This window comes from Thermosynechococcus vestitus BP-1 (assembly GCF_000011345.1).
In the GTDB taxonomy this organism is placed as follows: domain Bacteria; phylum Cyanobacteriota; class Cyanobacteriia; order Thermosynechococcales; family Thermosynechococcaceae; genus Thermosynechococcus; species Thermosynechococcus vestitus.
The window spans coordinates 1,883,426-1,941,096 of sequence record NC_004113.1; the positions used below are offsets into that span (position 1 = coordinate 1,883,426).

53 protein-coding genes and 1 tRNA gene (2 of these 54 running past the window's edge) are annotated in these 57,671 nt (G+C 54.9%); 23 read left to right on the forward strand and 31 right to left on the reverse strand.

Annotated features, from left to right (window positions below; translation table 11 throughout):
• From TLL_RS09140 to speA, 7 genes are all read right to left on the reverse strand, one after another.
• Positions 1-1,434, reverse strand: partial view of a CapA family protein gene (locus tag TLL_RS09140; RefSeq protein ID WP_011057638.1) — the 5' portion only. The gene continues 90 nt to the left of window position 1, outside the view; only the first 1,434 of its 1,524 coding nucleotides appear in the window; the start codon lies at positions 1,432-1,434; its stop codon lies off the left edge, out of view.
• A gap of 107 nt (positions 1,435-1,541) precedes the next feature.
• The gene (locus tag TLL_RS09145; protein WP_011057639.1) at positions 1,542-2,012 is read right to left on the reverse strand and encodes a CBS domain-containing protein; all 471 of its coding nucleotides are present in this window, start codon (positions 2,010-2,012) and stop codon (positions 1,542-1,544) included.
• 2 nt (positions 2,013-2,014) lie between these two features.
• Complete coding sequence (aroH, locus tag TLL_RS09150; protein WP_011057640.1) at positions 2,015-2,446, reverse strand: chorismate mutase; 432 nt, start codon at positions 2,444-2,446, stop codon at positions 2,015-2,017.
• A 30-nt stretch (positions 2,447-2,476) separates the two neighbouring features.
• Positions 2,477-3,301, reverse strand: coding sequence for a signal peptide peptidase SppA (gene sppA / locus TLL_RS09155; protein WP_011057641.1), 825 nt, complete (start codon positions 3,299-3,301; stop codon positions 2,477-2,479).
• Between the two features lie 75 nt (positions 3,302-3,376).
• Positions 3,377-4,573 carry an S-layer homology domain-containing protein gene (locus TLL_RS09160; RefSeq protein WP_011057642.1) on the reverse strand — a complete coding sequence of 399 codons (1,197 nt, stop codon included), beginning with the start codon at positions 4,571-4,573 and terminating at the stop codon, positions 3,377-3,379.
• Positions 4,554-4,940: a hypothetical protein gene (locus tag TLL_RS09165; RefSeq protein ID WP_011057643.1), complete on the reverse strand. Its 387-nt coding sequence runs from the start codon at positions 4,938-4,940 to the stop codon at positions 4,554-4,556. The genes TLL_RS09160 and TLL_RS09165 overlap by 20 nt, the downstream gene beginning before the upstream one ends.
• An 8-nt stretch (positions 4,941-4,948) precedes the next feature.
• The gene (speA, locus tag TLL_RS09170) at positions 4,949-6,862 is read right to left on the reverse strand and encodes a biosynthetic arginine decarboxylase (protein ID WP_011057644.1); all 1,914 of its coding nucleotides are present in this window, start codon (positions 6,860-6,862) and stop codon (positions 4,949-4,951) included.
• A 156-nt stretch (positions 6,863-7,018) separates the two neighbouring features.
• Between speA and accC the strand changes: the two genes are divergently transcribed.
• The 4 genes from accC to purM are packed head-to-tail and all read left to right on the forward strand — an operon-like array spanning position 7,019 to position 10,980.
• Positions 7,019-8,380: an acetyl-CoA carboxylase biotin carboxylase subunit gene (gene accC, locus TLL_RS09175; RefSeq protein ID WP_011057645.1), complete on the forward strand. Its 1,362-nt coding sequence runs from the start codon at positions 7,019-7,021 to the stop codon at positions 8,378-8,380.
• Positions 8,380-9,450, forward strand: coding sequence for an undecaprenyldiphospho-muramoylpentapeptide beta-N-acetylglucosaminyltransferase (gene murG, locus TLL_RS09180; protein WP_011057646.1), 1,071 nt, complete (start codon positions 8,380-8,382; stop codon positions 9,448-9,450). Before accC ends, murG begins: the two co-directional genes overlap by 1 nt.
• Positions 9,451-9,460: 10 nt before the next feature.
• Positions 9,461-9,955, forward strand: coding sequence for a low molecular weight protein-tyrosine-phosphatase (locus tag TLL_RS09185; protein ID WP_011057647.1), 495 nt, complete (start codon positions 9,461-9,463; stop codon positions 9,953-9,955).
• Positions 9,955-10,980 carry a phosphoribosylformylglycinamidine cyclo-ligase gene (gene purM, locus TLL_RS09190; RefSeq protein ID WP_011057648.1) on the forward strand — a complete coding sequence of 342 codons (1,026 nt, stop codon included), beginning with the start codon at positions 9,955-9,957 and terminating at the stop codon, positions 10,978-10,980. Before TLL_RS09185 ends, purM begins: the two co-directional genes overlap by 1 nt.
• 789 nt (positions 10,981-11,769) lie before the next feature.
• Here the strand turns inward: purM and TLL_RS09195 are convergent.
• Genes TLL_RS09195 through TLL_RS09225 form a run of 7 tightly spaced genes read right to left on the reverse strand, consistent with a single transcriptional unit; the run spans position 11,770 to position 15,666 of the window.
• Positions 11,770-12,429, reverse strand: coding sequence for a Na(+)/H(+) antiporter subunit B (locus TLL_RS09195; RefSeq protein WP_011057649.1), 660 nt, complete (start codon positions 12,427-12,429; stop codon positions 11,770-11,772).
• Complete coding sequence (locus tag TLL_RS09200) at positions 12,426-12,956, reverse strand: DUF4040 domain-containing protein (protein ID WP_011057650.1); 531 nt, start codon at positions 12,954-12,956, stop codon at positions 12,426-12,428. Before TLL_RS09200 ends, TLL_RS09195 begins: the two co-directional genes overlap by 4 nt.
• Positions 12,949-13,200 (reverse strand): monovalent cation/H(+) antiporter subunit G, encoded by a 252-nt coding sequence (locus tag TLL_RS09205; protein WP_164920932.1) that lies wholly within the window; start codon positions 13,198-13,200, stop codon positions 12,949-12,951. The genes TLL_RS09200 and TLL_RS09205 overlap by 8 nt, the downstream gene beginning before the upstream one ends.
• Positions 13,201-13,241: 41 nt before the next feature.
• Complete coding sequence (locus TLL_RS09210) at positions 13,242-13,502, reverse strand: hypothetical protein (RefSeq protein WP_011057652.1); 261 nt, start codon at positions 13,500-13,502, stop codon at positions 13,242-13,244.
• The gene (locus TLL_RS09215; RefSeq protein ID WP_011057653.1) at positions 13,499-13,888 is read right to left on the reverse strand and encodes a Na+/H+ antiporter subunit E; all 390 of its coding nucleotides are present in this window, start codon (positions 13,886-13,888) and stop codon (positions 13,499-13,501) included. Before TLL_RS09215 ends, TLL_RS09210 begins: the two co-directional genes overlap by 4 nt.
• A complete protein-coding gene (locus TLL_RS09220; RefSeq protein WP_164920933.1) occupies positions 13,885-15,315 on the reverse strand; it encodes a cation:proton antiporter in 1,431 nt (476 codons plus the stop codon). The genes TLL_RS09215 and TLL_RS09220 overlap by 4 nt, the downstream gene beginning before the upstream one ends.
• 9 nt (positions 15,316-15,324) lie before the next feature.
• Positions 15,325-15,666, reverse strand: a complete 342-nt coding sequence (locus TLL_RS09225; protein ID WP_011057655.1) for a cation:proton antiporter subunit C — start codon at positions 15,664-15,666, stop codon at positions 15,325-15,327.
• A gap of 344 nt (positions 15,667-16,010) precedes the next feature.
• On the opposite strand from TLL_RS09225, the gene TLL_RS09230 reads away from it, so the two are divergent.
• From TLL_RS09230 to TLL_RS09250, 5 genes are all read left to right on the forward strand, one after another.
• Positions 16,011-17,612: an NAD(P)H-quinone oxidoreductase subunit 4 gene (locus TLL_RS09230; protein WP_011057656.1), complete on the forward strand. Its 1,602-nt coding sequence runs from the start codon at positions 16,011-16,013 to the stop codon at positions 17,610-17,612.
• 127 nt (positions 17,613-17,739) lie between these two features.
• On the forward strand, positions 17,740-17,967 hold the full coding sequence (locus TLL_RS09235; protein ID WP_011057657.1) for a Calvin cycle protein CP12: 228 nt from the start codon (positions 17,740-17,742) through the stop codon (positions 17,965-17,967).
• Between the two features lie 11 nt (positions 17,968-17,978).
• The gene (locus tag TLL_RS09240; RefSeq protein WP_231833759.1) at positions 17,979-18,836 is read left to right on the forward strand and encodes a fructosamine kinase family protein; all 858 of its coding nucleotides are present in this window, start codon (positions 17,979-17,981) and stop codon (positions 18,834-18,836) included.
• A 132-nt stretch (positions 18,837-18,968) separates the two neighbouring features.
• Positions 18,969-19,616, forward strand: a complete 648-nt coding sequence (lepB, locus tag TLL_RS09245) for a signal peptidase I (protein WP_164920934.1) — start codon at positions 18,969-18,971, stop codon at positions 19,614-19,616.
• Positions 19,613-21,352 carry an FAD-dependent oxidoreductase gene (locus TLL_RS09250; RefSeq protein WP_011057660.1) on the forward strand — a complete coding sequence of 580 codons (1,740 nt, stop codon included), beginning with the start codon at positions 19,613-19,615 and terminating at the stop codon, positions 21,350-21,352. Before lepB ends, TLL_RS09250 begins: the two co-directional genes overlap by 4 nt.
• Here TLL_RS09250 and TLL_RS09255 read toward each other — a convergent pair.
• The 3 genes from TLL_RS09255 to rpsN form a co-directional block, all read right to left on the reverse strand.
• Positions 21,349-22,986 carry an acetolactate synthase large subunit gene (locus tag TLL_RS09255; protein WP_164920935.1) on the reverse strand — a complete coding sequence of 546 codons (1,638 nt, stop codon included), beginning with the start codon at positions 22,984-22,986 and terminating at the stop codon, positions 21,349-21,351. The two genes, TLL_RS09250 and TLL_RS09255, sit on opposite strands and share 4 nt — an antisense overlap.
• A gap of 95 nt (positions 22,987-23,081) precedes the next feature.
• Positions 23,082-23,369 (reverse strand): 4a-hydroxytetrahydrobiopterin dehydratase, encoded by a 288-nt coding sequence (locus TLL_RS09260; protein ID WP_011057662.1) that lies wholly within the window; start codon positions 23,367-23,369, stop codon positions 23,082-23,084.
• A gap of 43 nt (positions 23,370-23,412) precedes the next feature.
• The gene (gene rpsN, locus TLL_RS09265) at positions 23,413-23,715 is read right to left on the reverse strand and encodes a 30S ribosomal protein S14 (RefSeq protein ID WP_011057663.1); all 303 of its coding nucleotides are present in this window, start codon (positions 23,713-23,715) and stop codon (positions 23,413-23,415) included.
• A gap of 98 nt (positions 23,716-23,813) precedes the next feature.
• Between rpsN and cysS the strand changes: the two genes are divergently transcribed.
• Both cysS and pyrE read left to right on the forward strand, forming a co-directional pair.
• The gene (gene cysS, locus TLL_RS09270; protein ID WP_164920936.1) at positions 23,814-25,274 is read left to right on the forward strand and encodes a cysteine--tRNA ligase; all 1,461 of its coding nucleotides are present in this window, start codon (positions 23,814-23,816) and stop codon (positions 25,272-25,274) included.
• Between the two features lie 14 nt (positions 25,275-25,288).
• The gene (pyrE, locus tag TLL_RS09275; protein ID WP_011057665.1) at positions 25,289-25,858 is read left to right on the forward strand and encodes an orotate phosphoribosyltransferase; all 570 of its coding nucleotides are present in this window, start codon (positions 25,289-25,291) and stop codon (positions 25,856-25,858) included.
• On the opposite strand, the gene purB is transcribed toward pyrE, so the two are convergent.
• The 4 genes from purB to ftsH are packed head-to-tail and all read right to left on the reverse strand — an operon-like array spanning position 25,855 to position 32,409.
• Entirely contained in the window at positions 25,855-27,150 is a 1,296-nt protein-coding gene (gene purB, locus TLL_RS09280; protein ID WP_011057666.1) for an adenylosuccinate lyase, read from the reverse strand. The two genes, pyrE and purB, sit on opposite strands and share 4 nt — an antisense overlap.
• Before the next feature lie 51 nt (positions 27,151-27,201).
• Positions 27,202-28,290, reverse strand: a complete 1,089-nt coding sequence (locus TLL_RS09285) for an LOG family protein (protein ID WP_011057667.1) — start codon at positions 28,288-28,290, stop codon at positions 27,202-27,204.
• A gap of 31 nt (positions 28,291-28,321) precedes the next feature.
• Positions 28,322-30,535, reverse strand: a complete 2,214-nt coding sequence (locus TLL_RS09290; RefSeq protein WP_231833760.1) for an ATP-binding protein — start codon at positions 30,533-30,535, stop codon at positions 28,322-28,324.
• Complete coding sequence (gene ftsH / locus TLL_RS09295) at positions 30,481-32,409, reverse strand: ATP-dependent zinc metalloprotease FtsH (RefSeq protein ID WP_164920937.1); 1,929 nt, start codon at positions 32,407-32,409, stop codon at positions 30,481-30,483. The genes TLL_RS09290 and ftsH overlap by 55 nt, the downstream gene beginning before the upstream one ends.
• Before the next feature lie 136 nt (positions 32,410-32,545).
• On the opposite strand from ftsH, the gene TLL_RS09300 reads away from it, so the two are divergent.
• Entirely contained in the window at positions 32,546-34,345 is a 1,800-nt protein-coding gene (locus tag TLL_RS09300; protein ID WP_011057670.1) for an aspartate kinase, read from the forward strand.
• Positions 34,332-35,246 carry a DMT family transporter gene (locus TLL_RS09305; RefSeq protein ID WP_164920938.1) on the forward strand — a complete coding sequence of 305 codons (915 nt, stop codon included), beginning with the start codon at positions 34,332-34,334 and terminating at the stop codon, positions 35,244-35,246. The genes TLL_RS09300 and TLL_RS09305 overlap by 14 nt, the downstream gene beginning before the upstream one ends.
• On the opposite strand, the gene TLL_RS09310 is transcribed toward TLL_RS09305, so the two are convergent.
• Positions 35,243-35,593, reverse strand: coding sequence for a hypothetical protein (locus tag TLL_RS09310; protein ID WP_011057672.1), 351 nt, complete (start codon positions 35,591-35,593; stop codon positions 35,243-35,245). The two genes, TLL_RS09305 and TLL_RS09310, sit on opposite strands and share 4 nt — an antisense overlap.
• 36 nt (positions 35,594-35,629) lie before the next feature.
• Between TLL_RS09310 and prmC the strand changes: the two genes are divergently transcribed.
• A complete protein-coding gene (prmC, locus tag TLL_RS09315) occupies positions 35,630-36,547 on the forward strand; it encodes a peptide chain release factor N(5)-glutamine methyltransferase (protein ID WP_231833761.1) in 918 nt (305 codons plus the stop codon).
• Here the strand turns inward: prmC and TLL_RS09320 are convergent.
• Positions 36,544-36,807 (reverse strand): DUF3493 domain-containing protein, encoded by a 264-nt coding sequence (locus TLL_RS09320; RefSeq protein ID WP_011057674.1) that lies wholly within the window; start codon positions 36,805-36,807, stop codon positions 36,544-36,546. The genes prmC and TLL_RS09320 overlap by 4 nt on opposite strands.
• 106 nt (positions 36,808-36,913) lie before the next feature.
• Here TLL_RS09320 and TLL_RS09325 point away from each other — a divergent pair, with 106 nt between their 5' ends.
• Entirely contained in the window at positions 36,914-37,492 is a 579-nt protein-coding gene (locus tag TLL_RS09325; RefSeq protein WP_011057675.1) for a M23 family metallopeptidase, read from the forward strand.
• Between the two features lie 213 nt (positions 37,493-37,705).
• Here the strand turns inward: TLL_RS09325 and TLL_RS09330 are convergent.
• Positions 37,706-37,779 (reverse strand) — tRNA-Asp (locus TLL_RS09330).
• A gap of 191 nt (positions 37,780-37,970) precedes the next feature.
• Between TLL_RS09330 and purD the strand changes: the two genes are divergently transcribed.
• The gene (gene purD, locus TLL_RS09335; protein WP_164920939.1) at positions 37,971-39,275 is read left to right on the forward strand and encodes a phosphoribosylamine--glycine ligase; all 1,305 of its coding nucleotides are present in this window, start codon (positions 37,971-37,973) and stop codon (positions 39,273-39,275) included.
• On the forward strand, positions 39,272-39,565 hold the full coding sequence (locus TLL_RS09340; protein WP_011057677.1) for a DUF3082 domain-containing protein: 294 nt from the start codon (positions 39,272-39,274) through the stop codon (positions 39,563-39,565). Before purD ends, TLL_RS09340 begins: the two co-directional genes overlap by 4 nt.
• On the opposite strand, the gene TLL_RS09345 is transcribed toward TLL_RS09340, so the two are convergent.
• Together TLL_RS09345 and TLL_RS09350 are read right to left on the reverse strand one after the other, a co-directional pair.
• Positions 39,562-40,263, reverse strand: a complete 702-nt coding sequence (locus TLL_RS09345) for an ABC transporter ATP-binding protein (RefSeq protein ID WP_011057678.1) — start codon at positions 40,261-40,263, stop codon at positions 39,562-39,564. The genes TLL_RS09340 and TLL_RS09345 overlap by 4 nt on opposite strands.
• Positions 40,264-40,281: 18 nt before the next feature.
• Positions 40,282-41,469: a TRC40/GET3/ArsA family transport-energizing ATPase gene (locus TLL_RS09350; protein WP_011057679.1), complete on the reverse strand. Its 1,188-nt coding sequence runs from the start codon at positions 41,467-41,469 to the stop codon at positions 40,282-40,284.
• Between the two features lie 260 nt (positions 41,470-41,729).
• Between TLL_RS09350 and psbA (TLL_RS09355) the strand changes: the two genes are divergently transcribed.
• Positions 41,730-42,812, forward strand: coding sequence for a photosystem II q(b) protein (gene psbA, locus TLL_RS09355; RefSeq protein ID WP_011057680.1), 1,083 nt, complete (start codon positions 41,730-41,732; stop codon positions 42,810-42,812).
• Between the two features lie 312 nt (positions 42,813-43,124).
• On the forward strand, positions 43,125-44,207 hold the full coding sequence (psbA, locus tag TLL_RS09360; protein ID WP_011057681.1) for a photosystem II q(b) protein: 1,083 nt from the start codon (positions 43,125-43,127) through the stop codon (positions 44,205-44,207).
• An 82-nt stretch (positions 44,208-44,289) separates the two neighbouring features.
• Here the strand turns inward: psbA (TLL_RS09360) and TLL_RS09365 are convergent, their stop codons facing one another.
• Both TLL_RS09365 and TLL_RS09370 read right to left on the reverse strand, forming a co-directional pair.
• Complete coding sequence (locus TLL_RS09365) at positions 44,290-45,480, reverse strand: Coenzyme F420 hydrogenase/dehydrogenase, beta subunit C-terminal domain (RefSeq protein ID WP_126986860.1); 1,191 nt, start codon at positions 45,478-45,480, stop codon at positions 44,290-44,292.
• Between the two features lie 6 nt (positions 45,481-45,486).
• Positions 45,487-47,685, reverse strand: a complete 2,199-nt coding sequence (locus tag TLL_RS09370; RefSeq protein ID WP_126986862.1) for a phosphoketolase — start codon at positions 47,683-47,685, stop codon at positions 45,487-45,489.
• 155 nt (positions 47,686-47,840) lie between these two features.
• Between TLL_RS09370 and TLL_RS09375 the strand changes: the two genes are divergently transcribed.
• Both TLL_RS09375 and TLL_RS09380 read left to right on the forward strand, forming a co-directional pair.
• The gene (locus TLL_RS09375; protein WP_164920940.1) at positions 47,841-49,166 is read left to right on the forward strand and encodes a cobyrinate a,c-diamide synthase; all 1,326 of its coding nucleotides are present in this window, start codon (positions 47,841-47,843) and stop codon (positions 49,164-49,166) included.
• A gap of 61 nt (positions 49,167-49,227) precedes the next feature.
• Entirely contained in the window at positions 49,228-50,382 is a 1,155-nt protein-coding gene (locus TLL_RS09380; RefSeq protein ID WP_011057686.1) for a M23 family metallopeptidase, read from the forward strand.
• Here the strand turns inward: TLL_RS09380 and TLL_RS09385 are convergent.
• From TLL_RS09385 to TLL_RS09395, 3 genes are all read right to left on the reverse strand, one after another.
• Positions 50,379-52,106, reverse strand: coding sequence for a phosphodiester glycosidase family protein (locus tag TLL_RS09385; protein ID WP_011057687.1), 1,728 nt, complete (start codon positions 52,104-52,106; stop codon positions 50,379-50,381). The genes TLL_RS09380 and TLL_RS09385 overlap by 4 nt on opposite strands.
• A gap of 100 nt (positions 52,107-52,206) precedes the next feature.
• Positions 52,207-54,996 carry a preprotein translocase subunit SecA gene (gene secA, locus TLL_RS09390; protein WP_011057688.1) on the reverse strand — a complete coding sequence of 930 codons (2,790 nt, stop codon included), beginning with the start codon at positions 54,994-54,996 and terminating at the stop codon, positions 52,207-52,209.
• Positions 54,997-55,102: 106 nt separating this feature from the next.
• Positions 55,103-55,414: a Mo-dependent nitrogenase C-terminal domain-containing protein gene (locus tag TLL_RS09395; RefSeq protein WP_011057689.1), complete on the reverse strand. Its 312-nt coding sequence runs from the start codon at positions 55,412-55,414 to the stop codon at positions 55,103-55,105.
• A gap of 262 nt (positions 55,415-55,676) precedes the next feature.
• Between TLL_RS09395 and TLL_RS09400 the strand changes: the two genes are divergently transcribed.
• Together TLL_RS09400 and TLL_RS09405 are read left to right on the forward strand one after the other, a co-directional pair.
• Positions 55,677-56,684, forward strand: coding sequence for a radical SAM protein (locus tag TLL_RS09400; RefSeq protein WP_011057690.1), 1,008 nt, complete (start codon positions 55,677-55,679; stop codon positions 56,682-56,684).
• Positions 56,605-57,671, forward strand: the 5' portion of a protein-coding gene (locus tag TLL_RS09405) for a glycosyltransferase (protein WP_011057691.1). Its footprint extends 298 nt past the window's final position; 1,067 of the gene's 1,365 nt are visible here — the first part of the coding sequence; it begins with the start codon at positions 56,605-56,607; its stop codon lies beyond the right edge, outside the window. The genes TLL_RS09400 and TLL_RS09405 overlap by 80 nt, the downstream gene beginning before the upstream one ends.

Sequence of the window (57,671 nt, forward strand, 5' to 3'; positions counted from 1 at the left end):
CAGTTGCACACTGGCAAAGTTTTGATCAATATGGGGAATCCCTTTGGCATCTAGGCGTACAGGAATGACTTTTCCTTGAATGAAGCGACCAGAACCGTCGAGTTCAACATCGAGGATCAGGGACTTGCCAAGGGGGCCGTGACTGCTTAGAGTCTGATAGCCGACAAAGTTCCCCAAGGAATAGGCAATAAGGCGGCCTTTGTACAATTCAAGGGCACGGGGGACATGGGGGCCATGACCCAAAACTAAATCGGCACCATTGTCAATCATGGTGCGAGCAAACTGAACTACATTGCCCCGGTCTTCGCCATAGAAGTACTCCGTGCGATCGCGGGTATGAATTTGATCGCTGCCTTCGGCGCCGCCGTGGAAACTGACAACCACAATGTCAGCGTTTTTCTTGGCCTCCTGCACAAGGGCAGCACCGGCCCTGTGGTCTTGAAGACGATTTTGGCCGTAGTAGGTGGCAAAGCCAATAAATGCGGTTTTCAGGCCCTTGGCTTCAAGGTAGGTAATTTGATTGAGATCACCAATGGCGGTCATGCCAGCGGCGTTGATGTAGCGAATCGTATCGCGAAATCCCTGTTCGTTGAAGTCGTAGCTGTGGTTGTTGGCGATGTTGAGGATGTCAAAACCAGCTTGGCGTAAGACCTGAGCATAGCTGGGCGGTGAGCGAAAGGCAAAAGCGCGATCCCCCTGGGTCTTTTTGTAGGGATGGGGATGATCGGTAAGGGTACTTTCATAATTGCCAAAGAGGAAATCTGCCCCCTGAAGATAGGGTTTGACTTGGTCAAAGAGCTTTTGGGGATCCGCAGGCAGGCGGTTCCTCGGGAAATTGGTGCCAAGGACAATATCGCCAACCGCCTTAATCCGCAAGCGGCGATCGCTAGGGGCGGGTGGGGGGGACACAAGGGACACATCAGGCTCAGGGGTTGTCAGGGCTGGACTGGGTGCCCCACTGGGTGGGGCATCGACACTGAGTTGATGTTGCAATGTCAGGGCAACGGCACCGGTGCCTGCGATCGCCAGCAAACCGAGGCCAAAGGCACTCACCGCCTGATGAGACCGTGGCGTGGCAGGTATAGCTGCATTTGAGCTGGAACTTGCTTGAAGAGGCGGCGCCGCCGGTAAGGTTTCCCGTAAGTCAACGGTCTGTGTCCATTCTGGCCATTCTTCGCCAACAAGCCGAGCATGGAGCCGCACCCGCAGAACCCCTTGGGGCGCCAATTGCCTGAGACCTCGGCAAACAAACTGAACACAGACTTGTGGGGGGAGCGATCGCGCCGCTTCAAACATAATTTGTAAACAGTCGCCCCGCCGCCGCACGAGGGCGCGCACCCCCTTGGCTTGGAGTGTGCGGTTCATTAAATGGGCAATGGCCTCTGCTTCACCCTGACGTGCCTGCTGCCAAATCAAATCAAGGGAAGCGGTCATGATCAAGGAACCTTCCGGCGATCGCGAGCAAACCTGTGGCTATTCTGTGGCTATTCTATGGAAAGTCACTCATCTTGAAAGTTAGGGTCAGGCCAATTTGACAAACGTCACGCAGAGGCCTCTTGGGCATGCAAGGCTCGCAACAGATCATGGCGGCTAATGATGCCCACCAACTCCCCCTGATCGTTCAAAACCGGTAGGCGACTAATGTGGTGATTGACCATGAGGCGAGCTGCCTCGGAAATGGGTGCATCGACGTTAATCGTGTGGGGGTTGGGGGTCATGACATCCTGCACCTGTTGACCGAGGGTTTTCTTGAGGTGTTGATGAAAAGATTCTGGAGACTCAAAGTAAATGATGCTCCCTAGGAAAGTGATGTATAACGGCGGCTCTAAGGGGGCTTCGCGCACGATCAAGTCAGCTTCAGAAACCAATCCCACCAATTTGCCCTTATCATCCACGACGGGGAGGCCGCGCACCTGTTTTTCTTCCATGAGACGAACTGCCTCAGAAATCGGGGCATCGGCGGAAATGGTAAAGGGGTTGGGGGTCATGTAATCACGGACGAGAGCGGTCATAGTTAACCTAGGGAATGGGAGGACAGTTCGAGGGGATGGTAGTCACCATGCATGGCCAGATCGGGACGTAGGCTTTGAGCATGGCGCAGGTAGGCATGGTAAATCGGTTGATCCGGGTTGGGGGTGTTGAAGTAAATCAAGCAGCGGATACAGCGAGGCAGGCCTCCCTCTACGTGCATTTGCTGAACATCGAGGAGGGGAACGTTGCGCCAATGGGGGCATTCACGGGCGATCGCCGCCGGAAAGATCTGATCGAGGTCACGGGTGACAGAAAAGGTAACACTAATGACTTCCGAGAAATCAAGGGCATTGCGCCGCTCAATCTCGCCGAGGAGTTCCAAAACCGCCTCACGGATTGCGGGAATTGAATTTTCAGTGGCGGTAGTTGCTCCACGAATTGCTCGGACGCGCCAGCCCACAGTGTGCTCCTCCATCAAGACATCCGCAAGGGTACTGTATCCAGCTTAGGGGCGATAGAGCCATAGGGGAAGTCCATTGGTCGCCATTTCAAATTCCAACCAGTCCAGACCCGCTTGCCACGGGAAGGGGAACCGTTCCTGCTGACGCGGAAACAACCGAGCCAAGGGGGATTTGGGTTCTTCGATAGTTTGCACCTTGGTTTTGTCGGGGTCAAGGCCCGCCAGTTCCGCTAGCCAGCGACGGGCATCCTCCTCAGTGCCCAAGCGATCGACGAGTCCTAGGGCAAGGGCCTGCTCACCAGTAAAAACACGGCCATCGGCAAAACTGCGCACCGTTTCCACATCGAGGTTGCGGCCTTCGGCCACGGTTTGGACAAATTGCTGATAGCTGGTGTCAATCAGGTCTTGAAGAATGCGGATTTCCTCCTCCGTGAGGTCGCGATCAAAAGCAAGGATATCCTTGTAGGGACCAGACTTGATCACCTTGAAGGAGACCCCCACCTTATCGAGGAGTCGTTGCAAATTGTTGCCCCGCAGGATGACGCCAATACTGCCGGTAATGGTGCCGGGGTTGGCCATGATGTGCTGTGCCCCCATGCCGATATAGACCCCGCCAGAGGCAGAGATATTGCCAAAACTGGCCACGATTTTCATTTTCGACTGCAAGCGCTTGAGGGCAGCATAGATTTCTTGGGAGTCGCCTACGGTACCGCCGGGACTGTCAATGCGCACAAGCAGCGCCGGGTAGCCCCGTTCTTCAATGGTTTTCAGGGCTTTGAGGACACGCCGGCGAGTACTCCCAGCGATCGCCCCTGTAATTTCGAGGCGGGCAATTTGACGACGGTAACCACGGGATAAGGGCCAAGGCATAGGCAACAATCAGTTCAGCAAATCGTGACTCAGCAAATCGTGACAATTCCCTCGGATTTCTAATCTAGCAAGGTTCTAGGAGGGGGAAGGCGGTGCCTGCTTGACCATTGCTGCTGAGAGTCCCTCTGTACCGTTGCCGATATACCACAGAGCGGCTGCGGCTTCAGCATGGGTGACGGGTTTTTGGGGCTGGAGCAAGAGGGTTTCTCCCCAAACGCGGCGAATGTTCGAGAGATCCCCCGCGAGGTAGTCAGCGGCCACGGCATTGATGGCAGGGGGAGCAATCCGTTGACTGTCCTTGAACCCCCATGTTTGCTGAATGCGATCAATCGTGCTGGGACTCAGCCGCCCCTGCTGATCCAGGGGAACTTTCCACTGCAATAGTGTTTCACGGGTGAGGGGAGCCTCAGGGCGAAAGAGAGCACTGGTATCGCCAGTGAGGGGACTGGGCAAAAATCCTGCCATCGCCAGTCCTTGAATATAGGGAAAGTCGGGATGATCACGGGGGACATCTTGGAAAATAGGTGTGTCATTGCGGCTGCCAAGGCGGATTTGCCGTGCGGGGCGATCGGCATAAAAGCGGTTGTAGGTAGTGACTAACCAGCGCACAAACTGGCCACGACGGATGGGGATATTGGGTTGCAGGCGATCGCCCGTCGTGCTCAGCACCCCCAGTTCGGCTAAATCGCGAATGGCGGGTTGGAGGGGAGCGGGGGCTTGATCGAGATCTGTAAAGGCTTGGGGTGCGCTAAGGTGGGGTTGGGGAGCCGCTGTGGCTGGGGTGCTCTTGACGGGGGTGTAAGCTACGGTAAACATTGTCAGGTTATTTTCTGGCACTGTGTTGATAGTGACCGTCACGTCCAGTTCAGAATTGCGCCCCTTGAGGGTGATGGTCTGATCACTCACCTGTTGCTCTGTCAGTTGCCAGCCCAATTGTTGAAATTGCTGACTATAGAATTGCTGGATGGCGATCGCCGGCGCTGCTACTTGCCAGCGGGTTACTGTGGTTTGGGGGGCTCCCGCCTGCGGTTGAGTGCTTAGGAGAGTGGCCTTGGGAAACTGTAAATTTTCTGGCAGGGCGGCTGGGGCTGCCGCAGCGGGCGTTGCTGTCGGGGATTGGCTTGCCCATTGCTCGGCATTGGGGTCGGCAGCAAACCAATTTTGTAGTCCACTGCCCTCACAACTACTGAGAAGCAGGGCACTCAAGAAGATCCATCCCAATTGGCGCGATCGCTTCAACGTTCTTCGACCCTCAGCTTGATACTGTTTCACTCAGCACTGATTTCAGTCGCCATAGGAGGACAGTCTGCCCCAACTCCAAAGGCAGCGGCGTCACCCCCTCAATACAGGACTGTACCCAGCCATCGCCCCAAGACCACTCCTGCCACCCCTCAATGGCCTGCCGCAACACCAGTACCAGTCGCTCCGCTGTGAGTAGTTCCACGCGATGTTCCAGTTTTAACCACAGGAATTCACTGGTGAAGGTATCCCCCACTTGCAGGCGATCGCCCATCCTCTGGAGCTGTAGGGGCCACAACCACTGCCGTAGCTTGGCCGGCTGCGTCAAATACTCCCGCAGTTGGTCTGTCGGGGCTGGCACCTCAATACGCAAATGGCTTGACTGAAATGTTCCCAGCATGGTGTTCCCTAGGAGGAGAGGTAGGTGTAGCTGCGCAAACTCCGCTCATAGTTTTCTAGCAAGTGCTGCGCCTCGGCCAAGGTAATTTGTTCTTCTGCCAGCGCCGCCTCCGTGCGACAGCGAATTTTTTCCAGCAGCGCATCCCCTTGGTACTGCACATAGCCTAGAACTTCTTGCATTGTATCGCCCCGCACCAAATGCTCAATTTCGTAGCCCTTGGGGGTTAGACGGATATGAACGGCATTCGTATCCCCAAAGAGATTGTGGAGATTGCCCATGATCTCTTGGTAGGCACCGTTGAGAAAAAGGCCAAGGTAGTAGGGTTCCCCCGGGCGAAAGGGATGCAGTTCCAAGACGGATTTCACATCCCGCAGGTCAATGAACTGGTCAATTTTACCGTCGCTGTCGCAGGTGAGATCCGCAAGGATGCCCCGTTCTGTGGGTTCCTCATCCAGGCGGTGGATCGGCATAATCGGAAACAGTTGATCGATCGCCCAGCTATCGGGCACTGACTGAAACACCGATAGATTGATGTAGTAAATCGAAGCCATGATTTTCTCAAGGTCTTCGAGATCATCGGGCACATATTCCTGCTGGCGAGCAATGCCGAGGATCTTGGCACAACAGGCCCAAAAGAGACTCTCTGCCCGTGCCCGCTCCGGCAAACTCAAATAGCCAAAGTTAAAGAGACTGATGGCTTCCCCCTTAAATTGCAGGGCGTCGTTGTAGGCCTCTTGGTAGTTGTTCTCATCAATTGCTTGGTAGGTGTCGTAGAGGTTGCGGATAATGAGGTGCTCCTCTGCGGTGGCGGGTTCGGGGGTAATTTTGGGCACTTCGCTGACCCCCAAGACATTGAAAATTAACACCGATTGATGGGAGGCAATGGCACGACCACTCTCACTAATGAGGGTCGGATCGGGGATGCCCCGCTGCCGACAGGCGTCCTTAATCCCAGCCACGACGTCACTGGCATAGTTTTGCATACTGTAGTTTTTCGAGGCATGGAAATTGGTTTTGGAGCCGTCGTAGTCTACCCCCAAGCCGCCGCCCACATCAAGGTACTGCATATTGGCGCCAAGGCGTACCAGTTCACCGTAGATCTGCCCCGCCTCGCGAATCGCATCCTTGATAACGCTAATGGCAGAGATTTGCGAGCCAATGTGAAAGTGCAATAGTTGCAGAGCATTGAGCATCCCCGCTGCTCGCAGTTGCTCGACTGCCGTTAAAATCTCTGGCACCGTCAGACCAAACTTGGCGCGATCGCCAGCGGAGGTACCCCAGCGCCCCACCCCTTGGGTACTGAGTTTTGCCCGCACACCCACAATCGGCTCAATGCCCAAAGCCTGACTGACAGCAATCACTTCCGCAACTTCTTCAGGCTGCTCAAGGACAATGATGGAGGTGTGGCCAAGGCGACGGGCCAGAATGGCCGTTTCAATGTAGCTGCGATCCTTATAGCCATTGCAGATCAGCAGTGCCCCTGGGGTATTCAGCATCGCCAAGGCAATCAGTAGTTCTGGTTTTGATCCCGCCTCGAGGCCAAACTGATGGGACTGACCAAAGCGCACGAGGGCCTCAATGATGTGGCGCTGTTGATTGCACTTGATGGGAAAGACTCCCTTATAGGCTCCCTGATAGCCATAGCGGGCAATGGCTCGAGCAAAGCAGGCATTCAGTCGCTCAATGCGATCCTCAAGAATATCGGAAAACCGCAGCAGCAGGGGGAGGCTAATATTGCGCTGTTGGAGCGCCTGTACCAGTTCATAGAGATCCAACGACCCGCCGCGATCGCCCTTGGGAGAGACGGTGACATGACCCGCAGCATTAATACCAAAGTAGGGTTCGCCCCAGCCCTGAATGCGGTAGAGCTGCTCACTGTCCTCAATCGTCCAATTGCTGGTTTTCGTAACGGTCAATGCCATCGTGGGTGACACAGCAGCCATAGTGCGCTCCCAAACCAAACCCTGCCGATCCTAACGTGTTTTTGCCAGTGGTACCAATGCAATTATGGTCGGTTTTTCGGAAGCGTTCGGCTGGCATGGTAGCATTAGGGATCGCTTCCCCTACCCTTGACCGCCATGGCCTTTAGGAAAATTTTGATTGCCAATCGTGGCGAAATTGCCCTGCGGATTCTGCGCACCTGTGAGGAACTGGGCATTGCAACGGTTGCTGTCTATTCCACGGTGGATCGCCATGCGCTACACGTGCAATTGGCCGATGAGGCGGTGTGCATTGGCGAAGCCCCCAGTAGCCGCAGCTATCTCAATATCCCTAACATTATTGCTGCTGCCCTCACCCGCCATGTCTCAGCAATTCACCCTGGCTATGGCTTTTTGGCGGAAAATGCCCGCTTTGCCGAGATCTGCGCCGATCACAAAATTACATTTATTGGTCCGAGTCCCGCTGCCATGCGTGCCATGGGGGATAAATCCACCGCCAAAGCAACAATGCAACGGGTGGGGGTGCCGACAATTCCCGGCAGTGATGGACTGGTGCAGGATGAGGAAACGGCGCGGGCGATCGCTCGTCAAATTGGCTATCCCCTGATGATCAAAGCGACCGCTGGGGGAGGGGGTCGCGGGATGCGCTTGGTGCGTTCTGAGGAGGAGCTGGGGCGCTCGTTAAGTGCTGCCCAGGGCGAAGCGGAAGCTGCCTTTGGCAATGCCGGCGTCTATCTGGAGCGATTTATTGAAAATCCCCGCCACATTGAATTCCAAATTCTCGCGGATAGCTATGGCAATGTCATTCACTTAGGGGAGCGCGATTGCTCCGTCCAAAGGCGTCACCAAAAGCTCCTTGAGGAAGCCCCTAGCCCTGCCCTCACCCCGGAACTGCGCGCCAAGATGGGGGAAGCTGCTGTCACCGCTGCCAAAGCCATTAACTATGTCGGTGCGGGCACAATTGAATTTCTCCTCGACGGCCAAAACAACTTCTACTTTATGGAGATGAATACCCGCATTCAGGTGGAGCACACGGTCACGGAAATGATTACGGGTCTCGATCTGATTGCGGAGCAGATTCGCATTGCTCAGGGGGAACCCCTCCGCTTGACCCAAGAGCAGGTTCAGTTGCAGGGACACGCCATTGAGTGCCGCATCAATGCCGAAGATCCAGAGCGTAATTTCCGTCCCCATCCCGGTCGCATTAGTGGCTACTTGCCCCCGGGAGGACCGGGGGTACGTATGGATTCCCATGTCTATACTGACTATGAAATCCCCCCCTACTATGATTCCCTCATTGGGAAATTAGTTGTGTGGGGGAGCGATCGCCCCGCTGCCATTGCCCGCATGAAGCGTGCCCTCCGGGAATGTGCGATTATGGGGGTGCCCACCACCATCCCCTTCCATCAGCAGGTAATGGACACACCGGAGTTCCGCAGCGGTATTGTCTATACCAACTTTGTGGATAAGCTCATGACTACCTTGGGCTGGAATGCTTAATGCTGGGGCAAAGGAAATTACTGATTGCAGCAAGTGGCACAGGAGGGCATCTCTTTCCGGCGCTGGCAGTGGCCCAGGAGTTACCTGAATATGAGATCCATTGGTTAGGGGTGCGCGATCGCCTGGAAAACCAGCTGATTCCCCCTCATTACCCACTACATACGGTGAACTTTAGTGGACTGCAGGGCAAAACACCCTGGGCTAAGTTGCGCCCCCTCTGGCAATTTTGGGGTGTCTTTTGGCAAACCCGGCAGCTCCTCAAGCAGGGAGACTTTCAGGGGGTGTTTACCACAGGGGGATACATTGCTGCTCCTGCCATTCTAGCCGCCCGCAGTTTGGGACGCGTGGCCATCCTCCATGAATCCAACGCCCTACCGGGCAAAGTCACCCGCTGGCTGGCTCCTTGGTGTACCCTGGTGGCCCTAGGTACCCCTGCGAGTTTGGCCTACCTCCAATCGAAACGGCTGAATCTACGGGTCACTGGCACACCGGTGCGCCCCGACATTCTCCATCCCGGCAACCTGGAGTTACCGATTCCCAAGGCGGTGCCCCTGATTGTAGTGATGGGGGGCAGCCAAGGGGCAGTGGCCATCAATCGCCTTGTGCGGGCAACGGTTCACCGCTGGCTCGAGGCCGGGGCTTGGGTCGTGCATCTCACGGGCAACCATGATCTCGATGCTCCCACTATTCAGCATCCCCACTACCTTGTCTTTCCCTTTTTTGAACCCATGGGACCTTTACTCCATCGCGCTGATATTGCCATTAGCCGAGCGGGCGCCAGTACCTTGGCAGAACTCACCCTGACGGCAACCCCTGCCCTGTTGATTCCCTATCCCTATGCCGCTGAGGATCACCAAACGGTGAATGCCGAAGTGCTGGTCAGGGCCGGGGCGGCTGAGATGATTCCCCAATCGGCATTGACGGGCGATCGCCTTGGACAGATCATTTTAGAATGGCTAGGGCAGCCGCAAAAATTACAAGCCATGGCAGAGAATGCCCGCCAATTGGCGATGCCCAACAGCAGTCAGCAGGTCGCTGATCTCATTCGTAGGCTGATTCCCGCCCCCTAGGAAACGCGCTATGCCCATCCGTCTTCTTTTTGTTTGCCTTGGTAATATCTGTCGCTCCCCTGCCGCTGAAGGGATCATGAAGGATTTAGTGAAAAAGGCAGGTTTAGAGCATCAAATTCAGTGCGATTCCGCTGGCACTAGCAACTTCCACGTGGGCGATCCACCGGATGCACGGATGGTCATGACGGCACGGCAACGGCAACTCCACTTGACCCATCGAGCCCGCCAATTTCATGCTGCTGACTTTGAGGAATTTGATCTAATTTTGGCGATGGATCGGGAAAATTACTACGATATTTTGCGCCTTGATCCGGCGGGGAAATACCGCGATAAAGTGCGGCTGATGTGTGATTTTTGCCGTCACCACGACGCGAAGGAAGTGCCCGACCCCTACTACGGTGGTCGTCAAGGGTTTGAGAAGGTGTTGGATCTGCTCACCGATGCCTGTGAAGGCCTACTGGAGTATCTCAAGGCCAACTATCCCCAACTAGAGGAGCAGCATTGATGGACTATCGCAGTGCCGGTGTTGATGTGGCTGCTGGCCGCGCTTTTGTTGAGCAGATTCGCCCCTTGGTACAGCGAACCCAACGTCCGGAAGTGGTGGGAGGCCTGGGGGGGTTTGCTGGGCTGTGTCAAATTCCCAAGGGCTATCGTCAACCCCTTTTGGTCTCAGGAACTGATGGGGTGGGCACCAAGCTAAAACTGGCTCAAGCCCTCGATCGCCACAATACTGTCGGCATTGATCTAGTGGCCATGTGCGTCAATGATGTCCTTACCTGTGGTGCTGAGCCACTCTTTTTCTTGGACTACATTGCCTGTGGCCGCCTGGCGCCAGAGATGATGAACGCTGTGGTGGCGGGTATTGCTCAGGGGTGTGAAGCAGCCGGTTGTGCCCTTTTGGGGGGGGAGACAGCGGAAATGCCGGGATTCTATGCCGAAGGGGTCTATGACCTCGCGGGGTTCTGTGTGGGTGTCGTTGAGCAGGATCAGGTGCTGGATGGCACGCAGGTGCAGGTGGGGGATGTGGTCTTGGGATTGGCGAGCTCTGGGCTGCACAGTAACGGCTTTAGCTTGGTGCGCAAAATCGTCAGCGATCGCCAGCTCAGTTGGCAGGATACCCCCCTTGGCCCTACTTCCCTTGGCGAATTATGTCTAGAACCCACCCGTATTTATGTTCAGCCCATCCGCGCCGCCCTAAGCCAAGGAATTCCCATCCACGGCATGGCCCATATCACCGGCGGCGGTTTGCCAGAAAATTTGCCCCGCTGCTTGGGCCAAGGGCGATCGGCACACCTAGACCCTCAGGCTTGGCCCATTCCACCTCTCTTCCACTGGCTTGGGGAAGTAGGGAATGTCAGCTTGGGGGAACTGTTTAACACCTTCAATATGGGCATTGGTTACACCGTTGTGTTACCAGCGTCAGCCGTTGCGGCGGCGCAGACCTGCTTTGCCAAGTGGGGAATCGAGAGTTGGCCAATTGGTACCGTAGTTGCGGGCGCCGGTGAGGTGTTGGGGTTACCTGCTGCCTAACTGATTTCCATTGGCTATTCAGTGTTTGGCCACGCTTAGAATAGCTGGGTGCTATCACGAACGGCTGCGAAAAAGGATGGCTCATCTGCTCACCCTTACAAGTGGCGATCGCCGAACCCGCGAGGAATCTGAATAGCACTATGGGCGATCGCTCCCCATTAAGGAGACTGAACTGATTAACGGCGTGGTACTTGTAGCCTCCCCTGTGGGCTCCTGCCTGCATGGTGTGCCCCCTCCTCAAATATGGTTTGGGCAGGCAATTATTGCATCCCCATCCCGCACCTGTTGATGGCTGATAATGCCACGGTCCGGCTCGATGGCCGGCACAAGTACAGCCTGATATGATCCTGCACCTTGAGGAATCGTCGCGCCTTCCTGCGGATGACTCCCTGGAAGAGGCACCAGAGTTCAAGCCATTTCGAAAGGAAGTAACATATTGCAGAGAGAAATAGAGTACCCTTGAAGAGTCCTGAGTATCCTTAAAAAACATGAGCTATAGCTTGGATTTACGAGAGCGGGTTGTCTCCTATGTCAGACAAAGTGGCAAATGATGAGGTGATTGGCAATTAATTATTGTGTAATTATTGTGCCGCCTAATCTCTTATTCTTTGGAATAGCTATACAGCATCCTTGGAGATGACAGAGCAATTGTCATCAATGCCTAGCAAATCCAGTAGACAGGTAAAATCCAGTCCCCTTTAGTTCCTCAGTGGTAAACTTTGGCATTCGCAGTACCTCGTCACAACTCAGCTTGGTGAACTTCTAGGTGACTATTTAGATTAATTTAGATTAGAGCAGGCCGCGATAGCGAATAAACGTCAGCACTGCCGCCCAGGAACCCAGGGCCACTTTCAGGGCAATGAGGATATTCAGCCAAGGAATCCAGCCACCACTGAGGAGTGTGCCAAACCGACCCGCAGGCAATGCCACCCCCATCAACAGACTGGCAGCGCAGAGAATGAAAACAATCACCGAGATTTTTTCCCAAGTGGCGGCATGAAAGCGACGATAAATACTCTCTAACCACTCTGGGGTTGAGGTAATGGCCACAAGACCGATCGCCGTCCCACCAGCAACACCAGCAGCAAATCCACCCCCCGGACTCAGGTGTCCCCGCAGGGCTAACTCAATACACACAAGGGAGCAAATGGTGGCGCCAAATCTTGCTAAAACAATCGAAGGTTGATCATTGAAGCGGCTGACATGGCCAAGGGGTTTTTCATTACTGAGCAGATACTGTGCTCCCATGATGGCAAGGGTGAAGACCACCACTTCAAAAATGGTGTCGTACAGGCGATTGCGCAAAATGATGGCTGTGACTGCATTGGGAATTGCGCTCTCTGTAACCAAAGTCTCAACAATCCCGATAGCTGGTATTGCTGGCATGGTGGGAATCGCCAAAATTTTAAGCAGCAGCAGTAGGGCCGCAATTCCATAAAGCCAAATCATGGGGCTGACTCCTCTTCACGGGGCAAGGGGTAATACACAAGTTCTGTGAGAGGGGTGAGGTGGGGTTTGAGGATGGTGTAGAGGCGCGCTACACGAGTCGTTGTTAGCATTTGTGCCTTCTCCTCCACACAAAGAGCGTGAATCTGGCGATCGCGGAGCGCTATTTGGAGTTGCTCAAACGTGGGATAAATGATTAATTCAACGCGCAAATGATAGGGGGCAAGGGCTTCACGAATGGCTGCCAATAAGTGATCTAAACTATCGGTGGACAGGGACGAAGCTAAGATGCCCAATCGCAGCACCAAGGAAGAGCGTACTGCAACCGCGTAGAGCATAATTGAGAGCATCGTTCCCACCAGGGCTTCGGTTAGCGCCACATCGGCAGCTCCGAGAATGGCATAGAGAAGGGCAGCCACGGCACCAATAATGCCGCGAATCACAAGCGCGTGGTAGGGATTCTCCTGAAAAACCAACATGAGAGCCGTTAGGGGCAAGAGGGCAGTGACAGCAATGAGCCAGCTATCCATCAGTGTCCTCCCCTTGGGAGCAGTAGGCCAAAACGTAGCCCAGAATGGTATTCCAGAGGGCAAGGGAGATCAATGCCAAGACCAGAAGAGGCCATTCGCGGGGAATGCGCAGTAACACCCCGATCATGATCGCCATCGAACCCAAGGTATCGGAGACTGACAAAAAATGCAGCTTATAGAGGGGCGATCGCCGGCTCACCAGCGGCCAAGTTCCCCACAGCCAAAGAAAAAGACCAAAACCCATAGAGGCATAACTGATCCCCTGTAAAATCACTGACTGCCTCCCTAAAGATTGGCTACATCCCGTAGTCGCCGCAGAAGTTGCGCAAGAAGCATCAGGGCGCCATTGCCCACGCTGAGAATGATGACCCCTACAATGCCAATCATCCAATCATCCCGCTGCACCGAGACCAGCAAAATCATAATCGCCGTCTTTGTGGCAATGCTGGCAAAGGCCAACATCTTCGACCAGATGTGCTCCCCCTTCCAAGCAGCATAGAGGGGGATGCCCAGAATCAGTAGCATGATGATTAAAAAAGCTGTCATTCTTCAGGTCGGCGCTCCACTAGTTGATGCACTTCAAACCAACCCTCCTCGTCGTAGTGCACTACGATCGTCTTGGGCGTGAAGGTAATCGTAAAAATATCCAGAAAAATCAGACCGGGGGCACGGGTAGGATCAACGGGTTCACGCAGGATCGCTTCATGGCGATGGGGACGCCCTATCATTTGGATTGCCTCAAGGTAGGCCCGAGGAACAGCCATCGCCACTTTTCCTAGGGTACTGAGCCACTGCCGCAGTGTTGCCCCACCCGCCCGCCCTTGGGGCAGCAGGAGCGAAACCAGAATACCAATCACCAGATTGACCAAACCAAAATCTGCTGTCAGTAGCAGCCAAATCGTTACACGCAGGGCGAAGTTCAAATAATTCATAGGGCTAATCCTACCAAGCCAAGTAACAGCAATAGCATCACCCCTAGAAGATGCTCTAGACGCTCCCAAGCCCCTCGCCAAGACGATTCCCAGCGGGAGACCCCCAAGGCCACCAGACCACACCCCACCAGGGGTGGCAAAGCGGCGCGTAACAAACTCATGCCACTACTGTAGGCTTCCGTATAGCCCCCATTGGCCAGAAATAGCCCACCCAAGAGCACCATTGTGGCGGCCCTATAGCCCAGGGGTATCAGAGTCTTGCTAGGATAGCGGGGCAAAAAGAGAAATTTGCTGTAAACTGTGGCGGTCAAAAACCCAGCTCCATAGAGGAGTCCCTGGTGCCACGGCTCAAGGTAACTCAATGTCAAGACCTTAGCAGGAAATCCAGCGAGGAAGGGCACACCGACAATGCCATAACCAGCAATAATTAGGGCGATCGCCACTGGGCGGGGCAAACCCTCTTGGCGTAATTCGCTCAGACGATAGTGGCGCAGTTCCCCCACACTTAAAAAAAGACTGGCCTTTGCCAAGCCGTGCATGAGGGCATACAAACCCGCCGCTGGAGGGGCAATGACTATCCATCCGAGTTGGCCAAGGGTACTGAAGCTGAGCATCCGTCGTACATCATCGGCCACCAGGGCAAATATTGAGCCAAAAAAGATTGCAGCAAGAGCAAACAGCCGCACAATATCGGCAATGTTGCTATGAAGCAGACTGACACGCACAAGGCTAAAAACCCCAGTATTTTCGACAATACCGGCTAGGAGAGCAGCAACAATCGGCGCAGCAACAACGTTAGTTTGGGGCAACCAAAGCCCACTAATGAAAATGGCGCCCTTTGCCAACAGTCCCATCAAAATCAGAGCCACAGCCTCTGGCGATGCTTGCATCAGTGCACGAAAGGCAAAGGTATGGTTTGTCTGATAAACCAGAGCAACCCCCATTAAATAAAAGAGCATGGCCACATTACTCACCATCAGGTAGCGCAGGCCAATCCAGAGGCAGCGATCGCTGCGGGGATAGGCAATCAACAGAAAAACGACAATCCCCAGCACCTCAATATTCACGTAAAGACTGAGGAAATCCGCTGAAATAAAGACGGTGTTGGCACTACCGTGGAGTAGACACAGCAGCACGTAGAAGAATGCCTTGTCCCTCTCCTGCCAGATGTGCAACAGGGCTGCCAAAGTGACGAGGGCATTGGTGACAATAAAGTAACCACTCAGGGGGTCAATGCTCAGGGAAATGCCAAAGCTATCGAGAAGAACAAAGGCAGTGTTGACCTGGTTGATGGTGATCCCTAAGCCGACACAGAGGGAAACAAGGGCGATCGCCAGCGTCAGACCCCGCGCCAAGGGGGGCAGCAGATAAAGGGCTAAGCCAGCCCCAAAGGGCAACAAAATCCAAGCGATCGCTAGGTCTGTCATTGCCACGTCCTAGAGATACGTTTGATCAATTTCTGGGGTTTCTAACGTTGGGTTATCCCGCGCTAGCTTCATTGCCGCTACTAGCATCAGCGTTTGAATTGACAGGCCAATCACGATCGCGGTCAAAATGACGGCTTGGGGCACCGGATCCGCATAGGGAGCATCAAAGACACCTCCACGGGCAATGGGCGTGACCAGGCCACTGTGGGTAGCAGTGACCACAAACAAAGCCACTATTCCAGTGCTCATGACATCCATCGTCACAATCTTCATCAGTAGGTTTTTCTTGACGATTGTTCCTAAAAACCCGACGAGAACAGTGACAAAAACACTGGCTTCCAAGACAAGCATCAGACCCAACCCGCAGACACCGTGGCATTTAGAACAAACTGTAGCATTCTTAGAACAAACTGTAGCATTCTGTTTTCCCCTTACACCTCGCCCTTTGTCATAGAACGGTACCGCTGTAACCAACGGTCAGGAACCCTATAGGGAACGTTAAGGGCGCTAACCCCATCTTAACTTTATTTAGATCAATGTCAATTCTTTAATGAATAGATTTTTATCAATAACATTGTCGTAAACTTTATAATCTAGAAAAATACTTAACAATTTGCAACATTCCGCAAATAGGTATATATTCTTACTCAGATACTTGAACAGATTACTGGACTCGTCCCTTGGGGGGTTGTCTGATGAATGTCCAATTTCCTTGGCTGACTGTACTGACACTGCTGCCTTTAGTGGCAGCCTTTTTCATTCCCGTGTTGCCCGACCGTGAGGGGAAGACAGTCCGCTGGTATGCCCTAGCGATCGCGCTCCTCGAGTTTGGCCTTTCGGCAATGGTTTTCTGGCGGCACTACGATGCCCAATCCGCCCAGTTCCAAATGGTGGAAACCGTGCCTTGGCTGCCGCAAATCGGCCTGAACTGGTCCCTAGCGGTTGATGGCCTTGCAGTTCCCCTGATTTTGCTGACGGGTCTGGTAAACACACTGGCAATCTTTGCAGCTTGGCAAGTAAAGCAGAAGCCGCGCTTATTTTATTTCTTGATGTTGGCGCTCTACAGTGCCCAAATTGGCGTCTTTGCTGCCCAAGATCTCATCCTGTTCTTCCTGATTTGGGAATTGGAACTGGTCCCCGTCTATCTGCTGATTTCCATCTGGGGAGGTGCCCAACGGCAATACGCCGCTACAAAATTTATCCTCTACACTGCCGTTGGTTCCCTCTTTATCCTCATTGCCGGCCTAGGGATGGCCTTTTATGGCGGTGACTTTAGCCTCAACATGGCGGCCCTAGGGCTCAAGAACTACCCCTTGGCCCTCGAACTCCTTGCCTACGCTGGCTTCCTAATTGCCTTTGGTGTCAAGCTGCCTATCTTCCCCCTACACACTTGGTTGCCTGATGCCCACGGTGAAGCCTCTGCTCCAGTCTCAATGGTCCTAGCGGGCGTACTCCTAAAAATGGGGGGCTATGGTCTCATTCGCTTCAACCTGCAAATGCTCCCGGATGCTCACATTTACTTTGCCCCTGTTCTCATTGCCCTTGGGGTGGTCAATATTATCTATGGTGCCCTGACCGCCTTTGGCCAAGAAAACCTGAAGCGGCGGCTGGCCTACTCCTCCATTTCCCACATGGGCTTTGTGCTGCTGGGCATCGGCGCCCTCAATGGCATTGGCCTCAATGGAGCGATGTTGCAAATGCTCTCCCACGGTTTGATTGCGGCAGTTCTCTTCTTCTTGGCCGGGGTGACCTACGATCGCACCCACACATTGGCCATGGAAAAAATGAGTGGTATTGCCCAATCGATGCCGAAAACCTTTGCCCTCTTTACCGCAAGCTCTATGGCCTCATTAGCGCTGCCCGGTATGAGTGGCTTTGTCAGTGAACTCACTGTCTTTTTGGGCTTGACTAACAGTGACGCCTACTCGACAACCTTTAAAGTGGGGGTGATTTTCCTCGCTGCCGTGGGGGTGATTATTACGCCCGTCTATCTGCTCTCGATGGTGCGCCGGGTCTTTACGGGCAAACAAGCAGGGGATATGTTTGACAAGCTGCTTTTGGACATCAATCCTCGTGAAACCTTCATTGCCCTCTCCCTCCTGGTGCCGATTATTGCTGTGGGGATGTATCCCAAAGTGGCTACCCAAACCTACGATGTGACGACGACGGCGATCGCCCGCCATGTCCATGGGGCTCTGCCTGCTGTGGCACAGCACCATCTGCCCCTCTATGCCCAACTCACCCAATCTGCCCCCCGCCTCTTCAGGGAAACAACCGTTGCCGATAATAGCCTCTAGGGGTTAGGGGTGGGGATGCCCCTTCTGCAAGTGGCAGTTCAGGGCATTCATTGCTAGAGTGGAGTAACGGCATTCCTGCCCTTGGGCAGATTGCATAAACTGAATACGGTGATTCAATAAAGGCTCTATGAGTAATCTCGAGAAACAAATCGAACAAGCCCGCGAGGAAGCCCACAAAATCTGTGACACCGAAGGGGCAACCTCGGGACAGTGTGCCGCCGCTTGGGATGCCCTTGAGGAACTGCAAGCGGAAGCTGCCCACCAACGGGCTGAGCAGCAAGATCACAAAACCTCTTTCCAGCAGTACTGTGATGACAACCCTGATGCTGCTGAGTGCCGCATTTACGACGACTAAGGGTTGAGGGTGTGAGTCGCTGGCAACAGTTGTGGGATCAATTTGCCGCAGCGACGGGTCGGCGGCTCCATGGGGGTAAAGCCCTTGCGGTGGGGGGCGGCAGTATCAACACCACCTATGTGTGGCAACATCCGGAGCAAACCCTCTTTGTTAAATTGAATCGCCCTGAACGGCAGGCGATGTTTGCGGCCGAAGCCAATGCTCTAAGGGCGATCGCTAAGGTTCAAGCGATTCGCGTTCCCCTTCCTCTGCTATGGGGAGTGGTTGAGGACGCGAGTTTTTTAGTTTTGGAATACCTGCCCCTCACCAGTACTGGGGATTGGCGGCAGATGGGGGTAGAGCTGGCACAGTTGCACCTCAAGGGCACCGGCGATCGCTATGGCTGGTCGGAAAATAACACCATTGGTGCCACCCCTCAAATCAATCCCTGGTCCGACAACTGGGGGGAGTTTTTCCGTGATGCTCGCCTGCGTTATCAGTTTGATCTGGCTCAGCGCCGGGGTGGACACTTTCCCAAGGCGGAGAAGCTCCTAGCGGCGATTCCAGAACTCCTGAACCATCAGCCAACGCCCACCTTAGTGCACGGCGATCTCTGGTCGGGGAATGCGGCCTTTTGCCGTACGGGGGAACCGGTGATTTTCGACCCCGCCAGTTACTATGGCGATCGCGAGGTCGATTTGGCCATGAGTGAACTGTTTGGTGGCTTCCCTGCCGCCTTTTATGAGGGCTATAACGCCACCTATCCCCTAGGGGCGGGCTATCAACAACGGAAAACCATCTACCACCTGTACCACATCCTCAATCATTTCAATCTTTTTGGTGGCAGTTACCAGACTCAGGCCCAGTACATGATTGAGCAAATCCTTTAACCCTAGACAACTCCGTGGAACAGCCTGTTTCCCAAAGCACCCTAAGATCAAACAGTGACCACTAGCTGGCGATCGCTGTAGTATCGTGGAGTGCAGGGCTTCAACTTTTGAGTGTTTGCGAGATTCCTTCCTATGTCCGAGGGCAAAGTGCCACCCACCAATGCTTCAACTCCTCCATCAGTGACCGCCAAAACCAACAAGGCCACAGACCCCTGGTGGCTAGAGATGGTTAAAACCTTGGGACTAGCGGCTGTCTTTGCCATTGGTATTCGTACATTTGTGGCTGAGGCGCGTTATATTCCCACCGGCTCCATGGAGAACACCCTCCTGATTAACGATCGCCTGATTATTGAAAAAATCAGCTACTATTTCCATGCCCCCCATCGGGGCGACATTGTTGTGTTTAATCCAACCCCCACGCTTCAACAGGCGGGCTTTCATGATGCCTTTATCAAACGGGTGGTGGGCTTACCGGGCGATCGCGTTGAACTGCGCGCAGGACGGGTTTATATCAACAATCAGCTCCTCCCCGAACCCTATCTTGCGCCCTCAACCTTGACTTCAGTGGATACCTGCGCTGGCATGCAGCCCTATCTGGCTCAACCCCAAGTGATTCCCGCCAACAGTTACTTGGTTTTGGGAGATAACCGCAATAACAGCTTTGATGGTCGCTGCTGGGGAGTGGTACCCCGCAATTACATTATTGGCCGCGCGGCAATTCGCTTTTGGCCCCCCGATCGCTGGGGGTTGATCACTGATCCCAAGGCACCCCAACGGTGAGGGAAACCCTGTCCACTGAAGTACTGGTCGTTGGCGGTGGGACAGGGGGAGTCGCTGCTGCCTTAACGGCGGCTCGAGCAGGCGCCCAAACGGTTTTGGTCAGTGAAACACCATGGCTAGGGGGAATGCTCACGAGTGCTGGAGTGGCTGCCCCCGATGGCAATGAACTCATGGCGTGGCAAACAGGGCTATGGGGCGAGTTTCTACGGGCGATCGCCCAACGCCAGCCGGGAGGGTTAGATCATGCTTGGGTGAGTTTCTTTACCTTTGAGCCAAAGGTGGCGGCTAATCTTTTTGCCGAGTGGGTCAAGGCAACCCCAAACTTGACGTGGATTGTGGGGGAAGTTCCCCAAGCCGTCTTGCGCCAAGGCGATCGCGTCCTCGGGGTGGAGTTTACCACCCTCACCCTCTGTGCCCAAATCACCATTGACGCCACAGAACTTGGCGATCTCCTTGCCTTGGGGGAGATTCCCCATCGCTGGGGATGGGAGTGGCAAGCAGAAACCCAAGAGCCCTCAGCACCTCCCGCACCCACCCCCCTAACCAAAACCTACCCTGTGCAAGCCCCCACCTGGATTGTTGTTCTACAGGACTATGGTGAGGGTGCCACTGCCCCAGAGATTCCCCCTTCCCCCCTTTGGGATGAACGCAAGTTTGACGGTGCTTGGGCAGGCTACGACCCACTGCACTTTCTCAACTATGGCCGTCTGCCGGGCAACCGCTTTATGCTCAACTGGCCCCAGCAGGGGAATGACTACGGGGTGGGTCTTGAACGGCTGGTGGGCTCTCCCCAAGAGCGAGCGGCCTTTTGCCAAGAGGCACGCTGGCATGCTCAGGATTTTGCCTGCTATGTCCAACGCCACTTAGGTCGCCGCTATGGTTTGGCGGAGGAAACTTTTCCGAGATTCCCTGGCGGAGTGGGGGGCGGCGCCTATGCTCTCCATCCCTACTACCGCGAAAGTCGTCGCCTGATGGGTCTCACTACAATTCAAGAGCAGGATATTCTCCCCAACGCCCCACCGCCCGTTGATGCCCAAGGTCACTATACTGGCATTGCCATCGGCAACTATCCGAACGATCACCACTATCCGGCGATGGTACTTCCCCTGATGCCTAAGTCCATCCGCTGGGGCGGTCGTTGGACAGGGACGCCCTTTGTGGTGCCCTATACGTCGTTGATTCCCCAGGGAGTAGAGGGCTTTTTAGTTGCAGAGAAAAATATCTCGGTGACCCACATTGCCAATGGTGCGACCCGCTTGCAACCGCTGGTGATGGGCATTGGCCAGGGAGCCGGTTGGCTTGCCGCCACCGCCATTCGCCAAGGGAAATCTCTGCACCAACTGGTGGGCACCCTTGATCTGAGGCCCATCATTCAGGAGTGCCGCCAGGCAATTTTTCCCTTCTTCAACCTGCCACCCCAACACCCTGAATGGGAAGCTTGGCAGCTCCAGACCTTAAACACCGTTGATCCCACAGTGTCCCTACCGCCAGGGGTGGCGATCGCCCAACCCACCCCGATGACCATTAGCCCAGGCATGCAAACCCTCACGGGTGAATTGATAAAATTGGCGGAGCAGGCCTATCAACTGCGCACCGATCAACAGTCTTGGCCTTTAGTGACACTCCACCCCACCGTCAACGATCTCTTGCAAACCTATAGAAATGGGCAACGGATCACAGTGACCGGCTTTATCAACCCCTATGCCCCCTGGATACGGGTGGAGCACATGGCCTAAGGGGTGCAGCTGAGCTCCCCAAGACGTTGGTTAAAGCGCAGATTTTCACTATAGTCCACAGGGACATCAATGAGAGTGGGAACATTCTGTGCCAAGGCGGTTTTGAGGGTTGGGATAAAGTCAGTGGTCTCCTCAATGCGATAGCCTTTGAGTCCCATGCTTTCGGCTAACTTGACAAAATCGGGATTACTAAAGTGGACATAGGCAGATTCACCAAAGTAGCGCTGCTGCTTCCACTCAATGAGACCATAGCCGCCGTCATTAAAGATGATGGTGGTAAAGTTTGTCCCCATACGCAGGGCAGTTTCCAGTTCTTGGAAATTCATCATGAAGCCACCATCCCCCGTGACTGCCACCACATGCCGCTGCGGATAGACTAATTTGGCGGCCATTGCCCCCGGTACCGCAATCCCCATTGCCGCAAAGCCATTGGAAATCAAGCAGGTGTTGGGGCGATCGCAGTGGTAGTGACGAGCAATCCACATTTTATGGGCACCCACATCAGAAATAACAATGTCCTCGGGCCCCATGACTTGGCGCAGGTCATAGATTAGCTTTTGGGGCTTAACCGGAAAACTCTCATCCTGGGCATATTGGTAATAGTCCGCCACAATCTCCTGACGCAGTTGCACGGCATAGGGGGTGGGCTTATCTTGGCGATCGGCCCGCTTAAGAATTTCATAGAGGGAGTCAGAAATATCGCCGACAACCTCAACGACAGGGATATAGCTGCTGTCAATTTCCGCAGGAGTGGCCGCAATATGGATAATCGGCAAGCGGCCCTCGGGGTTCCAGCTTTTTGGGGAATACTCAATTAAGTCATAGCCAACGGCAATCACTAAGTCAGCATGATCAAAGCCGCAGCTAATGTAATCCCGCTGTTGGAGCCCCACGGTCCACAGAGCAAGGGGGTGTTGATAGGGAATGACCCCTTTGCCCATGAAGGTATTGGCCACGGGGATATTCAGCTTTTCGGCAAAATGGGTGAGGGCAGCGGCAGCATGGGCGCGAATGGCGCCATTCCCCACTAGGATCAGGGGGTTCTCGGCAGCATTGATGAGTTCAGCGGCCTTAAGAATACTCTGGAAAGAGGCATAGGTTTTTTCGGGGGAGCTGGGCTTAAGGGGAGCGCCCTCGGCTTCCATGGCGGCAATGTTTTCAGGCACATCAATGTGAACGGCGCCCGGCTTCTCATTCTGGGCAATTTTAAAGGCCTTGCGGACAATTTCTGGGGTAATACTAGGGCGGACAATCTGGGCATTCCATTTGGTTACGGGGCTAAACATGGCCACCAAGTCCAAATATTGGTGGGACTCGATGTGCATGCGATCCGTCCCCACTTGCCCTGTAATCGCCACCAGGGGAGCGCCGTCGAGGTTGGCATCGGCAACACCGGTCATTAAATTCGTGGCCCCGGGGCCGAGGGTAGAAAGACAGACCCCTGCTTTGCCGGTGAGGCGACCATAGACATCGGCCATAAAGGCCGCCCCCTGTTCGTGGCGGGTGGTTATAAATTGAATCCGAGAGCGATGGAGGGCATGGAGGACATCTAGATTCTCTTCCCCCGGCAAACCAAAAATATATTCAACGCCTTCATTTTCAAGGCATTTTACGAGTAATTCGGCGGTATTCATAGGATGGGCGATCGCAGGCACGACGTTCTATCGTTTTCTATCGTAGTTCTGCTTTCTTTGCCCAATCCCTAAATGTTGGCAAATGCTGACGAAGTTTATACCACTGCCAGATTGGAAATGACCTTCGCTAGATCAATGTCCTTCTGGGTAATCCCGCCGACATCATGGGTGGTAAGACAGACTGTGACCCGATTCCAGGAGATGGATAAATCAGGGTGATGCCCAGCCTGCTCAGCGGGATCCACCAGGCGATTGACAAAGGCAATAGAACCTAGGAAGTCCTTGAAGGTGAAGGTTTGCTCAAGGCGATCGCCCACCTGTTTCCAGCCGGGTAGGTTAGCTAACTGCGCCTCAATATCCGCTGGCGATAATCGCTCTGCCATCGTTTTACCTCAGTCCCTTTAGCTCTAGGGTAGCAGAGCCAATTTACCAACTGGACTTGACCACCCCGGGCAGTAACCCTTGGTGTGCCATTTCCCGCAGGGCATTGCGGCAGAGGCCAAAATCGCGATAGTAACCACGAGGACGACCCGTCAACCAGCAGCGATTCCGCAGCCGCGAAGGGGCACTGTTACGGGGCAACCGTTGCAGTTGGCGATGGATGCTCATGATCTCTTCTTGGGTTTCGGCACTGGCCAGTTGAGCTTTCAGTTCTTGGCGTTTGCTGGCGTATTTAGCAACGAGCCGTTGCCGCTTTTTTTCCCGTTCGATCATGCTTTTTTTGGCCATGGGGGTGTGTTTGTCCTCGATAGTAGTGAATTTGGTATTCTATATCCTATCAAAGAGCGATTTGCTGCTGCAACTGTTGATCCTTGCGGGGTGTTGCTGTGCCCTTACATCTATACAACACACTGTCTCGCCGCCTTGAACCTTTTTCGCCCCTGCACCCAGAGCGGGTGACGATCTATGCCTGTGGGGTTACGGTCTATGACTATTGCCATTTGGGGCACGCCCGTTCCTATGTCGCTTGGGATGTACTGCGCCGTTATCTCACGTTCTTGGGTTACACAGTGCACTATGTGCAGAATTTTACCGATATTGATGACAAAATTCTTCGCCGTGCCTATGAAAACGGTGAAACCATGGCGACGGTTAGCGATCGCTACATTGCCGCCTACCACCAGGACATGGCAGCGTTGAATATTCTGCCTGCCAGTGCTTATCCCCGCGCCACAGAGGTGATTCCAGAAATTATTAACCTCATCCAAGGGCTCCTGGATCGGGGCTATGCCTACGTTGCTGGAGGGGATGTTTACTATGCTGTGGCGCAATTTCCCAGCTATGGCAAGCTCTCCGGACGCCAGCTTGAGCAACTGATGGCCGGTGCCAGTGGCCGCATTGAGGAAGAGGAGGAGCAGCGCAAACGCCATCCCCTGGATTTTGCCCTCTGGAAAGCGGCCAAGCCGGAGGAAATGAGCGTCTATCATCCCTGGGAAGCCCCTTGGGGTAAAGGGCGCCCCGGCTGGCACATTGAATGCTCGGCCATGGTGCGGCAGGCCTTTGGAGCAACGGTGGATATCCACTGCGGCGGGATGGATTTAATTTTTCCCCACCACGAGAATGAAATTGCCCAATCGGAGGCGGTGACGCAACAGCCCCTAGCGCGATTTTGGCTTCACAACGGCTTTGTTACGGTCAACACTGAGAAAATGTCCAAGTCCTTGGGGAATTTCACGACCATTCGTGACCTGCTGGCTCAGGGGCTGGATCCCATGGCCCTGCGCCTATTGGTTTTGCAGGCTCAGTACCGCAAACCCTTGGACTTTACGCCAGAGGCACTTACCGCCGCGGCCAAGGGCTGGCAAACCCTAGGGGAAGCACTGCACTTGCATCAGCAGATTCCCCTGCCCCCCATAGATGCCGCTGAGGTGAGGAGCCACCCCAAAACTGAAGCCTTTTGCCAGGCCATGGATGAGGACTTGAACACCGCAGCGGCTCTAGCTGTGATCTTTGAGCTGGCGAAAACCCTCAATCGTGAGCAGCATCGCTATCTCCATGGGGGAGGGTGGGGGCGATCGCCCGCCGAAGTCAGCCGCGACTGGCACACCCTCGTAACCCTGGCTCAGGTCTTGGGTCTGGAGGCCAAAGAGGAGTCAAACCCTGCCCTAACAGTGGAACTCACCGATGAGGAGATTCAAGCGTTAATTGCGGCTCGCACTGCCGCCCGCCAAGCCAAGAACTACACCGAGAGCGATCGCCTGCGGGATCTCCTTTTGGCTCAAGGGGTGAAGCTGGTGGATCAAAAGGACGGCACCACCCACTGGTTTCGCGTGCCCTCAGCCCCCTAACATTGGAGAACACCATGGACGAGTCCCTTGCTGACCTGCGTCAGGAACTCTTGGCCCTTCTTTGCCGCGATGCCTACCGTGCCGGTGACTTTACCCTGTCCTCTGGCCAAAAAAGCCAGTACTACATTAACTGCAAACCCGTCACCCTCTCGGCGCGGGGCGCTTACCTTGTGGGGCGGCTCTTCTTGGAGCAGTTAGCCCCTGAGGCGGTGGCGGTGGCGGGTCTCACCCTTGGGGCAGATCCCTTGGTCGTGGCGGTGAGTGTCCTTTCCAATTTGGCAGGGCAGGATCGAGCAGCGCTGATTGTACGTAAGGAAGCCAAAGGCCACGGCACGATGAGCTTTATTGAAGGTCCCCCCTTACCCCAGGGGGCAGTGGTCACAGTGCTTGAGGATGTGATCACAACGGGGGGGTCTGCCCTCAAAGCCGTTGGGCGTCTGCAAGAGGCGGGCTATGTGGTGAATGAAGTCCTAGGGATTGTGGATCGCCAAGGGGGAGGAGCAGCGGCCTTTGCGGCTCAGGGGATACCCCTGCGATCGCTCTTTCAAATCAGTGACTTAGAAGCCTATCTCAATCGCACCTAGATGCCCAAGCGCTGGTAAATTTCCTCCAAATGCCGCAGGTGGTGCTCTGGGTTAAAGCAGGCCTCTAATTCCTCAGGGCTGAGATACCGCTGAATTTCAGGGTCTGCCTTGAGGTTGGCGGCAAAGTCCCCCTGGGGTTGATTCCAAGCGGCATGGGCATGTTTCTGCACAAGGGCATAGGCCGCTTCGCGGCTGAGGCCTTTTTCCACCAAGGCCAACAGCACCCGCTGACTAAAGATGACACCGCCGTAGCAATTCATATTGCGGCGCATATTCTCGGGATAAACCTGCAGCGTTTGCACCAAGTCAGTCATTTCCACCAGCATAAAGTGGGTGAGAATCGAGCTGTCGGGCAAAATGACCCGTTCCACTGCACTGTGGGAAATATCCCGCTCATGCCAAAGGGCAACATTTTCTAGGGCAGCCAAGGCATTGGCCCGCAGCACCCGCGCCAGACCCGTCAGCCGCTCGGAACGAATGGGATTGCGTTTGTGGGGCATAGCGGAGGAGCCTTTTTGACCCTTCGAGAAAAATTCCTCGACTTCCAGGACATCGGTGCGCTGCAGATTGCGAATTTCAACGGCAAAGCGCTCCAGACTGGCCCCTAGGAGGGCAAGGGTCTGCACATAATCTGCATGGCGATCGCGGGAAATGACCTGGGTGGAAGCGGTATCGGGTTGCAGTCCCAGTTTTTGACAGGCGATCGCCTCTACGCGCGGATCCACATTGGCATAGGTGCCCACTGCCCCGGAGATTTTGCCCACTGCCACTGTACGCTGTAACTGGCACAGGCGATCGCGATGGCGCAGCAGTTCCGCTAACCAACCCGCCAGTTTGAAGCCAAAGGTAATGGGTTCAGCGTGAATGCCATGGCTGCGTCCCACCATCACGGTATAGCGATGTTCTTGGGCACGGTGGCGGACCGCCTGCATGAGATGCTCCAACTGCTGTTGAATCAGCCCTAGACTGGCCACCAATTGCAGCGCTAAACCGGTGTCGAGAACATCGGAGCTCGTCAAGCCAAGGTGAATATAGCGCCCCGCATCGCCGACATACTCGTTAACGTTGGTGAGGAAAGCAATGACGTCGTGCTTCACCTCCGCTTCAATTTCCTGTACCCGTTGGGGGTCAAACTTGGCCTTGGCTTTGATCTCGGCAACGGCCGCGGCCGGAATATACCCCAGTTCGGCTTGGGCTTCGCAGACCGCAATCTCAACATCGAGCCATGTTTTGAATTTGTAGGCATCTGTCCAGAGATTCCCCATTGGGGCAAGGGTATAGCGTTCGATCATGGGCGTGGGTTTATCTAGAGTGATGAAAAACGGCAATTGAATGGCGATCGCCTATTTACGTTCGGGATGGTACACCGCCGCCGCTGTGGCAAAGCCATTGAGGCGATAGATGAGTTGGTAAAGACGGCTGTAATCCCGCTGGTTAAAGTGCAAGATCAATCGGGGTAGGTGGAGCGTGTGGGTCAAGGCGGGGTGGTTGAGGGGTTGCTCGTCTTCCACTTCCCGAGGTAAGGGTTCCGTCCGTTCAATCTGCCCCGACACGAGAATGTCTTGAAAATCGCGATTGAGTTCTGCTAAGGCGGCATCACTAATGTCTTGGTTCAACCGCAGCACCAAGCGATCGCCCACATAGCGGCTGGAGTGATAGACACGATAAAAGCCACTCAGATAAGCTAAGCCTTCGTCAACACTAGTGCAGATGCGGTAAAGTTCCTGATCTTCAGCGTTAATTAGCCCCTTGGCCGCCAGTTCTTCGCGAATAAACCGATCCCAATGCTGCCAGTAGGTACCACCGGGAACGTCCATCAAGGCCAAGGGTTTAGGGGGGGCCTTACCCGTTTGGCATAGGGTCAAGCATTCAAAGGCTTCATCTTGGGTGCCAAAGCCCCCGGGGAAGACGGCAATGGCATCGGTTTCCTTGAGCAAAAAGAGCTTGCGCGTAAAGAAGTACTTAAAGTGAATGAGGCGCGGATCCCCTTCAATGTAAGGATTGGCACCCTGCTCAAAGGGCAGTTCAATGTTGAGGCCAAAGGACTGATTGGGGCCTGCCCCTTTGTTACCAGCCTCCATGATGCCGCCCCCGGCACCAGTAATAATCATAAACCCCGCTGCACTCGCTGCTTGGGCAAAGCGCACCGCCATTTCATAGACCGGCGCAGTGGAGGGGGTGCGGGCAGAGCCAAAGATCGATATTTTGCGGGTATGGCGATAGGGGGCAAAGACCCGCAGGGCTTGGTGCATATCCCGCAGGCAGGAACGCAGAATTTTCCAATCTAGTCGTTCCAGTTCCTCCTCGGCAATATCCAGAAAAAGCTGCAGGGCTTGGTAAATCACGTCGCCGTGGGGCACCCTATCCAAGCGACTAATTAGCTCATCGACGTCTTGCTGTAGGCTACTTAAAGCGACTCGCGAAAGGGTCATGGCACCCTAAAAACGTTAGCACCCTATTTTATCAGGTGGAGGGATCACCTGCGGCACAGGGTAGGGTGAGGGTAAAGGTGGTCATGCCTGCTGCACTGTCGGCGCTAATGTCACCCTGCAATTGCTCTACGAGTTTTTGGGTAAGGGCAAGGCCTAAACCCGTTCCCCCCTGTTGCCACGGATCGGCATTGGGAATGCGATAGAACTTTTCAAAGATGCGCGGCAGCTCCTCACTGGGGATTTCTGAGGGATTACTCACCTGAATTTGCAGGCGATCGCCCCCGATTGGATCAAACCGGACAACAATCTGTGCACCAGCGGGGCTATACTTACAGGCATTGTTGATTAACTCTGCTAAGATGCGGGCTAAGGCATGGCGGTTGGAGAGGAGGGGGGGCAACGTGGCGGGGCGCAACACCTCAAGGGATTGCTGCCGCTGTTGCATGCGGTTGCGAAAGGGTTCGAGCACCGTAGGCAGCCAACTGTCGAGATCAATCACCTCCTGTTGAATCTGGCTGCGCCCTGCCTCTAGGCGTTGCAGATCGAGTAAATCATTGATCAGTTCGGTTTCGCGGTTGCACTCATTGGCGAGAATGTCGAGGTAGCGTTTCTGGCGATCGTCGGTGGCAAATTGCTTCAGCATGTGGATGGCCATTTTCATATTGGCCATGGGTGTACGCAACTCGTGGGAGACGGTGCTCAAGAAATCATCCTTAATGGCATTGAGCCGCTCTAGCTCCTGCATTTTCTGTTCCAGTTCGGCGGTACGGGCGCGCACTTGTCGCTCCAAATCCGCATTGAGTTCTTGCACCTGTTGGTAAAGCTGTGCTTGGTGAATGGCAAGGGCACACTGATCGGCAATGGTTTTGAGGAGGCTTAAATCTTCCGGTGTCCAAGACTTGGGCAAGGTTTGTTGCCAAAGCGAGCGATCGCTCGCCAAAACTGATGTTGCCTCACTCGGTTCCCACTCACACTCTAGAAGCGTAATTTGCCCCAGGAGTTGGCCAAGGTAAATCAGCGGCGTGATCACCAAGGCGTTGACATTTAAGGTTTTGAGATCCCGTGGTAGTGGCTCCGGCAAATCGGTGCAATCAGCTGCCAAAACCACCTGTTCCCCCTTCCTGAGGGTGGGTTCAAAGAGGGCGATCGCCTGCTGGTTGAGCGCAATCAAGTCCTTGGGCAAGCTGGCAAATTGAGGACGGCTTGCATAGGTAGGGCTATTGGGAGCAGGGGTTTGTGTAATCAGGCAGAGGGTCGAACCGAGGGCTTCTAGGAGTAAATCAGCGGTAATTTGCAGAACCTCCGCCGCTACCATGGTGGTCCGCATGGCTTGAATGATGCGGTTAATGATCGCCTCGCGGCGGGCTTGGTTGCGCAGTTGTTCCTCAGCTCGCTTGCGATCGGTGACATCCATGACATAGCTGCGGATCAGCTCACTCTCATAGATGTAGTGGATCGATTGCTCGTAGATGCGTCCTTGGTACTCCACCTCCCGCACATGGACCTTTTCTTGGGTTTGCTTCATGTAGCGTGCGAGTTCCGGCAGTCCCAACAGCAGGGGATGAGCCAACTTCTGTTGTTGCAAGTCCCGAAACTGCATCACTGCCGCTGGATTGAGATACGTCACCTTCCCCTCTAAATCCACTTCCAAAATCGGGTTGGGCGTTAGTTCCGGATAGGAAGCCAAACGCACTAAAGCTGCTTCACTAAAATTCTCGATATTGCCCTCCCTGAGGGGAACGAGCGTTGCAAAGGGATTGGTGCTTTTGGAGAGAAATCCTAAGACATCGGTACTGCGGCAAAAATCCTGAAACTCGGTATCCGTCATGTTGGTCAGGGCCAGGTAGCGGGCACGCACGTCACCGCCAAACACAATCATGTCGCCAGTGCGCAAATCATGGGCAACAATCCGCTGGCCGTTGACCACAGTGCCATTGGTACTGCGCTTGCCCTGCAAATCGCCATCAATCAGGCGAAAGAGATAGCTATTGGTCTCAGGACTAGTCACCCGGAACAAAATCGCATGCTGCCGTGAGACCATCTTGGAGTGGAGCACAATTGAATTCGTCGGATCACGGCCAATGGAGTAGGTGGCTGCCTCTAACAAAATGGGGCGCCGCCCTTCACTGTCTTCGAGGACCAATAGGTGGCGGACTGCCTGTCGCTCATCGCTCACCGTTGCCCCCTTGCCTAGGACCGCTCGGCATCTTGACGAAAGGACACGGGGGTGGCGGTCGCCTTCCAAGGGGGGTCTTTGACAGGCAGGGTGGTATATTGACGTACCAACGCACGGAACTCATCACCGTCAATGGTTTCCTTCTCAAGGAGCAGTTCCACCAGCTTGTCAATGGCGACTCGATGCTCGCGGATGAGTTTGCGGGCAATCTCATAGCAGTGCATCACAATCTCACGCACTTGGTGGTCAATTTGCACCGCTACAGCTTCAGAATATTCAGCGCGGGGCATGAGATCTCGACCCAGAAAGACCTCGTTGCCTGTTGTTTCAAGGGCTAAGTGTCCCAAATCCGACATACCGTAACGGGTTACCATTTCCCGCGCCAGATTCGCTACTGCTCGCAAGTCGCTACTGGCCCCCACAGTGACTTCAGCATCGCCAAAGATTTCCACTTCGGCAGCGCGCCCCCCCAATAGAATGGTGATCTCATCGAGGAGCCAGGCGCGGGTATAGAGGCCACTATCTACCCGCTCCTCATCAAAGATCTGCTGGGCAAAACCGCCAACCCCCCCAGAACGGGGAATAATCGTCACTTTATTGAGGGGATCGGCGTGTTTTAGAAGTGTCATTAACAGCGCATGCCCCACTTCGTGGTAGGCAATCAGCCACTTTTTCTTACTGTCGAGGAGGGGGGTGAGCGTCATGCCAATGGTGACCCGGTCAATGGCATCGTCAATTTCGGCATTGGTAATGGCAGGTTTGCGGCGGCGGGCTGTGAGGATCGCAGCTTCATTGAGAAGGTTAGCCAGCTCGGCACCAGAAAAACCGGGGGTACGGCGGGCGATCGCCTCGAGGGACACCTCAGGGGCAATTTTTTTGTTCCGCGCATGGACTTGGAGAATTTGTAGGCGTCCTTTGTAGCTGGGCAAATCAACCGTAATCTGGCGGTCAAAGCGGCCAGGGCGCAGTAGGGCCGCATCCAAAACATCGGGGCGGTTTGTTGCTGCAATTACAATAATGCCCGTATTGCCCTCAAAGCCATCCATTTCCGTCAGGAGTTGGTTGAGGGTTTGCTCCCGCTCATCATTGCCACCGCCAATACCGGCACCCCGTTGGCGACCAACGGCATCAATCTCATCAATAAACACCAAACAGGGGGCGTTTTCCTTGGCCTTTCTGAAGAGATCGCGCACGCGGGAGGCACCGACGCCGACAAACATTTCCACAAATTCAGAGCCAGAAATGGAAAAGAAGGGAACCCCGGCTTCACCCGCGATCGCCTTGGCAAGGAGCGTTTTCCCCGTTCCCGGTGGCCCAATTAGCAGCACCCCCTTGGGAATACGGGCACCAATGGAGGTAAATTTTTCTGAATTCTTGAGAAAGGTGACGACTTCCTGAAGCTCTTCTTTGGCTTCTTCAATTCCTGCCACATCGCCAAAGGTCACCCCCGTTTGGGCTTCCATTTGAAAACGGGCGCGGGATTTGCCAAAGTTGAGAATCTGCCCAGGGCCGCCAGGGGCATTACTGACCCGCTGCAAAATCATCAGGAAGACAATCAGCAGCAAGAAGCCCAGCATCAAGTTGGAAACTAGGCCGACAACGGCGCTCTCATTGCCTGAGGCCACCACCCGCACCGTCGTGTCATAGCGACTGCTCACTTGGCGCAGCAGTTCCACCAGTTCGGGATTGCGATCAAAGAGCCGCACCTCTTGGGGAGGTGATTGTTCTGGCTGATTCTTGCGGCGAAACTTGGCTAGCCCCTGTTCCTGATAGAGTTCGACGGAGCGAACTTCACCGGCTTTAAGGGCATTGAGGAATTGCGTGTAGGAAACGGTGTTATTGTTGCTCGACTGCGCTAGACCAATATTCGTGGGAGCTAAGGAGAAACCTACGACCAAAGCCAGTTGACTCAGCCGTTGGCAAAGGCGTTGAGCGTATTTCATCGACACCCGTTTCCGACATTTAGTTCTAATTCCCAGTTTAACAGCGATTTTTCAGTTCCCTGGCACCACGGATCAGCCACAGCCCAGAATCGCCGCCCTAAATATAAAATAGGACAGCATTCTTTTTAGAACGCCCATGGGACTGATTGTACAAAAGTATGGCGGCACATCCGTCGGTAGTGTCGAGCGCATCCAAGCGGTAGCCCGCAGGGTCAAGGCAACGGTAGCAGCAGGACATCAGGTCGTGGTGGTGGTCTCGGCCATGGGCAAAACCACGGATAGCTTGGTGCAACTGGCCTATGCCATTAGCGATCGCCCCAGTCAGCGGGAAATGGATATGCTGCTGTCGACGGGGGAACAAGTCTCGATCGCCCTATTGACGATGGCTCTCCATGCCTTGGGGGAACCCGCTATCTCCCTTACCGGCGCCCAAGTGGGAATTGTGACTGAACCGGCCCACACCCGTGCCCGCATTCTCCACATTGAGACCCAGCGCCTCGAACGGCACCTCAAAGCAGGACAAGTAGTGGTTGTGGCCGGCTTTCAGGGGATTACTGCTGCCACTGATTTTGAGGTCACCACCCTTGGGCGTGGCGGGTCGGATACGTCGGCTGTGGCTTTGGCGGCAGCTCTACGGGCGGATTGCTGTGAAATTTACACCGATGTCCCCGGCATTTTAACTGCGGATCCCCGACTAGTGCCCAATGCCCAACTCATGAGCGAAATTACCTGCGATGAAATGTTGGAGTTGGCCAGCCTAGGGGCAAAGGTCTTGCACCCCCGCGCGGTGGAGATTGCCCGCAACTATGGTGTCGATTTGGTGGTGCGCTCCAGTTGGACGGATGATCCGGGTACCCGCGTCATCGCCCCAGCACGGCCGCCGCGTCCCGTGGAAAACCTTGAACTGGGCAAGCCCGTGGATGGCGTAGCCCTGGACACGGATCAGGCAAAGGTGGCACTCCTGCGGGTGGCCGATCGCCCCGGTGTTGCGGCACAGCTTTTTGGCGAACTGGCCCGGCAAAACCTTGATGTGGATTTGATTATCCAATCCATCCACGAAGGGCAAACGAATGATATTGCCTTCACAGTCCAAAAGAGTGTTCTCAAACAAGCCGAAGCCATTGCCGTGGCCTTTTATCCCCGCTTGAGCCCCCGGGTTGAAGAGACGGATGTGCTAGTGGATGCCGATATTGCCAAGGTGAGTATTACCGGCGCTGGCATGATTGGCCGACCGGGGGTGGCCGCTCAGATGTTCTCGGCCTTGGCGGCAGCGGGTATTAACCTGCAAATGATTTCCACCTCTGAAGTCAATGTCAGTTGTACAGTGGCCGCTGCGGATGCCGGTCGAGCCATTGCCGTTCTCTCCCAAACCTTTGATGTGGAAGCCGCCACCACTGTCCCTCAAAACCCCCCTGCTGCCCCACCGGTGCGGGGCGTTGCCCTTGATCCCAAGCAGGCGCGGATTGCCATTCGGGATGTGCCCGATCGCCCTGGTATGGCGGCAGCAATTTTCCAGACCCTTGCCGATGCGGCCATTAGCGTCGATATGATTATCCAATCCCAGCGATCGCGCTCCCTGGGAGGTGTGATGACCCGCGACATTGCCTTTACAGTCGCCTCTACCGATGCCGAGGACGCTACGGAACTGCTCCGAAAAGTCCAGGCCCAATTGGGCTACGGTGACGTCCTCGTCGACACCGCAATCGCCAAAGTGAGCATTGTCGGTGTAGGGATGATCCACCGCCCGGGGATCGCTGCCCAAATGTTTGCTGCCCTTGCCCGTGAAAACATCAACATTCAAATGATTGCCACCTCAGAAATTCGCGTCAGTTGTGTCGTGGCAGAATCAGAGGGGGTGCGGGCGCTGCGGGCGGTGCATAGGGCCTTTGGGCTGGATGGGGAGGCACCCGTCGCCATTCCCGATGTCGGTAAATAGGCCGCCCCACTGGCAAATTGCCCTTGTGCTGGGCGTGGGCGTGTTGGCGGTGTCGACGGCGGCTCTGCTGGTGCGCTGGGGTATGACTGGTTTGCCTACCCATTCCCTAGGGACAACTGTGGGGTTGAGCATTTTCCTTGCCAGTGGTCGCCTGAGTGTGGCCGCCCTCTGTTTGATCCCACAACTGCACCCTTGGCCATGGCCAGACCTGTCTCGGCAAAATCTGCGTTGGGCGGTGGCTGCGGGGGTTGCTCTTGCAGCGCACTTTAGCCTCTGGTTCACTTCACTGCACTACACATCGGTGGCAGCCTCGACAATGCTGGTGACCACAACCCCGATCTGGTCGGCGCTTGTGGGATACCTTTGGCAGCGACAAACCCTTCAACCCCAGGGTTGGCTCGGTATGGCGATCGCCTTTGGCGGCAGTGCCCTAATTAGCGCGGGAGAACCGACGAGTACGGTGGCAAGGAATCCCCTCTTGGGAAATGGGCTAGCGATCGCTGCGGCCTGGGCAGTCAGTGCCTACTTTATTTGTGGTCAAGCTGCCCAAAAGGCGGGTCTGTCGATTCACCACTACGCCCTTGTTGCCTATGCCACTGCTGCTGGGGTGCTCCTACCCCTACCGCCTCTGCTGGGCCTTGCCTACACCGGTTGGCCCCTCAAGCTCTATGGCGCTATTCTCCTGCTAGCGTTGATTCCCCAGTTGGTGGGGCACACCAGTCTCAATTGGGGCGTGCGCTGGCTCTCCCCCACGGGGGTAACGCTTCTGGTGTTGGCAGAACCCATTGCTGCCAGTCTCTTGGCTTTGCTGCTCTTTGGTGAAGTGCCGACAACGGCAGTGATCACGGGGGGCATTCTAGTGCTGGTGGGTTTAAGCGTGGCACTGTGGCCCAGTCCTTAGGGGGGTTTTGGCGATCGCCGCCGCCGTTTAAGGGTATCCAAAGCATCCCCTAAGGCAGTAATTAACCCCTCACGGGTACGGGCATGGTTTTGCCGTTCCTCCTCTAGGGCCTGCCGTAGCTGCTCATTTTCAAGGAGGGCAGCAATTAGTTGAGCTTGGAGTTCGGGCACAGAAGTCTCCCTGCGGACGCGGGCCTCAATGCGTGCCCGTTCATCCGCCCAGTCTGGGTTGTCGGGGTCCACAGGCGGCGGCGGTTCAGGAATCAGTGGCGGCAGTTGATTTGCTTGCGCCTGCAGCCTTTGCAGTTGCTCTTGCAGACGTTGAAGCTGTTCCTGAAAATCTGCCACAGTGGATAAGGCACAGTTAGGAATTCTAGGGCTATTTTGATACGAGCATCCTCAGAAAACAAGGGTCAAGATACATTGGTGAGTGGTGAGGCGCTCCAAAGATGGTGGCATTGGGCCCAGGGGATCATTCCTGCCCCTGAGCGCGAGAGTGGTCTGCGGGAGTTAAAACAATTTCTCAGGGCCTTTACAGGGCTGAGTCCCCTGGAAATCACACTGCGCCGATTCCCGCCCCAGATTCATCTGAAACTTCCCCTTACAGAACTCCAAGAGCGGTGGCAACGCCGCTGGCAAGAGCGAGTCCCCCTACAATATCTGATTGGTGTGGCTCACTGGCACGATCTCGAATTAGTCGTGACCCCCAGTGTGCTGATTCCTCGGCCAGAAACCGAGGAGTTACTTGCCGTCGTCGCAGCAACGGTACCCCCTTGGCAACAGCAGGGGCATTGGCTGGATTTGGGTACGGGGAGTGGGGCGATCGCCATTGGGTTGGCGCGGTTATTTCCGGCAGCGCTGATTCATGCTGTGGATTGTAGCTCTGAGGCCCTAGAGGTGGCGCAAGTTAATATTCAAAAGTACGCTTTGGGCGATCGCGTGCGGTGCTACGTTGGGAATTGGTTTGACCCCATTGTGCCTCTGCAAGGGCAGGTGCAGGGGATTGTCAGCAATCCTCCCTATATTCCCACCAGCGTCGTGGCCACCCTCCAACCGGAGGTGCAGTACCATGAACCCCTCCTTGCCCTCGATGGCGGTACGGATGGCTTGCAGGCCATTCGCCAGATTCTTGAGACGGCGCCAGAGTATTTGCAACCCCAAGGCTGGCTCTTTATTGAATTGATGGCCACCCAAGGAAAAGCAGTGGCAGCTTTGGCAATGGCTACCCAAGCCTATGAACGGGTGGAAATCCTTCGAGATCTGAGTGGCCACGATCGCTTCTTGCTCGCTCAAACACCTTAGCCGCGATCCCAACGCCAGAGGACAACCATGAGGGCAACCACTCCGATTTGTAGTGCCAGAGTCCATGGCAAGTCGTCACCTGCGGTGCCCGCCAATCCCTTGAGGCCAAGGATAAAGGCCCCCATGAGGCCGGAAGCAGCAAAAACAGCATAGAAAACACGCCGCAGTCCCCGATAGGGAGCTGCTGCCTCGGCTCGCAGGCGATCGCGCAGGGTTGATTGAGTCCCTTCGACCTGTTCCTTGGGTTCGTTAGCAGCCATTTGATTTTCCCATCGTCTGAAAATATCCTAGGTCCCTACAATAGGGAACGGTGTGCATCAATGACGGTCTAAGGCCGTAGACCAAAGGAGATGTGAGGAGTTTAACATGCATTGGCAGCAAATCCGTCTGGCACTATCGATCGCCTTGGGTACTACGGTTACTATTCCCCAACTCAGCCAACCCTCCCCAAATACAGGTGCAGGGATACTCCGCTGGAGCGATGCTTCATTTCCTGTGGAAAATTTCCAAGGCTACACCTCTCCCTTCGGCTACCGGCAATCACCCACGGGGGAACCCACCACCGAATTTCACAATGGCCTTGATTTTGCGGCACCCCAAGGGAGCTATATCCGCAATTGGTGGGCTGGGCAGGTGATTGAAGTTTCCGATCACACCGCCTGTGGCACACTGGTACGGATTCAATCGGGAGCTTGGGAACACGTTTACTGCCACATGATGGGGCGGGTTGAGCAGACCGCCCAAGGACGAGCCATGGTCGATCGCGCGGGTGGCATTCTAATCCTAGAGGGGCAACGAGTACCAACGGGGGCACGTATTGGTCGAGTGGGCATGACGGGGCGGACAACCGGACCCCACCTACACTGGACGCTTCGCTACCGAGGACAATTGGTTAATCCTGCCGTGGTTCTCCAGGCCATGTATGGCAGCCAAGCTCAGCGGTGACCCTAAGCAGAGAATTGTTCTGGTTGGCGCTAGTGATGCCGATGCGACTCAAAAGCATTTTCTTGCCCATATTTGCCCCTTCCGAATTATCCTATGGAACCGAAGCGATCCATCACTCAGCCAAAAGAGGGCACCTATAGAGTGATCCAGAGCTGAAAAAGTGACTCTGGAAGCTATCCCTGAAGAGTTCAAGGCAAAATTGTGTGGCTTTGACGGGACTGACGGGGCTCGAACCCGCAACTTCCGCCGTGACAGGGCGGTGCTCTAACCGATTGAACTACAGTCCCAATTTTTGAGCGATTTTTAGCCTATCAGGAAAATCAGGAGCTTGTCAACTGGTTGAATGTCCCTTGCAGGGCGATCGCCCCCTATCATTTCTTGTTGCCTTGGGGGAGAACGTTGCCGGTTAACTGATAAACTTGGTAAGCTCCTGAAAATTGATTTGAAAAATGATTGCCTATCTTTTGGGAGTGGGTCTGTGAAGGTTGTTGTCGTTGGTAGTGGTGGTCGGGAGCACGCGATCGCCTGGAAATTACTCGATTCTCCTCGCGTGACACAGGTTTACTGTTTACCAGGAAATGGGGGTACAGCCTGCTTAGAGCGGTGTGAGAATGTTGCCATTGAAGCCACCGACCTTACAGGCATTGGTGAATTTGCCAAAGAGAATAACGCTGATTTAGTAGTTGTTGGCCCAGAGGTACCCCTTGCAGCCGGTTTAGGCGATCGCCTACAGGCGCTAAAGATTCCTGTCTTTGGCCCTAGCCAAGCAGGGGCACAAATTGAAGCCAGTAAAGCCTGGGCAAAGGCGCTCATGGAGGCGGCTGGGATTCCCACGGCCAAGGCAGCGGTGTTTGACAATTATGGGGCGGCCTCCCGTTATGTCCAAGCCAAAGGGGCCCCCATTGTCATTAAGGCCGATGGTTTAGCGGCGGGTAAAGGAGTGACGGTAGCGGCTACAGAAGCGGCGGCGATCGCCGCCCTCGAGCGAATCTTTGGGGGCGAATTTGGTGTAGCTGGTCAACAGGTGGTCGTTGAATCCGTGCTGGAGGGGCAAGAGGTCTCCGTCCTCGCTGTTACAGATGGCAAAACCATTCTGCCGCTGCTGCCTGCCCAAGACCATAAGCGCATTGGCGAAGGGGATACCGGTCCAAATACCGGGGGAATGGGGGTCTATGCCCCTGTACCTTGGGTGACACCAGAGCTAATGCAACGAATTCAAAGGACAATACTTGAACCTGCCCTTGGGGCTTTACAGGATCGGGGCATCCACTACTGCGGGGTGCTCTATGCGGGTCTGATGGTGACACCCGCAGGGGATCCCTACGTGGTGGAGTTTAACTGTCGCTTTGGTGATCCTGAAACCCAAGTGGTGCTGCCCCTTTTGGAAACCCCCTTGATTGATGTGATCCTAGCCTGTGTTGAGGGGCGCTTAGCCAGTTTGGGCGCCTTGCAATGGCGCAATGAAGTGGCGCTATGCGTTGTCATGGCAGCAGGAGGTTATCCGGGCAGTTATCGCAAAGGCGATGTGATTCAAGGGATTCCAGAAGCAATAGCCCAGGGAGTTCTTGTTTTTCATGCGGGTACCCGTTGGCAGGAGGGGCAGTGGTACACCAATGGCGGGCGGGTTCTCAACATCACTGCCTTAGCCCCTGATTTTGCCACCGCTCAGGCCAAGGCCTATGGGGCGGTCAATGCCATTGCATTTGCCGACTGCTACTATCGTCGTGACATTGGCTACCGTATTCTGGAATCATCGGCCCACAGAGGTGAATACCGTCCATGACCCTTCTTTCCCCCAAAACTAGCCCATTACGCTGTTTAACCGGTGCGTTAATTGCTGGTACCCTTGGGCTTCTCCTTTATCGGCTCACAGGGGCGATCGCCTACCTCTTTGCTACCCATGCCGTCAGTGCTCATCATCAACTGGTTTATAGCTTGGCAGTCGCCGTGCGCACCCTCGTGGTTGGTTTGTGTACCCTGGCAACGGGTGTCTTTAGCATTATTGCGTTGGGGCTCGTGGCTCTGACGCTGCAACTCCTTTGGGAACGCTGGGTACAACGGGAGCAAGCTTAACTGTTGCTGATTTTGCCATCCTCAATTTTGGTGATGCGATCGGCAATGGCTGTAATCCGCGGATCATGGGTAACAATCAATACCGTGCAGTCATTTTGTTTGGCCAGCTTGTAGAGAATCTTGATCACTTGTTGGCCATTTTGGGAATCAAGGGAGGCTGTGGGTTCATCGGCAAAAATGATCTTTGGCTCACCCGCCAAGGCACGGGCAATGGCAACCCGTTGTTTTTGACCCCCGGAGAGGTTGGCGGGCATAAAGTCGAGGCGATCGCCCAAGCCAACTGCCTTGAGAAGTGCTACTGCCTGTTCCTTCGCTTTTTTACCTTTAATGCCCTTAAGATTGAGGGCAATTTCAACATTTTCCAGTGCGGTCAAGGCAGGGAAAAGATTAAAACTCTGAAAGATAAAGCCAATATTTTGCAGGCGAAATTTTGCTAGGGCGGCCTTGGACAGTTGGGTGATCTCTTGGCCTAGGACAACCACTTGACCACTGGTGGGGGCAAGAATACCGGCCAAAATCGAGAGCAGAGTAGTTTTCCCTGACCCCGAAGGTCCCATCAGCAGATGGAGATGACCGGCTTGGATTTGCAGATCAATTCCCTGCAGAACAGGGGTCTCCTGATGACCAGAACGATAAACCTTGGTTAGATTGGTGGTGGCGATCGCCAGCCTAGTCATGGCCACAGGGGCAAGTGTCATCGGTCACGATTAGTTGAATTAGCCATTGGTGGCACTAGCAAAGCGGATTTTCAGGTAGTCCGCCTCCATTTTCGCGCCCACCGGTTGCAGTGCCGCTAATCCTTGGGGGAGCACCATATTACGACGATGGTTGCCAATGCGAATATTCAACTCATCCGCCGTCTTGTGCAGTTCAATTTTTTCCTTGGGGACCCCCGGTAGATACAGTTCAAGGCTGTACTGGCCATCGCTGGGCACCACTCGAATGGTTTGCTCGTGGTAATAAACCTGAGCTGGATCCTCATCACCATAGAGGGTCTCCTTCAGGCGGTGCAGCGCTGCTAAACCACAGAGTTCCTCAGCAAACAGGGGCACTTCCTTGACGGGCAGTGGGCGAAAATTGTCGTGAATCTCTTGGCGATACTGTTGCTGGGTTTCTTTCCAGCGGGCAAAGAAGGGATCATGCACGGTCTCTGGCAAAATGCGGTTGGCCACCACTAAATCCGTAGCCACATTGTAGAGGCTGAGATAGGCATGGGCACGAAGGGATTCCTTGATCACCATCTTTTCTGGATTGGTCACCAAGCGCACGGAGGTTTGCGTGTTGTCGGTGAGAACTTTTTCAAGGGCTTCAATCTGCTCATAGAATTCATAGGGCGCATCCATGACCTCTTGATCGGGCAAAGAGAACCCGACCAAGGGCTTGAAAATTGGCTCCACAATTGGTCGCAAGGCCACGGACATCCGCTGTAAGGGTTTGTAGAAGCGGCGCATATACCAGCCGCTCACCTCGGGGAGGCTCAACAGCCGCAGCGCCGTGCCTGTGGGGGCAGAGTCAATGATGAGGACATCGTATTGACCTTCGTCGTAGTGGCGCTTCATACGCACAAGGGCAAAAATTTCATCCATCCCCGGCAGGATGGCTAATTCCTCCGCCTGAACCCCTTCTAACCCCCGCGCCTGCAATACTTGGGTAATGTAGCGCTTGACGGCTCCCCAGTTGTCCTCCAGTTCCATGAGGGCATCTAGTTCAGCACCCCAGAGATTTTCGGCAACGGCCACTGGCACATGCCCCAGTTCCCTGTCAAAACTATCGGCAAGGGAGTGGGCAGGATCGGTACTGAGCACCAAGGTTTTGTACCCCAACTCGGCACAGCGTAGCCCCGTCGCTGCCGCTACTGAGGTTTTACCAACGCCACCTTTGCCAGTCATTAAAATTACGCGCATGGGAAGGCTCTGCCCTAAACAGAATTGCTTAAAATATCTTAACCCTTGAGCTTATCCTCGGGGGGCGATCGCTCGCAATCAATCGAAATAAAATCATTAAGGAAAATAAATAAATACAACTGCGTATTTAGTTTTACTAACAATAATTTAGACCCCTCCCCGATCCCTTGGGGCGAATATTAAGTTAATGCTTAAGCCCTTGCAGTTGATGACTGTTTTCAAGGGTTTGTAAATCAAATATATTTGGACTTATCACGACTATGACCACAACTCTCCAACGTCGCGAAAGCGCGAATTTGTGGGAGCGGTTTTGTAACTGGGTGACGAGCACCGATAACCGCCTTTATGTGGGCTGGTTTGGGGTGATCATGATCCCCACCCTATTAGCCGCAACCATCTGCTTTGTGATTGCCTTCATCGCTGCTCCCCCTGTGGACATCGATGGCATCCGTGAGCCTGTTTCTGGCTCTTTGCTCTATGGCAACAACATCATCACGGGTGCAGTTGTCCCCTCTAGCAACGCCATTGGCTTGCACTTCTACCCCATTTGGGAAGCTGCTTCCCTCGATGAGTGGCTCTACAACGGTGGCCCCTACCAACTGATCATCTTCCACTTCCTGTTGGGTGCCTCCTGCTACATGGGTCGCCAGTGGGAACTCAGCTACCGCCTCGGTATGCGGCCTTGGATCTGCGTGGCCTACTCTGCCCCCCTGGCTTCTGCCTTTGCAGTCTTCTTGATCTACCCCATTGGTCAAGGCAGCTTCTCTGACGGGATGCCCCTCGGTATCTCTGGTACCTTCAACTTTATGATTGTGTTCCAAGCGGAGCACAACATTCTCATGCACCCCTTCCACCAACTGGGTGTAGCCGGTGTCTTTGGTGGGGCGCTGTTCTGCGCCATGCACGGTTCTCTGGTGACCTCCAGCTTGATCCGTGAAACCACCGAAACCGAATCCGCCAACTACGGTTACAAATTTGGTCAAGAGGAAGAAACCTACAACATCGTGGCTGCCCACGGTTACTTTGGCCGGTTGATCTTCCAATACGCCAGCTTCAACAACAGCCGCTCCCTGCACTTCTTCTTGGCCGCTTGGCCGGTGGTGGGTGTGTGGTTTACCGCCTTGGGGATCAGCACCATGGCCTTTAACCTGAATGGCTTCAACTTCAACCACTCGGTCATTGATGCCAAGGGCAACGTGATCAACACCTGGGCGGACATCATCAACCGTGCCAACTTGGGTATGGAAGTGATGCACGAGCGCAATGCTCACAACTTCCCCCTCGACTTGGCCAGCGCTGAGTCTGCTCCTGTGGCCATGATTGCTCCCAGCATCAACGGCTAAGCAACGTTATCTACTGAACTTTTACACAGCCGCTCCTAAACCTAGGGGCGGTTTTTTATTGCGTTACGGCCCACGGGGATTAAGGGGCTCAATATTAGAAAAGCTTAAGGGTAAGAGACTCTGGTACCTCCCCAGCTTCAATCTAAGAAATTGATAAAAATCAATGGATAGACAAGATTCCTTTGATCCTGTAAAGTTTGACCTCAAATCCATTGCTAGTCAAAAATATAACCATATAATTAAAAAATAGGAACTTGCAGTGTTTATTACTGCTGCTTTGGTCCCGTTGTTATTTATGGATTCATAACGACTATGACTACAGTTCTGCAACGTCGTCAGACAGCGAATCTGTGGGAGCGTTTTTGCGATTGGATCACCAGCACCGAGAACCGCCTTTATATTGGCTGGTTTGGGGTGATCATGATCCCGACGCTTCTTGCCGCAACGATTTGCTTTGTCATTGCCTTTATTGCCGCACCCCCTGTGGATATTGATGGCATCCGTGAGCCTGTTTCCGGCTCCTTGCTCTATGGCAACAACATCATTACAGCGGCAGTGGTGCCCTCCTCTAATGCCATTGGGTTACACCTCTACCCAATCTGGGATGCCGCTTCCCTTGACGAGTGGCTGTACAATGGTGGGCCCTACCAACTGATCATCTTCCACTTCCTGATCGGCATTTTCTGCTACATGGGTCGGGAGTGGGAACTCAGCTACCGTCTCGGTATGCGGCCTTGGATTCCTGTGGCCTTCTCTGCCCCTGTGGCAGCGGCAACGGCTGTGCTGTTGATCTACCCCATTGGTCAAGGCAGCTTTTCCGATGGACTGATGCTGGGGATTTCCGGTACCTTCAATTTCATGATTGTGTTCCAAGCTGAACACAATATCCTCATGCACCCCTTCCACATGCTGGGGGTGGCGGGTGTCTTTGGTGGTGCTTTGTTTGCCGCTATGCACGGTTCTCTGGTGACCTCCAGCTTGATTCGGGAAACTACGGAAACCGAATCCACCAACTATGGCTACAAGTTCGGTCAAGAGGAAGAAACCTACAACATTGTGGCCGCTCACGGTTACTTTGGTCGGCTGATCTTCCAATACGCCAGCTTCAACAACAGCCGCTCCCTGCACTTCTTCCTCGCGGCTTGGCCAGTGGTGGGTATCTGGTTTGCCGCCCTCGGTATTAGCACGATGGCCTTTAACCTCAATGGTTTCAACTTCAACCACTCCGTTGTGGATGCGCAAGGCAACGTGATCAACACTTGGGCAGACATTATCAACCGCGCCAACATTGGTATTGAGGTGATGCATGAGCGCAATGCCCACAACTTCCCCCTCGACTTGGCTAGCGGTGAATTGGCTCCTGTGGCGATGATTGCCCCGAGCATTGAAGCCTAAAAAGGTCGCTCCTAAACCTCTCTAGTGATAAGTAGTGATAAGTCCAAATCTGGCTCCCCACAGGGGGGCTTTTTTATGGCGATTACTGGGCGGGGAGTTGATACTGATCCACAATTTTTTTGGCAAAGGCGGGCACATGGGCGGCAAGTTTTTGGGGATAGTTGCGCCGCACATAGAGATAGTTGCGGGTGAAGTGTGAATCAATGGAAAAGCGGGCATATTCAAGCCCTTTGGGGCCAATACGCTCAATCACTAAGCCCACCAGTTTGGCCGCCCACATAGGCAGGGTAACGCCTTTATCGTAGGCAGGAATGCTTTGTTGTACCGCAGCGTGGCGATCGCCAGCACTCGTGACGGGCTGGATTTCCAATTGATCCCGCACAAGGTCCAGCATTTCTTGACCCCGCTCATTGCGCACCACCAGCCACTGCCAACCCAAGGGGGCCCCCATATATCCCACCACCAAATCGGCAAGGCCATTGACATAGTCAAAGCAACTCATGCAGGAGGGGGCAAAAACATCCTTGAGTTGATTGGTTTTGAGGCCAAAGAAGGGCACGGTTTCTGTGGAGCCGTCGCTGTGCTTGAAATGTACGCGAAAGTCCTGCATGAACTCGTAGTAAATCACCGTCTCGGGCGATCGGCTGGTGGTTTCCAGGAATTTTTGCAGACCCGCACGGGTGACGTTATCCACGCAGGGGGTTCCCAACACATAGAGCTTCTCTAGACCCAGTTTGTCCTGAACGGCTCGCAGGGCCTGAATTTGACAACCAACCCCAATCACCAACAGCCGTTTGAGGCCAGCTTGTTCCACCTGCTCTAGCACCGAAAGATTGGGAGATAGGGTGGGCTTGTTTACCCGCGCTGCCAAAATCTCCTCACGGGTGCGGGCAATCACCGGCTTGGGGGTAAAGCGATCGCTCTGGCTATTTTGAACACAGACAACGCCCTCAACCCGTCCCGATTCCAACAGGGCAATGGCAATAGTGCTGACGATGCCCGTCCACTGGGCTCCCGGAATCGGCTCTGTTTTGCGAGCCGCCATCATCTCCTGGTGAACGCCAAAGTAGCACTCATCCCAGTTGTCAAGATCACGGGCACGGCCATGACTTTGCTGCTCAAGGGTCTCAAACTGTTGATTGAGGAAGGCACAGGCCTCTTTGACATAGTGGATGTAGTAGGTGTCGCAGAGGCCACACTCACTGCATAGGGTCTTGGCGGGGCGAGGGCTACCGGGCTTGAGGGCACGGGCTTTGTGATGGGCAGCAGTCATGGGCACTTACTTCAGCAGTGAACGGGCGCGATCGCAAATCGCTTCGGGGGTGAGGCCATTGTAGGCCATCAGTTCGGCAGCGCTCGCCGTTGTTTCACCGCGCTGCCAAGCCAGTAGATCGCGAGGACAAGTGGCACGCAGCAGAACGGGTTCTAATAGGGCCGAGGCTCCCCCCGTTACCCCCAAGAGAGCATCGCCGTCAAAGAGCCGCTGAAAGGTGGTCTCATCAGCAAAGCCGCCATCGGGTTCGGCGCAAGTGTGCCAGGCAACATCCATGGGGCGGTATAGTCGCCGAGGATTGATGACCGAGACAATCCGCACCCGATAGCCAAGCTGCTCCAACTGAGGTAGGGCACTGTAAACGGGTTGCAAAATCATATCCCCCAGCACCGCCAGCACCAATGTGGAACCACCACTGGCAGACTCGTAAAGGGTCACCGCACCCTCATTCAGGGCCTGCTCTGTTTGGGCAAAGGTGGTGCGCACAGGTAGGGGAGTTTTACTAGCAAAGATGGCAATCCCTTTATTTTGGGTTGTCAGTGCCCAGCGATAGCACACTTGAATACTATTGGCATCCGGCGGAAAGAGGACAAAGATATTGCCATTGCGCAATAGGGCACCGTAGTAGGCTTCAATTTCCGGGCGTTGATGCGTCCAGCCATTGCGTCCCTGCTCAAGGGCACCGGCGGTGAAAAGGGTAACCGTTGAAGGGGTGGGGCGGCGCAGTTCTGCCATCGCCTGGGTGACCGTTTGCCAAATGGGGAGACCATTAATGGCAAAGGATTCGTAGGAGCACCAAAGACTACGGCTGCCCATCAAGCACAACCCTGCTGCTAGACCCGCACAGGCATCCTCGCTCAGGGGTTCGTATACTTGGCCATTGGGAACTTGGTTGTAGAGGGGATCCGTCGTTGGGTGAATGATCTTGAGAGCTTGGTTGATGTTGCCAATCCCAGAAGCCTCATTGCCATCGGCATTGGTGACAAGGTAGCGGCGATCGCGCTGCCCCACTTCTGCCACCATGCGCCCCATGGCAGTTGTGGCGACTTTGCTTTCCCCCAAGGCATAGGCCTCAAGGGCAATCTCGCCAAGGGGAGGTAAATCCAAGACCTGCTCTGTAACCACCACCTCCGCCGCTGGCCCGCCGGCGGCTGCCACGGAGTTTTGACGCACCAGTTCCCAGGCGGCAGGAGAAAGGGCACGGGCTTTGAGGGCATTGACAATATCGGGGTTATCGAGGGTGTGCTGGGCGTAGAGATTATGGGATTTTGCCCCCTTGGCATGAACACCTGCCCCCTTCAGTTGTTTGAGAATAAAGACGGTCAGGTTGCCAGCGAGAGCCGATCGCGCTGCCTCTTGCATCCCCTTAAGGACCGCCTGCACAAAGGCCAAGCGCTGCCCAAAGGAAAACTGAGTGCTATCGACGTAGTCCCCCTCTTGACCGCTGTCGTCAAAGTCCTTGGCATCCACTAGCACCACCTCTTGGAAACCGTTGCCGTGCCAGTAGGCCATCATTTCGGGATTGGTTTTCCGAGAAACCATGCTGTGGTGTTCTTGGCTGAAGCCATTCCAGACCAGAACCGGTAGGAAGTTGGTGACCTCTGGGAAAGCGGTGTGGAAGTGCGCCATGCTGCTCATGACGTAGGGCTCCCCTAGGCCGCCATCCCCTAAGGTGAAGGGAAAGAGGGTCTGGCGGTGTAACCAAGCAGCGGCCATGGCAAAGTGCTGCCCCTGTCCCAGGGGGCCGGCAGGCGCCAGAACCCCCGGAATATAGCCTGAGAGGTGGCCAAGCAGACCATGTTTTTCGCGGAAGCGATCGCGCAGGTCCTGAACCGTATAAATGCCCATTTTCTCTAGGGAGCGATCCAAGAACAGGGCGGCATAAAAGCCCGGCGCATGGTGCCCCACTTCCGTAATGATATTTTTGTGTCCCAACATCACCAGGGCAGCATAGGCTTCTGCTTGACTGGCAAAGCCGCCGGGATGACCTGAGGCCTTACTGCCGGTCATCTGTAAGATCAGATAGCGGAGGGCATCGGCATAGAGGAGCGTTTGATAGGCTGCTTCCGGGGCCTCCAGATCTGTAAGGGCGGGCTGCTGGGTACTCAGGAGTGGCCTTTGACCATAGCGATCCCAGTCTGGCCAATCATTGCCAAAATACTGAATTCCTTCACAGAAACGGGGGACTGAAGTTACCGCTGTCATAGACCCTGACCCAACTCTTGAGTGCACGCTTAGTCTCCTATCTTACAGGGGTGGGGAGTGCCCCTGAGGGCAGTTGATCAGGGAATAGCGGCAAAATAGCGGTGTTGGAGTGGATTGCAGGCATAGATTGATTTTTCTTGGGGAAGGGATTAACAATGGCGTTGGTGATAGCAGGCGATCGCAGCGGCGTCGGCAAAACCACAGTTGCCCTAGCCTTAAATGCGGCTCTAAGGGCACGGGGGCAGCGGGTGCAAACCTTTAAGGTGGGCCCTGACTACATTGATCCGCTGTTTCACAGGGCCATCAGTGGCCGACCTTGCCGTAACCTCGATGTGATCTTAACCAGTCCTGACTATGTCAGCGCCTGCGTCGGCTACCACAGTCAGGGGATGGATGCGGTACTCATTGAGGGGGTCATGGGCCTATTTGATGGCCGGGGCGGGAGCCATGAGGGGAGTACAGCGCACATTGCCCAACTGTTGCAGGCACCCATCCTCCTGGTCTTAGATGTCCAAAAACAGGCAGCATCGGTGGCGGCGGTGGTCTATGGCTTTTGCCACTACAATCCATCGCTTGAGATTGCTGGTGTGGTCTTGAATCGGGTGGCCAGCGATCGCCACCGGCAACTGTTAGAAGCTGCCCTTGCCCCCCTGGGGGTGCCGATTCTTGGCGTCCTCTATCGCGATCAGGCCTTGGCACTCCCCAGTCGGCACCTCGGCCTAGTGCCGCCCCAGGAATCCCGCGAGTTTCAAGCCTTGGGCGATCGCCTTGCCCATTTGGGAAACACCTGTTTTGACTGGGAGCGGCTTACACCACTGCTTGCCCCTGCTCCGCCGCCCCCAGACCCGCCTTTTAACGTTTCCCCCCTGACTCAAGTCACCATTGGCATTGCCCAAGATGCAGCCTTCCACTTTTACTATGCTGACACCCTTGATTTGCTTCGCGCTTTGGGGGCAACGTTAATCCCAGTCTCACCCCTACGGGATACCCACTTGCCTACGGATCTGCAGGGCTTGATCTTGGGGGGTGGCTTTCCGGAGGTCTTTGCCCCAGAGCTAGCAGCGAATCACTCGTTCCTTGGCTCACTGCGGCAGGCCATTCAAGGGGGCTTAGCCCTCTATGCGGAGTGTGGTGGCCTGATGTACCTCAGCCAAGGCATCGAAACCTTCGAGGGACACTACTACCCCTTGGTGGGATACTGGCCAACGGTTGCCCACATGGGTAAAAAACTCACCCTCGGCTATCGCCAAGCGACAGCTTTACAAACAACGGTGTGTGTGCAGGCAGGAGAGACGGTTCAAGGCCATGAATTTCACTATTCCTGTTTGAGCGTGCCGCCCGCAAGGCCTCTGTGGCAATTGGCGGGTGAACCGGAGGGCTGGGGCAACTCCCGAATCCACGCCAGTTATCTGCATCTCCATTGGGGCGGCCATCCCCAGTGGGCAATTCGCTTTCTCCAGCAGGCAGCAAGGGCTGGATAATGCGACTCACGGCAACGTAATTTTTGAAGGTATTTTTTGAAGGGGTTGTTGGGGAAGGTCAATGCCAAAGCAATACCGCTACGGGCTCTACCTTTGCCTTGGGCTGCTAGTGATGCTATGGGTAACTCTGGCGGCTTGGGCGACGGCCCCCTCCCAGAACCTGGCGTATTGGCAGCGGGTGATCCAACAACACCAGCAGCAGCAGCAGGCAGTCGGTCAGCAACGTCAACAACTAGAACGCCTTGAGGCAGCGGCGAGCGATCGCCTGCAGCGTTTGGAAACGAATGTGGATACAACCAGCCAACAGTTGGCGGCGGCCCGCGATCGCCTACAGGCGGCAGAAAACTTGCTCAAGGAGCTCAAGGAGCAACAACAGCTTCTGAGTCGCCGCTACAGGGCCAGTGTTGCCGTGATTAGCGATCGCCTGCGGCGGCTACAACGCTATCGTGAGATTCCCCAGTGGGCCATGCTCTTTGAAGCAGAGACCCTCAATGACTGGCTGGAGCGGCAGGGGCGTCTGCGTCAGGTGTATGCCCGCGATCGCCAGCACTTGGCTGCCTTGGTTCGCGATCGCCAGCAACTTCAGCAGCAGGAGCGGCAAATTCAAGTACAACAGCGATTTATTCAAGCCCTGCGCCAGCAACTCCAACAGCAGCACGACATCTACGAACGGGAAGCCCACAGTCAACGCCAACTCATTGCCCGTCTGCGGAGCGATCGCCAGGCCCTTGCCTCCATTGAAGCCCAACTGGCCCGTGACAGCGTTGCCATTCAGCAACTCCTTAGCCAACGCCTCGGCTATGTCCCCAGGGGTGCTCCACCCTTGCCCCGCAGTGGCCGTCTGGCTTACCCGATTCAAGCACCGCTAACCAGTCCCTTTGGTTGGCGGATTCATCCCATCTTGGGGAGGCAGCGGTTCCATGCGGGTGTAGATTTTGGTGCTGATTTTGGCACCCCCATCTTTGCTGCTGAAGCGGGCACCGTGATCTTTGCCGGTTGGTCAGGGGGCTACGGGCAAACCGTGATCCTAGATCATGGCGGCGGGATGACAACGCTCTATGCCCATGCCCAGCGGCTCCTCGTACGGGAAGGCCAATTTGTGCAACAGGGGCAGCCCATTGCTGAGGTTGGCTCTACGGGACTGTCAACAGGCCCGCACCTCCACTTTGAAGTGCGCTTGAACGGCGAACCGAGCAATCCTTTGGCCTATCTCTAGGGGGTTGGCTGCCAAAAGACCCCAAGGGCATTGTTGACCCGCGTCGTTGTCACCCCATGGCGATCCACCAACACACCCCCTAGATAAAGGGCCGTTGAGCTGCCTCCATCCAGATTCACTGCATTGATCAAGCCCAACCGATGGACAATTTGTGCCCATTCTGCCAGGGTGGGCCCCATGCCACCTATACGGTTGTGGGTGGTGACCCAGACAATGCTGCCATCACTGCGATTCCCCATGGCACTGCGGGGGGCCGCCTGGGCATCCAAGCCGGCCCCAAATTGCTCCAGTGCCGCATTCAAGACCACCCGCCCCTGCTCCACCAGTAAGGGACCGGCACCAACAATATTGGGAATGCGATTAAAGGCAGCAGGCACAGCAGTCGTTTCCAGTTGCACCGCCGCCCCCGGTGGGAAGTTGGCCAAGGCGGAATTAAAGTTACGCGCCACCAGTAGGAAGCCCTCTGAGGGAATGGGAACCGTTTGATCCTTGTTGATGGGTTGCTGCCCCACCACCTGTTCATTGCGCACCGTAATCACGACTTCACTGCCCGTCTTCCCTTGGTAGCTCCCGCCCCAACTGGGGGTATAGAGGGCAAGACCTGCTTGGACATAACCAGAATTGAACGTGACAATGGGCACTGTGCCGGTCGGCGTCCTCACCCGCTGCTGCAAACTGAGGCGACCCACAACAATCTGGCCGCGATCGTCCCAGCCAATGGCACCGCGATTGAGAATCGGGCCGGAGAGCCAGTTACCCTCCCTGCGAATTGCCCCTAAGGGAGCTTGGCGATCGCGATTAAAGAACCCGCCATTAATTGCTGCGGCTGCCTGCCAGCGTTGCGCCAATTCCGGCACCGTTGCTAGGCCCACCAAGGTTGTGGGGCTTATTTCCAGGGGACGCAGACGCAGCCCCGGCTGTTGGGGATTGATGATGAGTAGATCCACAGGGAACTGACGAGTGCCTAGGATGACCGTTTGCTGTTGCCAGCGCAGTCCCGGTGCCCATTGAATTGTGCGGGGAGGTGGCGCATCACTGCGAAAATCAATCACCAGACGCGGTGGGTTGAGCAGCATTGAGGCCACTGGGCGAACTGTGCCGGGAATTTGGGTCTCCAATACTGTGCGATCCGGGGTAGCCGTAATTTTGACCTTGGGGAGCGGGGCCAATTGTCCTGTGGCTTCAATTGTGAGACTGAGATCCCGAGGCGTCAAAGCGGTGCGGCTAAAGGTGAGGCGATTGATCTGCCAAGGGGTGGGGCGGTCCAATTCAAAGACCCAGCGATCGCCCCACGGTTGCCGTCCCTGCCGCCAACTGAGAATCCGGGCTGGGGGTGTGCTGATCTGGAGCGTATTGCCCTGGGGTTGCACCCGCCACTGATGTTGCTCAATCCAGGGCGTAATGTCTAGGTAACGATACATGCCATTGGCGCTAAAGCGCACGGCCAAAGGACTAAATTGGCGCTGAAACCATGCCACTGGCTGCTGAAAGGGATCTGTGGTATCGCCAAGGAGAACACCAAAGCGCTGGGCCAGGCCCCCGTCACTAATGCCGGTGCGCAGTTGATTTTGGGCATCGCGCCACTGCTGCCAAGCCACTGGATAGTCGCGGCCATTGACGTTCAGGCGATCGCCCTGAATCTCTTGGGCAAGGACAATGTTGGCGCTGGCGATCGCGACCGTCAGTCCATTCCCAAAAACTAAATAAGCTGAGCGTGCAAGCACCCTTGAACCAATCCATCCATACTGAGACTACGCCAGTATAGTTGACGCCGACGCCCTAAAGAGGGCTCCAATGGGCAGATGGGTTTCTGGGGAAATCGGATTACCCCTGCTCTGAGGATGAGGAGACCTGCTCTGGGGGCGGTGCCACTTGGGGCTGGAATTGGAACAGGGAGTACACGACATTGCGGCGAATCATCACCATCATGTCCAGGAACAGTTCATAGCCCTCCCGTTTATACTCCACCAAGGGATCCTCTTGACCATAGCCCCGTAGGCCGACGGACTCCCGCAGGGCATCCATCTGTTGCAGGTGCTCCCGCCACAGCAGGTCAATTTGCTGCAGAATAAAGAACCGTTCTGCCTGCCGCATCAAGCCCGGTTGAATGGCCTCAATTTGCGCTTCCTTTTGCTCGTAGGCAGTGCGCACTTGCTCATGCAAAAAGGCCTGCATCTCCGGTACGCTGAGGTGCGCCAGATGCTCAGGGCGCAGGTCCGCAAGTAAATACACAAATTCCTGCACCTTGGCGACTAAACCCTCCAAATCCCATTCCTCCGGCGGTAGATCGGGATTGACATAGGCGGCAATAATGTCATCCATGGTTTTTTCGGCGTACTCTAGCACCCGATCCTTGAGGTCTTCCCCTTCGAGCACTCGCCGCCGCTCAGCATAGATGGCGCGCCGCTGGTTATTCATCACCTCGTCGTATTCAAAGACTTGCTTGCGGATGTCGTAGTAGTAGGTTTCCACCTTGCGCTGGGCATTTTCCAGACTGCGAGTCAACAGCGGCGACTCAATTGGCATATCTTCATCAATGCGCATGGCGTTCATGATACTGGCAATGCGATCGCCCCCAAAAATTCGCAGCAGGTTATCCTCCAAGCTTAGGAAAAAGCGCGTTGATCCGGGGTCGCCTTGACGTCCGGCCCGTCCCCGCAACTGATTATCAATCCGCCGCGATTCATGGCGTTCTGTGCCAATGACGTGTAGGCCACCGAGGGCCACCACCTCTTCGTGTTCTTTCTTGGTAACCACCTCATATTCTTCGCGGATACGGTTAAAGGCATCCCGCAGGGCTTGAATCACAGGGTCTTCGGTCGGTGCTTTCTCCGAGGCAATCGCCAGCATGTCCTCTGCCTGCAACTCCGGCAGACTGCGCTCACCATAGGTCTTGACGGCTACATCCACCGCATGGCGCAGCAGCTTTTCTGCCTCCTTGCTCATTTCGCAGGGGAAAAGTCCCGGTGAGGCCTTCCAATTTTTCTGTGCCCCTTGACTGAAGCCTTGACCACCGCCGCGATCCATTTTTAGTCCCAACAGCATCATCGGGTCATCACTGGGGGGCATCACAATCCGGGGCATAAAATACTCCCGTACCTTGAGGCGAGCCATGTAGTCGGCATTCCCCCCCAGAATAATGTCTGTTCCTCGGCCTGCCATGTTGGTTGAGATCGTCACTGCCCCCTTGCGTCCGGCTTGGGCAATGATCTCCGCCTCTCGCTCCACATTTTCGGGCTTGGCATTCAGAAGGTTATGGGGAATTTCCAACTCCCGCAGCAGTTGGGACAATAGCTCTGACTTTTCCACACTGGTGGTTCCCACTAGCACTGGCCGACCCGTAGCGTGCACCTCAGCACATTCAGAGGCCACTGCCAGCCATTTGGCCCGCTCGGTTTTATAGACCACATCGGGAAAGTCCCGCCGCTGACTGGGGCGATTGGTGGGCACCACGGTCACTTCTAGCTTGTAAATTTTCTCGAATTCCGCCTCTTCGGTCTTGGCTGTACCCGTCATCCCCGCCAACTTGGGATAAAGCAGAAAGAGATTTTGGTAGGTAATTGTGGCCAGGGTTTGGGACTCATTTTGAATTTCCAGGCCTTCTTTGGCTTCGATCGCCTGATGCAAGCCATCACTCCAGCGGCGACCCACCATGACCCGTCCAGTGAACTCATCCACAATGACCACTTCACCATTGCGGACAATGTAGTTCACATCCCGCTGGAAGAGTTCCTTGGCCTTGATGGCATTAAAGATGTAGTGCGCCCAGGGATCTTGGGGGTCATAGAGATCGCTTACCCCCAGCAACTTCTCCGCCTCAATAAACCCTTCATCGGTCATCAGCACATTGCGCGCTTTTTCATCCACCTCATAGTGCTCGTCCTTTTTCAGGAGGCGGGCAATCTCAGCTGCCTTGAGGTACTTCTCGGTGGGACGCTCCACTTGACCCGAAATAATTAAGGGGGTGCGGGCTTCGTCAATGAGTACCGAATCCACCTCGTCAATGATGCAGTAGTTGAAGGGACGCTGCACCACCTCCACCATGGAGGTAGCCATATTGTCCCGCAGGTAGTCAAAGCCGATTTCGCTGTTGGTGGCATAGGTAATATCGCAGGCATAGCTTTTCTGTCGCTCTTGGGGTGCCATTTGCTGCTGAATGAGTCCGACCGTCAGACCCAAAAAGCGATGCACCTGCCCCATCCATTCCGCATCCCGCCGGGCCAGATAGTCGTTGACCGTAACAATGTGTACCCCCTTACCTGTGAGGGCGTTCAAGTAGGCTGGGAGCGTGGCCACGAGGGTTTTGCCTTCGCCGGTTTTCATTTCAGCAATTTGGCCATCGTGGAGAATCATGCCACCGATGAGCTGGACATCAAAGTGGCGCATCCCCAGTACCCGTCGTGAGGCCTCGCGCACCACTGCAAAGGCTTCTGGCAGCAAATCATCCAGGGTTTCGCCATTGTCCAATCGCTGCCGAAATTCAGCGGTCTTAGCCTGTAGCTCACTATCGCTGAGGGCCTGAACCTGTTCCTCCAGCAGGTTAATTTCGACCACAAGGGGCTGATACTTTTTAACCTTGCGCTGATTGGGATCGCCAAAGAGGGCTTTCAGCATGCGACGGGCACCATGGATACAAAGCTATATACTCTAATCCTATAGCAACTGCCTGTTCCTCGCTGCCAAGACGTCGCCTAGACACGACGCAACCTAGACAGGTAGTCTAGACGTATTGACTGATGTCCTCTTGGCAGACATCACTGAGGTAGGTCAGGGCGCGCAACCGCAGCATCACCACCTCCTCATAAAAGGGATTGAGTTTACACAGGGGGGGAATGGTAATGACTGGCCGACCAAAGAGGGAGAAGGTGCGGGCAAAGGGACATTGGGCAGGAATCCAGCGACAAATGCGGTGGGCGATCGCTGGCGTCGTAATTGGATAAGTCATTAGCCATTGACGGATTTTGGTGATTAAAGAGGTCGGGGTGCGTTGGCTAAGGAGTTGATTCATGGGGCTATCCTCACAATTGCGCATACCCTCACGGTAAAAGATAACTTAGGTAAATAGCAATATGTCTTTAATATAAAAAATATTTATAAATAATAAGCATTGCTAAACTGGCAGCAGGTGCAGGTGAGGTCTCGCCGTCCTTGCGCTCAGCGGAGTGCTAAACTGTTCATCAACGCCAACTCGGATAAAGTTTTGTCTAGAAAGTTTTCAATTGCTTGCATAAACTCATTTGCTGTTGTTGCCTCTTTAGCTTGGCCTTGATTGAATTCCCTAAGGAAGATACTCAATGAGTCCACTGGTTGCTAACTACTACCTGACCTACCGCTGTAACGCCCGCTGCCATTTCTGCGACATTTGGGCGCTGGAACCAGGCAAGGAAGCCGACTTTAGTACCATCCAAACCAACCTACGGGATTTGAAGCGCTTAGGCGTGAAATACGTGGACTTTACGGGGGGCGAACCGCTGCTGCGGGCCGATGCGCCAGCAATTTACCGCGAAGCCAAGCGTCTCGGTTTCATCACCAGCATGACAACCAATACCATTCTCTATCCCCGTCGTGCCAAGGAAATTCAGGGGGTGGTGGATTTCTTGAATTTTTCCCTTGATGGGCCGGATGCTGCCACCCATGATCAGTCGCGGGGCGTGAAAATTTTTGACACGCTGGTGGAATCGGTCAAGATTGCCCTTGAGTTGGGTGAATATCCCGTGCTGAACCACACCGTGACAGCCCAGAACTATGAACGAATTGGGGAAGTGGCTGAATTTGCCCAAAGTTTAGGGGTACGGGTTTGGCTCAACCCTGCCTTTACTGCCCACGAACACTACAACGACAAAAAGAACCCCACTCCCGAAATTGCCAACAGCATTGAACAAACGGCGAAGAAGTATAACAATGTTGGTTACAATAAGGCAGCATTAGCCCTCATTCGCGCAGGGGGAAACAGGACTCACAATCCCCGTTGTAAGGCGGTGGATGCCGTGATTGCCATTTCCCCCAATGATGAGTTGCTGCTACCGTGCTACCACTTTGCGCAGAAGGGAGTCCCCATCAATGGTCGCCTGTACGAACTGTACAGGTCCTCCCAGGTGGTAGAGGAGTATCGCCGCTCCCAAGGCCGACTCCCCGTCTGCGAAGGCTGCACAGTGTGGTGTTATCTCATTCCCAGCTTCTTTAAGGGACTGGATAAGTACTGGTTTCTCAATCAGGTGACCTATGCCGGAGAATTCCTGGCCCGAAAACAGTTTCTACAACGAAGCCGATCCCCTCGACGAACTCCTGTCGGAGTGGGTTGATGACCCAGAGAGTCCTCCATTACAACCGCGTTCTGAGGGTCGCCGTCGCAAGGCTTTCCTAGCGTTGTCTCTGATTTGGGGCACCACGATCGCCATTCATCTGATTGTCGGTGGTATCTGGCTTATCTATGTCCTAACCCTCTTGATGAGTTTACAAACCCTGCGCTACTGGCGCGCCCAACCCCAAAGTCTGCCAGGGTCAGAGACAGCAGAAAGTGTGCCGCCGATGGTGTCCTTGGTAGTGGCTGCCAAAAATGAAGAGGCGGTGATTGGTCGCCTGGTAAAAAACCTCTGCCGCTTGGATTATCCCCACTACGAAGTGTGGATCATTGATGACAACAGTAGCGATCGCACCCCCGATATTTTGAGGGAACTACAAAAGCAGTATCCTCACCTGAATGTGCTGCGGCGACTGCCGGGGGCCGGGGGTGGTAAATCCGGTGCTCTCAATCAAGTGCTACCCCTGACACGGGGAGAAATTATTGGCGTCTTTGATGCCGATGCGACGGTCCCCCCAGATCTCCTGCAGGCGGTGGTCAACCGTTTTCAGGTGGCCAGTGTCGGCGCTGTCCAAGTGCGCAAGGCGATCAGTAATGCCGACATCAATTGGCTGACCCAAGGCCAAGCGGTCGAGATGATCCTCGATGCCTACTATCAACAGCAGCGAGTTGCCTGGGGCGGCATGGGAGAACTGCGGGGCAATGGCCAATTTGTGCGGCGGCAAGCCCTAGAGCGCTGTGGGGGCTGGAATGAAGAAACCATTACCGACGATCTGGATCTCAGTCTGAAGCTGCATCTCCACGGCTGGCAGATTGACGTGCTGATGAATCCAGCGGTACAGGAAGAGGGTGTGACTACACTGCTGGCACTGTGGCACCAACGCAATCGCTGGAGCGAGGGGGGCTACCAAAGCTATCTCGACTACTGGCAGCCCTTGCTGCGCAATCGCCTTGGCTGGCAAAAAAGCTGGGATGTGTTTTGCTGGTT

Coding starts and splice junctions, on each gene's coding strand:
- TLL_RS09230 (WP_011057656.1), top strand. CDS start 16,011: ATGAATGTCCAATTTCCTTGGCTGACTGTACTGACACTGCTGCCTTTA.
- speA (WP_011057644.1), bottom strand. CDS start 6,862: ATGGCATTGACCGTTACGAAAACCAGCAATTGGACGATTGAGGACAGT.
- TLL_RS09145 (WP_011057639.1), bottom strand. CDS start 2,012: ATGACCGCTCTCGTCCGTGATTACATGACCCCCAACCCCTTTACCATT.
- sppA (WP_011057641.1), bottom strand. CDS start 3,301: ATGCCTTGGCCCTTATCCCGTGGTTACCGTCGTCAAATTGCCCGCCTC.
- TLL_RS09305 (WP_164920938.1), top strand. CDS start 34,332: ATGTCGGTAAATAGGCCGCCCCACTGGCAAATTGCCCTTGTGCTGGGC.
- TLL_RS09210 (WP_011057652.1), bottom strand. CDS start 13,502: ATGACAGCTTTTTTAATCATCATGCTACTGATTCTGGGCATCCCCCTC.
- TLL_RS09350 (WP_011057679.1), bottom strand. CDS start 41,469: ATGCGCGTAATTTTAATGACTGGCAAAGGTGGCGTTGGTAAAACCTCA.
- pyrE (WP_011057665.1), top strand. CDS start 25,289: ATGGACGAGTCCCTTGCTGACCTGCGTCAGGAACTCTTGGCCCTTCTT.
- TLL_RS09325 (WP_011057675.1), top strand. CDS start 36,914: ATGCATTGGCAGCAAATCCGTCTGGCACTATCGATCGCCTTGGGTACT.
- TLL_RS09225 (WP_011057655.1), bottom strand. CDS start 15,666: ATGCTTGTCTTGGAAGCCAGTGTTTTTGTCACTGTTCTCGTCGGGTTT.
- secA (WP_011057688.1), bottom strand. CDS start 54,996: ATGCTGAAAGCCCTCTTTGGCGATCCCAATCAGCGCAAGGTTAAAAAG.
- psbA (WP_011057681.1), top strand. CDS start 43,125: ATGACTACAGTTCTGCAACGTCGTCAGACAGCGAATCTGTGGGAGCGT.
- TLL_RS09165 (WP_011057643.1), bottom strand. CDS start 4,940: ATGCTGGGAACATTTCAGTCAAGCCATTTGCGTATTGAGGTGCCAGCC.
- accC (WP_011057645.1), top strand. CDS start 7,019: ATGGCCTTTAGGAAAATTTTGATTGCCAATCGTGGCGAAATTGCCCTG.
- TLL_RS09195 (WP_011057649.1), bottom strand. CDS start 12,429: ATGATTTGGCTTTATGGAATTGCGGCCCTACTGCTGCTGCTTAAAATT.
- ftsH (WP_164920937.1), bottom strand. CDS start 32,409: ATGAAATACGCTCAACGCCTTTGCCAACGGCTGAGTCAACTGGCTTTG.
- TLL_RS09300 (WP_011057670.1), top strand. CDS start 32,546: ATGGGACTGATTGTACAAAAGTATGGCGGCACATCCGTCGGTAGTGTC.
- TLL_RS09285 (WP_011057667.1), bottom strand. CDS start 28,290: ATGACCCTTTCGCGAGTCGCTTTAAGTAGCCTACAGCAAGACGTCGAT.
- TLL_RS09380 (WP_011057686.1), top strand. CDS start 49,228: ATGCCAAAGCAATACCGCTACGGGCTCTACCTTTGCCTTGGGCTGCTA.
- TLL_RS09235 (WP_011057657.1), top strand. CDS start 17,740: ATGAGTAATCTCGAGAAACAAATCGAACAAGCCCGCGAGGAAGCCCAC.
- TLL_RS09200 (WP_011057650.1), bottom strand. CDS start 12,956: ATGGATAGCTGGCTCATTGCTGTCACTGCCCTCTTGCCCCTAACGGCT.
- TLL_RS09220 (WP_164920933.1), bottom strand. CDS start 15,315: ATGACAGACCTAGCGATCGCTTGGATTTTGTTGCCCTTTGGGGCTGGC.
- TLL_RS09345 (WP_011057678.1), bottom strand. CDS start 40,263: ATGACACTTGCCCCTGTGGCCATGACTAGGCTGGCGATCGCCACCACC.
- psbA (WP_011057680.1), top strand. CDS start 41,730: ATGACCACAACTCTCCAACGTCGCGAAAGCGCGAATTTGTGGGAGCGG.
- TLL_RS09215 (WP_011057653.1), bottom strand. CDS start 13,888: ATGAATTATTTGAACTTCGCCCTGCGTGTAACGATTTGGCTGCTACTG.
- murG (WP_011057646.1), top strand. CDS start 8,380: ATGCTGGGGCAAAGGAAATTACTGATTGCAGCAAGTGGCACAGGAGGG.
- TLL_RS09185 (WP_011057647.1), top strand. CDS start 9,461: ATGCCCATCCGTCTTCTTTTTGTTTGCCTTGGTAATATCTGTCGCTCC.
- TLL_RS09370 (WP_126986862.1), bottom strand. CDS start 47,685: ATGACAGCGGTAACTTCAGTCCCCCGTTTCTGTGAAGGAATTCAGTAT.
- purB (WP_011057666.1), bottom strand. CDS start 27,150: ATGATCGAACGCTATACCCTTGCCCCAATGGGGAATCTCTGGACAGAT.
- TLL_RS09340 (WP_011057677.1), top strand. CDS start 39,272: ATGACCCTTCTTTCCCCCAAAACTAGCCCATTACGCTGTTTAACCGGT.
- aroH (WP_011057640.1), bottom strand. CDS start 2,446: ATGGAGGAGCACACTGTGGGCTGGCGCGTCCGAGCAATTCGTGGAGCA.
- TLL_RS09260 (WP_011057662.1), bottom strand. CDS start 23,369: ATGGCAGAGCGATTATCGCCAGCGGATATTGAGGCGCAGTTAGCTAAC.
- rpsN (WP_011057663.1), bottom strand. CDS start 23,715: ATGGCCAAAAAAAGCATGATCGAACGGGAAAAAAAGCGGCAACGGCTC.
- purM (WP_011057648.1), top strand. CDS start 9,955: ATGGACTATCGCAGTGCCGGTGTTGATGTGGCTGCTGGCCGCGCTTTT.
- lepB (WP_164920934.1), top strand. CDS start 18,969: ATGTCCGAGGGCAAAGTGCCACCCACCAATGCTTCAACTCCTCCATCA.
- TLL_RS09255 (WP_164920935.1), bottom strand. CDS start 22,986: ATGAATACCGCCGAATTACTCGTAAAATGCCTTGAAAATGAAGGCGTT.
- TLL_RS09320 (WP_011057674.1), bottom strand. CDS start 36,807: ATGGCTGCTAACGAACCCAAGGAACAGGTCGAAGGGACTCAATCAACC.
- TLL_RS09205 (WP_164920932.1), bottom strand. CDS start 13,200: ATGGGTTTTGGTCTTTTTCTTTGGCTGTGGGGAACTTGGCCGCTGGTG.
- TLL_RS09395 (WP_011057689.1), bottom strand. CDS start 55,414: ATGCGCAATTGTGAGGATAGCCCCATGAATCAACTCCTTAGCCAACGC.
- TLL_RS09400 (WP_011057690.1), top strand. CDS start 55,677: ATGAGTCCACTGGTTGCTAACTACTACCTGACCTACCGCTGTAACGCC.
- TLL_RS09365 (WP_126986860.1), bottom strand. CDS start 45,480: ATGACTGCTGCCCATCACAAAGCCCGTGCCCTCAAGCCCGGTAGCCCT.
- TLL_RS09375 (WP_164920940.1), top strand. CDS start 47,841: ATGGCGTTGGTGATAGCAGGCGATCGCAGCGGCGTCGGCAAAACCACA.